This window comes from Streptomyces sp. NPDC007025, from assembly GCF_042869455.1.
Lineage (GTDB): Bacteria > Actinomycetota > Actinomycetes > Streptomycetales > Streptomycetaceae > Streptomyces.
This window is the reverse complement of record NZ_JBIAFT010000004.1, coordinates 287,316-342,581: the sequence shown is the minus strand read 5'-3', so window position 1 is coordinate 342,581 and position 55,266 is coordinate 287,316. Positions and strand designations below refer to the sequence as shown.

The window sequence follows — 55,266 nt, the reverse complement described above, 5'->3', positions numbered from 1 at the left end:
GGCACGGCATCGTCGTGACGGATGCGCCCCGGAGTCCGCGCCGTTCACCCGGTCGGGTATTCGTGCGCGATGCCGGACGACCCTCGCGCCGCACGCCGCCGCGGCGCGCCTGCTGGGGCGACCGCCGGGGTGTTCCGCCGCGCCGCCGCCGGCCGCACCGCCTCCGTGCCGTGCGCCCTGCGTCGCCGAGCGCTCCGCGTGGTACGTCTCCCCGCGTCCGGCTGCGGCCCCGGGTGCCGTCCCTGCCGTACGGCGGCGCACCGCGGGCCGGCCGCCTGCCCGGACGACTCCGGCCGGGGATCGGGCGCGATCCGGAGCGGGCCGGACCGGTACGGCGAAAGGCGCACCAGATGACCTCCGAGGTCGAGGACCACGATCCGGTACCGGACCCGGCGTCCGGCACCGCGGCGGAAGGCGCCGACGGCGCGGCCTCCGGCGGCGGCTCGCCAGAGGGCTACCGGCGGGGGCTGGGCGGCCGGCAGATCCAGATGATCGCCATCGGCGGCGCCATCGGGACCGGGCTCTTCCTGGGCGCGGGCAAGTCCATCCACAAGGCCGGACCCAGCATCATCCTGGCGTACCTCGTCGCGGGCGCCGTCATCTACGTGATCATGCGCGCGCTGGGCGAACTGCTGATGTACCGCCCGGTCTCCGGCTCGTTCTCCGAGTACGCGCGCGAACTGCTCGGGCCCTACTGGGGGTTCGTCACGGGCTGGACCTACTGGCTCTTCTGGGTCGTCACCGGCATCACGGAGGTGACGGCCGCCGCGACCTATGTGAACTACTGGTGGAACGTCCAGCCGTGGATCTCCGCACTGGTGTTCACCGTCGCCCTCTACGGCATCAATCTGATCTCCGTGAAGCTCTTCGGGGAGCTGGAGTTCTGGTTCTCGATGATCAAGGTGACCGCGATCGTCGGCATGATCCTGATCGGCCTCGGGGTGCTCACGCTGGGCTTCTCGCAGGCCGGTGACACCGCGTCGGTCGGCAACCTCTACCAGCACGACGGGATCTTCCCCAACGGCGTCGGCAGCACCCTGATGACGCTGCAGATCGTGATGTTCTCGTTCCTCGCCGTCGAACTGGTCGGCGTCACCGCGGGCGAGGCAGCCGACCCGGCCAAGGTGCTGCCCCGGGCGATCCGCACCGTGCCCTGGCGGATCGCGCTGTTCTACATCGGGTCGCTGGTCGTCATCCTCTCGGTCGTCTCCTGGACCGCGTTCGAGCCGGGCACCAGCCCGTTCGTCGCCGCGTTCCAGCGCATCGGGCTGCCCGCGGGCGCGGCCGTCGTCAACTTCGTGGTGCTGACCGCGGCGCTCTCCTCCTGCAACTCGGGGATGTACTCCACCGGCCGGATGCTGCGCGACCTGGCGCTCAACGGCCAGGGCCCGCGGCTGTTCACCCGGCTCTCCGGCACCGGCCTGCCGTTCGTCGGGACCACCGCCTCGGCCGCGCTGATGTCGGCCGGCGTGTGGATCAACTACGAGTGGCCGTCCAAGGCGTTCGACTACGTCGTCTCCTTCGCCACCATCTCCGGCATGTGGGCCTGGATCATGATCCTCTGCTCGCAGCTCCGCTACCGGGCCAGGGCCGACCGGGGCGAGCTGCGCCGCTCGGACTTCCGGATGCCCGGCGCGCCCTGGACCGGCCTCGCGGCCCTGGCCTTCATCTTCCTGGTGATCGCGCTGATGGGCTTCGACCCGGACGCCCGGGTCTCGCTCTACGCCGCACCGATCTGGGCGCTGCTGCTGACCGTCTCGTACTTCGTGGTCAAGGCCCGCACCCCGCACGTCTTCGCCCGGCCGGCTCCGCCCGTGGCCCCGGCCGAGCAGCCGGAGCAGCCCTGAGCCGCCCCGGCGCCGGACACCGCCGCTGACCGCCCCGGGCACCGCTGCCGCGTCCGCCCCTGCCTCCGGCCCGTCCGGGCGGTACCGACCGGACGGCCCTCTCCGGCGGGCGGTGCCGGGCGCGTGCTTATCCTTGCCCCCATGCTGACCATCACCCAGGAGCTGCACGACCGGATCGTCGCCCACGCCCGCGCGGACCACCCGGACGAGGCGTGCGGCGTGCTCGCCGGACCGGTCGGCAAGGGCCGCCCGGAGCGCTTCGTCCCGATGCTGAACGCCGCGCGCTCGCCGACGTTCTACGAGTTCGACTCCTCGGACCTGCTCAAGCTCTACCGCGAGATGGACGACCGGGACGAGGAACCGGTCGTGATCTACCACTCGCACACCGCGACCGAGGCGTACCCCTCGCGGACGGACATCTCCTACGCCAACGAGCCCGGTGCGCACTACGTGCTCGTCTCCACCGCCGAGTGCGGCAACGAGGAGGGTCCCTTCTCCTTCCGCTCGTTCCGCATCGTGGACGGCGAGGTGACCGAGGAAGAGGTCGCGGTCGTCGAGAGCTACTGAGTACCTGCTCAGCGACCTGTCCCCGACCATTCTGAGACGGTTCCGTCCGCATCATGAAACCGGCATCCGATTTCCCGTCCGGGAATCGTTACGATGAGCCCATGGTTGTCCCCGACGTGAGCGCATTCGAGAAGGCCCCGGGCAGTGTGCTCGTGGCGCGCCTGCACGTCGACCTGTGCCGCCTCGCCAGCGCGATCTGTCCGCTGTCCTGACGCGGCGCCCCCACGGGTGCCGCAGTGCGCGCCCGGGCCCCGTCATTCCCCCTGCCCGCGGTACGGGGCATGCGCGCGCAGCCATCCGCACGCCGAACAGCCAGCCCTCTTTCCTCTCCGACGGGAGCTCTCTCATGGCCATCGAGGTCCGCATTCCGACCATCCTCCGCACCTACACCGGCGACCAGAAGGTCGTCGAGGGCACGGGCGCCACCATCGGTGAGCTCTTCACCGACCTGGAGAGCCGCCACACCGGCATCCAGGCGCGCCTGGTGGACGGCGGCGAGCTGCGCCGGTTCGTGAACGTCTACCTCAACGACGAGGACGTGCGCTTCCTCGACGGCATCTCGACCCGGCTCGGCGACGGCGACAGCGTCACGATCCTCCCGGCCGTCGCCGGGGGCTCCGGTGCGCGGCCGTCCGGCCGGCGCCTGGGCATGCGCTGATGCGCTACGACTCCCCGCTCGAGGCGGTCGGCAACACGCCTCTGGTCCGGCTGGCCCGCCTCTCGCTCTCCGACGAGGTGCGGATCTGGGCGAAGCTGGAGGACCGCAACCCCACGGGCTCCATCAAGGACCGTCCGGCGCTGCACATGGTCGAACAGGCCGAGAAGGACGGCCGGTTGCGGCCCGGCTGCACCATCCTGGAGCCGACCTCCGGCAACACCGGCATCTCCCTGGCCATGGCGGCCCGGCTCAAGGGCTACCGCATCGTCTGCGTCATGCCGGAGAACACCAGCGAGGAGCGCCGCCAGCTGCTGGCCATGTGGGGCGCCGAGATCATCTCCTCGCCCGCGGCGGGCGGCTCCAACACGGCGGTCCGGGTGGCCAAGGAACTGGCCGCCGAGCACCCGGACTGGGTGATGCTCTACCAGTACGGGAACCCGGACAACGCGGGTGCGCACTACGCCACCACCGGCCCCGAGATCCTCGCCGACCTGCCGTCCGTCACCCACTTCGTGGCGGGCCTCGGCACCACCGGCACCCTGATGGGAGCGGGCCGCTATCTGCGCGAGCACCGTCCGGACGTGAAGATCGTCGCAGCCGAGCCGCGCTACGACGACCTGGTGTACGGGCTGCGCAACCTGGACGAGGGCTTCGTGCCCGAGCTCTACGACGAGTCGGTGCTCACCACGCGCTTCTCGGTCGGCTCCGCGGACGCGGTGACCCGCACCAGGGAACTCCTCGCGCAGGAGGGCATCTTCGCCGGAGTCTCCACCGGCGCCGCGCTGCACGCCGCGATCGGGGTGGGCCGCCGGGCCGTGAAGGCGGGGGAGAGCGCCGACATCGTCTTCCTGGTGGCGGACGGCGGCTGGAAGTATCTGTCGACCGGTCTGTACACCGCCGAGTCCGACGAGGACGCGGTCGCCGCCGTCCAGGGCCAGCTCTGGGCGTAGCGGCACGGCCCCCGGGACCGCTCCCGGTTCCGGCACCCGGTCAGTCGGCCAGGTGCCGGACCCGCTCCCAGGTGTCGGGGTCGACCTCGCCGCAGCGGGTGCGGAGCCGGCCGAGCCCGGCCTCGGCCAGGATCTCCGGCTCCAGATAGGCGGGACCGGCCGCCGCGTCCTCCGGAAGCACCGGAAGCGCGGTGGGCTCCGGCGTGAGCCGGGCCAGCCGGGCGCCGTCCGTGCGCACCGCGAGGACGAGGAAGAGCGGCTCACTGCCGTCCGGGAGGCTGGTCCGCCAGATCTCCCCGGGCCGGGGGCGCGGCGCAGCCCGCCCGGTCCGCGGCTTCCTGCCCCGCCCGCCCGGTTCCGCGGGACGGCGGGGGCCCAGTCGGCCCCGGCCGTCCACGAGCGCCGCCACGAACGCGAGCAGCACGACGCCGCCGAGCGCCAGCCACCACCTGGTGTCCATGTCCGTTCCGCCTCCGCCACGCCTGCGAGGTGTCCGGGGTGTCCCTCCCGACACCGTGCGGCGTTTGCGCGGGGACCGCCCGGGGAACGACGCTACCCCGCGCTGGTGATTCCGCCCACACCACCGCCGCATCGAGGAGCCGACCCGACCCGCGCGGCTTACGCTCGGAAGTCCCCTCGTCAACCAGATGGGGACTTCTCCCGCAGCCGTCAACGGAGGTTCCCGCTCCATGAAGCTCACCGTCGTCGGCTGTTCCGGGTCGTTCCCGTCCACGGAATCGCCCTGTTCGAGCTATCTCGTCGAGGCCGACGGCTTCCGGCTGCTCCTGGACATGGGCAACGGCGCGCTCGGTGAGCTGCAGCGCCACTGCGGGCTCTACGATCTCGACGCGATCGCACTCAGCCATCTGCACGCGGATCACTGCATCGACATGTGCGGCTACTTCGTGGCCCGCTACTACCGCCACGAGGGCGGCCGTTGCACTCCCATCCCGGTCTACGGTCCGCCCGGCACCGAGCAGCGGCTCACCACTGCCTACGCCGACACCCCGTCCGAGTCGTCGATGAGCGAGGTCTTCGCCTTCCGCACGCTCACGCCCGGCGGCAGCTTCGAGGCGGGCCCCTTCCGGGTGCGCACGGAACGGGTCGAGCACCCGGTGGAGGCGTACGCGTTCCGTGTCGAGCACGAGGAGAGCGGGCGGGTCCTCACGTATTCGGGTGACACCGGGCCCTGTCCGGCGCTCGAACTGGCGGCGCGGGACGCCGATCTGTTCCTGTGCGAGGCGTCTTTCACGGACGGCAAGGAGCAGATCCCGGGTCTCCATCTGAACGGACGGGAGGCCGGGGAGGTCGCGGCCCGGGCCGGGGCCGCGCGGCTGGTGCTCACCCATGTACCGCCGTGGACGGATCCGCAGATCAACCTGCGGGACGCGAAGGCGGTCTTCGCCGGGCCGGTGGAGATGGCCCGGGCCGGCGCGGTGTACGAGGTCTGAGAACCGGCCGGCGTGCCGCGGCGGCGGAGGCCGCGCGGGCACGCCGGCGCGTGTCACTTGGTCAGGTCCTCGACCTCTTCGTCGGGTTCGCGGCCCGGGGTCTTGATGTCCAGCTTCACGATCAGGAAGCGGAAGATCACGTAGTAGACCGCCGCGAAGCACAGTCCGATCGGGATGATCAGCCAGGGTTTGGTGGCCAGGCTCCAGTTGATGGCGTAGTCGATGAAGCCCGCCGAGAAGCTGAAGCCGTGGTGGACCCCGAGCATCCAGGTCACCGCCATCGAGAGGGCCGTGAGCACCGCGTGCACCACGTACAGCACCGGTGCGATGAACATGAAGGTGAACTCGATCGGTTCGGTGATGCCCGTGACGAACGAGGTCAGCGCGAGCGAGACCATCATGCCGGTCACGGCCTTGCGGCGGTGCGGCTTGGCGCAGTGCGCGATCGCCAGCGCGGCGGCGGGCAGCCCGAACATCATGATCGGGAAGAAGCCGGACATGAACTGGCCCGCGCTCGGGTCGCCCGCGAAGAACCGGGCGATGTCGCCGTGCACGACGTCCCCGGAGGCGTTCGTGAAGTCACCGAGCTGGAACCAGGCGACCGTGTTGAGGAACTGGTGCATGCCCACCGGGATCAACGCCCGGTTGATCAGACCGAAGATGCCCGCGCCGGTGGCGCCGAGCCCGGTCATCCACTCGCCGAACGCGGTGATGGCGTCCCCGATCGGCCCCCATATCAGGGTGAAGGCCACGCCGACGACGAGGCCGACGAAGGCCATGATGATCGGCACCAGCCGGCGGCCGTTGAAGAAGCCCAGCCAGTCCACCAGTTTGGTGCGGTGGTAGCGCTGCCAGACGACCGCGGCTATCAGCCCCATCAGGACGCCGCCGAGCACTCCCGGGTCGTTGTAGACGGCCGGGGTGTCCTCGCCCGCCTTGACCACGGCCTCGTGGACGGGGAAGGCCTCCAGGACGTTCTTGTAGACGAGGAAGCCGACGAGCGCGGCGAGCGCCGTGGAGCCGTCGGACTTCTTGGCGAAGCCGATGGCGACGCCGATGCAGAACAGCAGCGGCAGGTTGTCGAAGATGGCGCCGCCCGCGCCGGCGAACGCGGCGGCGACGTCGTGCCACTTCAGCCCCTCGTCGCCGAAGACGTCGGGCTGGCCGAGCCGGTTGAGGATGCCTGCGGCGGGGAGGACGGCGATGGGCAGCTGCAGGCTGCGTCCGACCTTCTGCAGTCCTTGGAACAGTCCGGAGCCCCGCTTCTTCGCGGGAGCAGCGGTGTCCGTACTCATGGGGGTGTTCCTCCAGGTGGAGCGGGCGCTGCACAGGGAGGAGGCAGCCCGCTGGTGGTCTAGTCCACGTAGTGGTGTAGACCATTAGTAGCACGGCCCCCGCGCACGGCGGAACGGTCTCTTCCGGGTGATCTGGGCAACGTCCGGCTGCTGCCCGCGGCCGCGGGAGCCGACGGCGGGCAGGTGCCGGCTCCGCGCGGGGCGCCGCTACCGGGTGATGTCGTTCTCGATCTCCTCCGCGATCTCCTCCGGCTCCCGCCCGGGAGTCTTGAGGTCGAACACGGAGATCACGACCCGGAAGATCACGTAGTAGACCACCGCGAAGCACAGTCCGATCGGGATGATCAGCCAGGGTTTGGTGGCCAGGCTCCAGTTGATGACGTAGTCGATCAGTCCCGCGGAGAAACTGAAGCCGTCGTGCACGCCGAGCCCCCAGGTGAGAGCCATCGAGACACCCGTCAGCAGGACGTGGATGACGTAGAGCACCGGGGCCACGAAGAGGAAGGAGAACTCGATCGGCTCGGTCACCCCGGTGACGAACGAGGTCAGCGCCGTCGAGAGCATCAGGCCGCCGACGACCTTGCGGCGCTCCGGCCGGGCGGCGTGCGTGATGGCCAGCGCGGCGGCGGGCAGCGCGAACATCATGATCGGGAAGAACCCGGTGAGAAACTGCCCGGCGTCCGGGTCGCCGGCCAGGAAGCGGTTGATGTCGCCGTGCACGATCTCGCCGTCCGGCTTCTTGTAGCTGCCGAACTGGAACCACATGAAGGTGTTCAGGAACTGGTGCATCCCGATCGGGATCAGCGCCCGGTTGGCGATGCCGAAGATCCCCGCCCCCCAGGCGCCCAGGTCCGACATCCACTTCGAGAAGCTGGTGAGCCCGTCACCGACGGGTGGCCACACCCACTGGCACAGCACCGCGAAGACCAGCGCGACGAAGGCCATGATGATCGGCACCAGCCGGCGGCCGTTGAAGAAGCCCAGCCAGTCCACGAGCTTCACCCGGTGGAAGCGCTGCCAGAACCACGCGGTCAGCAGCCCGACGATGATGCCGCCGAACACCCCCGGGTTCTGGAAGGAGGCGGCACCGGCGGCGGTGCTGTCCTTGGCCAGGCAGGTGCCCAGCTCGGCGTCGTAGCTGGTGCCCGAGGGGCAGTCGGGGAACTGCTGGAGGATGTTGTAGTAGACGAGGAAGCCGGCGACGGCGGCGAGCGCGGTCGAGCCGTCCGCCTTCTTGGCCATGCCGATGGCCACGCCCACGCAGAACAGCAGCGGCAGTCCGAGCGCCGAGTCCAGCAGCGCGCTCCCCGCGCCGAGGAAGACCTTGGCCACATCCGTCCAGCCCAGTCCGTCGTCGCCGAAGATGTCCGGCTGGCCGAGCCGGTTGAGGATGCCGGCGGCCGGGAGGACGGCGATGGGGAGCTGGAGGCTGCGGCCCATCTTCTGCAGGCCCTGGAAGAATCCGGAGGTCCACTTCCTCCCCGGCCCGGCTGCGGCGTTGGCGCTCACGGCCCCTCCTGACTGGTCGGCCGCCCGTCCGCCGACCGGGCGACTGACGCATACTGGTGTAGACCACTACTGGATGCGGGGGCGTCCGCCGTGCGGCGGCCGACGCCCTCGCGGCACCAGTAAGCGTCATCATTCGCCAGACAGCGCACCGGCGCGCGCAAAGCTGGGCTGATCGTGGGCTAACGTGACAAAAGATCCACCGATGCCAGCAACGCCACAGCGTCCACCGGGCGGGAACACAGGAGAAGGACATGGCCAGCAAGGCTGAGAAGATCGTCGCCGGACTCGGCGGGCTCGAGAACATCGAAGAGGTCGAGGGCTGCATCACCCGCCTCCGCACCGAGGTCGGCGACCCCTCCCTCGTCGACGAGGCCGCCCTCAAGAGCGCGGGCGCCCACGGCGTGGTCAAGATGGGGACAGCGATCCAGGTCGTCATCGGCACCGACGCGGACCCCATCGCTGCGGAGATCGAAGACATGATGTGAGCCGACCCCCGGCCGGGTCCGACCCCCGGCCGGGTCCGACCCCCGGCCGGGTCCGACCCCCGGCCGGGTCCGACCCCCGGCCGGGTCCGACCCCCGGCCGGGTCCGTCCGCCGCCCGGTGGCCCGGGCCCGCGTTCGGCCCGCGCCCCCGGCCGGGGATACGCTCGCCCCCATGTCACGTATCGACGGCCGTACGGCCGAGGAGCTGCGCCCCGTCACGATCGAGCGCGGTTGGAGCAAGCACGCCGAAGGCTCCGTCCTGGTCTCCTTCGGCGACACCCGGGTGCTGTGCACCGCCAGCCTCACCGAGGGCGTGCCCCGCTGGCGCAAGGGAAGCGGCGAGGGCTGGGTCACCGCCGAGTACGCCATGCTGCCGCGCGCCACCAACACGCGTGGCGACCGCGAGTCCGTGCGCGGCCGGATCGGCGGCCGTACCCACGAGATCTCCCGCCTCGTCGGCCGCTCGCTGCGAGCCGTCGTGGACTACAAGGCGCTGGGCGAGAACACCATCGTGCTCGACTGCGACGTCCTCCAGGCGGACGGCGGCACCCGCACCGCGGCCATCACCGGCGCCTACGTCGCACTGGCCGACGCGGTGGCCTGGGCGCAGGAGCGCAAGCTCGTCAAGGCCAAGGCAAAGCCGCTGACCGGCACCGTCGCCGCCGTGAGCGTCGGCATCGTCGACGGCGTGCCGATGCTCGACCTGCGCTACGAGGAGGACGTGCGCGCCGAGACCGACATGAACGTCGTCTGCACCGGCGACGGCCGCTTCGTGGAGGTGCAGGGCACCGCCGAGGGCGAGCCCTTCGCGCGTGAGGAGCTCAACGGGCTGCTCGACCTCGCGGTCGCCGGCTGCGCCCAACTCGACGGTGCGCAGCGCACGGCGCTGGGGCACTGAACCGCAGCGGTCGCCGCCCGGAATTCCGAGCGGCCCGGGGAACTTTGCTCCCGCTTTACGCGTCTGACGGGGTGCGGGCCGCACGTGTCGAACCGTGCGGCCCGACCAGTCTCGGGGAGGGGACGCTGAGGTGTCACGCAGGAGGACTGTTCTGACAGCGGCTGCCGTCACGGCCGTCGTGCTGACCGTACCGGCGATGGCGAGCTGCTCGGCCGTCGACCGGACACTGGACTGCGCCGGTACGGCGGTGACCGTCGCCCGCTCCGTGGACGACCTCCGGCAGGCCGTCTCCGACGCCGGCGAGGACCCGGCCCAGGCGAAGCAGGCCCTGGACCGGATCGACAAGAACCTTGCCGCGATATCCGAGGAGACCGACGACGGCGACATCGCCGAGTCCGTCTCCCGGCTGCAGAAGGCGGCCGACAGCGTCCGCTCCGACGTGGAGGCCGGGCGCACCCCGCGGACCGGGCCGGTGACCGACGCGGCCGATCAGCTGACACAGGTCTGCACCCCCGGCTGAACCGCGCCCCGGGCGGGACGATACTGGGTGGCCATGAGCACCCAGCGCCTGATCCTCGCCACCCGCAACGCCCACAAAGTCGTCGAACTGAAGGCGATCCTCGCCGACGCGGGCCTCGAACCGGACCTGGTGGGCGCGGACGCCTACCCCGAGGTGCCGGACGTCAAGGAGACGGGGGTGACGTTCGCGGAGAACGCGCTCCTCAAGGCGCACGCCCTCGCCCGGGCCACCGGGCTGCCCGCCGTCGCGGACGACTCCGGGCTCTGTGTGGACGTACTCGGCGGAGCACCCGGCATCTTCTCCGCACGCTGGGCCGGCCGGCACGGGGACGACGCCGCCAATCTGGACCTGCTGCTGGCCCAGCTCGCCGACATCGACACCGCACACCGCGCCGCCCACTTCGAGTGCGCGGCGGCCCTCGCGCTGCCCGACGGCACCGAACGCGTCGTCAGCGGACGGCTGCGCGGCACCCTCCGGCACGCCCCCGCGGGCGCCGGCGGGTTCGGCTACGACCCGATCCTGCAGCCCGAGGGCGAGTCCCGGACCTGCGCGGAACTCGACCCGGCGGAGAAGAACGCGATCAGCCACCGCGGCGAGGCGTTCCGCGCGCTGGCCCCCGCCGTGCGGGAACTGCTCGGCTCGGACTGAAGCCCCTCAGGGTGCGCGAGGGGGGACTCGAACCCCCACGTCCGAAGACACCGGCACCTAAAGCCGTCCCGTCTACCAATTCCGGCACTCGCGCGCGCACGTATCGTACTGCGCCGGTGTGCCCGCGCACCGGGGCGGGGGCGGGCGCACCGGCGCGGGCCCGGAGCGGGGCGGAGGGCGGATGCCTTCCCGCGCGCCGGGGACGGGTGTGACGGGTCAGAACGTGGGCTCGTGGTTCTCGGATCGGGCCAGTGCGCGGGCCTCCTCCGGGGTGCTGACCGAGGGCGGCGAGCCGGCCAGCGGTCTCCGGGCCGTCTCCTTCATCATGGCCACCGCGATGATGCCGAGCAGCGCCGCGCCGGAGGCGTAGTAGGCCGGGGCGAGGTTGTCCCCGGTGCTGTCCACCAGGTAGGTCATCACACCGGGCGCGGTGCCGCCGAACAGCGAGGTCGCCACGTTGTAGCCGATGGAGAGCGAGCCGTAGCGCACATCGGTGGGGAAGAGCGCGGGCAGCGTGGCCGACATCGTGCCCAGCAGGCACACCAGGCAGGCGCCGAGCACCAGCAGCCCGACCAGCACCGCGGCGAAGCTGCCCTGCTGGAAGAGGGCGAAGACCGGGACGGTCAGCACGAAGAAGCCGACCATGCCCGCCATCAGGACGGGCTTGCGGCCGAAGCGGTCGTTGAGGTGCCCGATCCGCTGGATGACCGCCGCCATCGCCACCATCGTGATGATGGCCGCGACCAGCTCCATGGAGTTCTCGTACCCGAGGGAGTCGGTCAGATAGGCCGGCATGTACGAGAGCAGCATGTAGTCCGTGACGTTGTAGGCGGCCACCAGACAGATGCACAGCAGCAGGGTGCGCCACTGCTCGGAGAAGATGGACCGCAGTTCCTTCTGCGGCACGTTCTCCGAGAGCTTCGGCTCGCTCGCTTCCGCCGCGCCCGCCTCGGGCGCGGGCGCGAACTGCTCGGCGCGCTTCCGGAAGGCCGGGGTCTCGTCCAGCTTCATCCGCAGATACAGCCCCACGACCCCGATCGGCCCGCCCACCAGGAACGGGATGCGCCAGCCCCAGCGCAGCATCGCGTCGTCGCCCAGCGCGGTGTTCAGCACCAGCACCAGTGCGGCGGCGCCGGTGTAGCCGGTGAGGGTGCCCAGCTCCAGGAAGCTGCCGAAGTAGCCGCGCCGTCTGTCCGGCGCGTACTCCGCGATGAAGGTGGCGGCGCCGCCGTACTCGCCGCCGGTGGAGAAGCCCTGCACCAGCCGGCACAGCAGCAGCAGTACCGGCGAGGCGAGGCCGATGGAGGAGTAGGAGGGGATCAGCCCGATGCAGAAGGTGCCCGCCGCCATCAGCACCATCGTCAGGGCGAGCACCTTCTTGCGCCCGATGCGGTCGCCGAGGGGGCCGAAGAACAGTCCGCCCAGCGGCCGTACCAGGAAGGAGGCCGCGAAGGCGGTGAAGGAGGCGAGCAGTTGGGTGCTGCCGCCGCCGGGGAAGAAGACCTTGCCGATGGTGACCGCGAGATAGGCGTAGATCCCGAAGTCGAACCACTCCATGGCATTACCGACAGCGGCGGCCTTGGTGGCACGCTTGACCGTCGGCTCGTCCGTCACGGTGATGTCGCTGAGGCGGACTTTCGGATCCCGTCTGCGGCGCACGGCGCGGAAGAGGTACCGGTGCCGCTTGAGCGCGGCCGGGTCCGGGGGCTGGTCCTCGTGCTTCATCCCCCATGGGTACCACCCGTTCCACCTCCCTATACGGACCGCTTCCGGAGGCGGCGCACGATCACTCCGAAGCCAGCCCCAGGTCCCGCAGCAGCTTTGCGACGTGCCCGGTGGCCTTCACGTTGTACAGCGCCCGCTCGACCCGGCCCTCCTCGTCCAGGACGACGGTGGAGCGGATGACGCCGGTGACGGTCTTGCCGTAGAGCTTCTTCTCGCCGAAGGCGCCGTACGCCTCCATGGTCTCCTTGCCGGGATCGCCGACGAGGGTGACCTTCAGCGACTCCTGCTCCCGGAACTTCGCCAGCTTCTCCGGCTTGTCGGGGGAGACGCCGATGACGTCGTAGCCCTGACCGGCCAGCAGTTCGAGATTGTCGGTGAAGTCGCAGGCCTGCTTGGTGCAGCCGGGGGTCAGCGCCGCCGGGTAGAAGTAGACGATCACCTTGCGGCCCCGGTGGCCGGACAGCGAGACCTCCTTGCCGTCGGCGTCCGGCAGCGTGAAGTCGGGGGCGGTGTCGCCGGGCTCGAGTCGTGCGCTCATCGGGGCTCCTTCGTCTCCTGTGGGTTTCCTCCGGCGGCCGCCGCGGTACTCACCTGCACATGCGGTACGTCTCCGCGGTGGCGGCGGGGCCGACCCTGCCCGAGCGTAGCCGGAGGCCGTCGATCGGGGGTGCCGTGGGGCGGCGGCCCCGGCGAGCTGACAGGATGGCCGCTGACACACGGTAGGACGCAGGACTGACAGCGACGGAGGCAGCTCGGTGCCGGAAGCCAGGACCCCCGCGGACATCGAGGCGGACATCATCCGCAGGCGGCAGGAACTCGCCGTCGCGCTGGACGAGATCGCCGTGCGCGTTCACCCGAAGACCATCGTCGGCGACGCCAAGGCGCGGGCCGCCGCCGCGGTGGACCGCACGGCGGGGCGTGCGTACGTGGTCGCCAACCGCGCGGTGTCCGACGTGCGGGCCCAGTTCGTCAGCGAGGACGGTGCCCCGCGGCTGGAGCGTGTCCTGCCGGCCGCGGTGCTGACCGCCGTCCTGGTCGGCGGCGCCCTCACCCTCTCCTCCCGGCGCAGGCCCGGCGGGCGGCGGGCTCGCCGCCACCGCAAGTGAGGCGCTGAGATACGGTCTCCCGGTGAGCCCAAAGACCTCCTCCCCCGCGCACGACGACAAGCTGCCGATCCGGATGCTGCACGACCGCGTGCTCGTGCGGACCGACACCGGCGAGGGTGAGCGCCGCTCCTCCGGCGGCATCGTGATCCCCGCGACCGCGGCCGTGGGACGCAAGCTGGACTGGGCCGAGGTGGTCGCCGTCGGCCAGCATGTGCGCACGGTGGAGCCCGGGGACCGGGTGCTCTACGACCCGGAGGACCGTGCCGAGGTCGAGGTGCGGGGAGTCGCCTACGTCCTGATGCGCGAACGCGATCTGCACGCCGTGGCCGCCGAACGCCTCCAGGACACCGACGACTCCACCGGTCTGTACCTCTAGGACCGCCCGAACCGCCCGCCGGGCCTGCCGGCCCCCCGGACCTGCCGGCGACCCGGTTCCGTGGCCCGGCCCCGCCCGGTCAGTGGCCCGAGGTGGCCTTGAGGCCGACCACGGCCACCAGCAGCAGCGCGATGAAGAAGACCCGCGCCGCGGTCATCGGCTCGCCCAGCACCAGCATGCCGACGACGGCGGCGCCCGCTGCGCCGATGCCGACCCAGACGCCGTAGGCGGTACCGATCGGCAGGGTCTTCACGGCGAGGGCCAGCAGCACCATGCTGGTGGCGAACCCGGCGGCCGTCAGCACGCTGGGCCACAGCCGGGTGAAGCCCTCGGTGAAAGTGAGGCCGATCGCCCAGGCCACCTCGACGAGACCGGCGACGACGAGCAGGATCCAGGCCATGACGGCACCTCCGTGAGTTCGACTGCGGGGGTGCGTCGTCGTTCCGGGCCCGGTACGGCGCGTCTCGTCGGGACCGGCCCGCGAACGGGGCCGGTCCCAGGACCGTAGCAAACCGGGCGCCCGGGGGTGGTGGCCCGGCTCACCCGCCGGTGGCCCGCGGGGGCGTCCGTGCACCGCGGGCAGTGGATCACCGGGCAGGTCACCGGGGCAGGTCACCCTGGAATGTCGCCGGGAACGGCCCGGGGGCCGGTGGGCGGCACGACGCCCACCGGCCCCCGGAGGAGTGCCGCCTCAGAGCCCGCCGGGGTCCCCGGAGGCGGCGTCGCCCCCGGGGCCGCCGTTCCCGTTCCCGCCGACGACGCCGTCCCCGCCGCCGGGGTCGCCGCTGCCGCCGCTGTCGGCGCCGCCCGTGGCCGGAGGGCTCTGGGGCGGGCTGGACGGCGGCCTGGAGGGCGGGGTCGTCGGCGTCGACGGCCGGTCGCTCGGCTCCTCGGGCTTCGAGGGCTCGTCGCTCGGCCGGTCCGACGGCGCTTGGCTCGACGGATCCGTGCTGAACGGCGGTTGGCTGGGCGACACGTTCCCCTTGCCGGCCGTGTCCAGGTCGAAGTCCTTGGCCGGGCGGCCCTCCAGCGCCTTCTTGGTGTAGGCGGCCCAGATCTGGGTCGGGAAGCCGCCGCCGTTGACGCGGGGCCGGCCGCCCGTTCCGTAGAGCGGTTCCTGGACGGCCGTCTTCGGGTTCTGCCCCATCACCGCCACGACGGTGGACAGGTCCGGGGTGTAGCCCGCGAACCAGGCCGCCTTGTCCTCCTCGGCGGTGCCGGTCTTGCCCGCGGCCGGGCGTCCCGCGGCCTGGGCCGCGGTACCGGTGCCGCCCTGGACGACGCTGCGCAGCGTGGCGGTCGTGGAGTCGGCGGCCTCCCGGGGGACGGCGTGCACGGGGTCGGGGTCGGGCAGGCTGATCACCTCACCGCCGCGGGTGGCCTTCTCCACCATGCTGTAGTGGCCGTGCTTGCCGTGGTTGGCCAGCGTGGCGTACGCCTCCGCCATGTCGAGCACCGAGGCCGTGGTGACGCCGAGCGCGATGGAGCCGTTCTCGGTCAGGTTGGGCGCGTCCTCGGGGATGCCCAGGTCGATCGCGGTCTCCTTGACGTTCTTGGGGCCGACGTCGATACCCATCTGGGCGAAGACGCTGTTGACCGACTTGTCCATCGCGGTCGAGACGGGGATCTTCCCGTAGGAGTGCTGGTCCTCGTTGGCGGGCGCGTACCCCGTACCGCGTCCGTCGCTCACCACCTCGCGCTTGTTGGTGCCGTCGTAGACGGTGTCGGCCCGGATGAGCCGGCCGTCCTGGGTGGTGGACCGGTTCTGGACGGCAGAGGTGAACAGGAACGGCTTGAACGTGGACCCGACCTGGTAGTCCCGGCGGGTCGCGTTGTTCGTGTACTGCTTGGTGTAGCCGATGCCGCCGTACATCGCCACGACCTTGCCGGTCTTCGGGTCGACCGAGGCGCCCCCCGCGCGGACGTAGCTGTCGACCTTGCGGTTCTTCCGGTCCAGCTTCGCCATCAGCTCGTCGTCGACCGCGTCCCGCATGGCCTTCTGCTTCTTCGGCTGGAACGTGGTGGTGATCCGGAAGCCGCCGGCCGCCAGCCGCCGCTCGTCGATGATCTCGTTGCCGATCAGGTAGTTCTTGACCGCGTCCACGAGGTAGCCGCGCTCGCCGGACAGGTTCCGGGGCGGCTTGACCTTGTGCGGCTCGGGGAACTTCATGCCCGTGCGGTCGCTCTTGCTCAGCCAGCCCTCCTTGACCATGCCGTCCAGCACGTAGTTCCAGCGGGCGACGGCGCGGTCCTTGCTCTCCGGGTGGGCGCGGGTGTCGTAGGCGTTGGGCGAGTTGACCAGCGCGGCCAGGTAGGCGCCCTCGCCTGCGGTCAGCTCGCCGACGTCCTTGCCGTAGTAGGCGTGCGCGGCCGACTGGATACCGTAGGCGTTCCGGCCGAAGTAGCTGGTGTTGAGGTAGCCCTGCAGGATGTCGTTCTTGCTGACCTCGTTGTCCAGCTTCAGCGCGATGAAGAACTCCTTGGCCTTGCGGGTGACCGTCTGGTCCTGGCTGAGGTAGTAGTTCTTCACGTACTGCTGGGTGATCGTCGAGCCGGACTGCCGCTCGCCGCCGGTCACCATGTTCCAGCCCGCGCGGGCCATCGCCTGCGGGTCGACGGCGGACTCGTGGTAGAAGTCGCGGTCCTCGGCGGCCAGCACCGCGTGCTGGGTCGTCTTCGGCACCTTGCCGAGGGTGACGTTCTCCCGGTTGATGTCGCCGTCCCGGGCGATCTGGCTGCCGTCCGCGTACAGGTAGACGTTGGTCTGGGCCGCGGCGGCCTCGTTCGGGGCCGGAATGCTCACCAGCAGGTATCCGGCCACGAGCGCGCCGGACACCGCCAGGACGACCAGCAGGAAGGCGCCCAGCACCATCCGCCAGGTGGGCAGCAGCCTGCGCCAGCCGGTACGTCGGCGCTGCTGCTTCTTCTTGGCCTTCTTGGCCTTCTTGGCGGCTTTGCCCTGCTCCGCCTCGGGGGTGTTCGCCATGAGACTGCCGCTCTCCTCGGATGCGGGACCGTCCCCGGCCGGGCCCTGCCCCAGGGGAACGGCGGCAGTCGCGGCCGGGTCGGCCGGGGACGGCGGTGCGGGCTTCTCGGGCGGGTCGGACGCCCCCGCCGGAGCGGACCGTCCGTCCGGTTCCGGCTCCCGGGGCGACGCGGATGTCTCGGGGGTCGCGGGCTGCCCGGAGCGGGCGGACTGCTCGGCCGCGGATATGGAGCGCTCCGGCGCCCCGGCCGGCTCCTCGTCCGCGGCGCCCGGCTTCCCCTTCGCGGCGCCCGGCTGCGCACTCTGCGCGCCCGGCTGCTCGTCCCGCGCGTCCGGCTCCGGCGCGGCGGCCTTCGGGGCGGTGCCCTCCGCGGGCTGCCCCGGGCGCGCGTCGGCCGCCGTGCGCTCCGGCGGGGTCCCCGCACCCCCCTCGGCAGCCGCGGCGCTCTCGGCCTCGGCCGGGTCCGGCTGCTGCCGGGGGGGCTGCGCTGGCGGGCCGTCCGACTCCGGCTCCCGGCCGTCGGCGTCGCGGTTCGGCTCGTCACTCATGTCTGCAGGGACTCCTCGTCCAATGGCGGGCGATGCTCGTACGCCCCGTAGAACACTTTCGCACCCGCCGTACCGGAGAACGGCCGCGGGGCCGTAGCCCGGCCCGGTGGATATTCGATGGTCGTCCACCCGGCCCGTGGACTAGGCTCGCTGGCTTCGTCCACGCGCGGTGTTTCGCACGGCAGTGCTATGGAAGAGACGGTGGAGGGGCCAGAAAGGATGCATCTGCTCCGTCTCCATTTCGCCGTGGCCCTGAGCGGCTTCCGTCGCTATGCCACCTACCGCGTCGCCACGGCGGCCGGAGTCTTCACCAACACCGTCTTCGGCTTCATTCTCGCCCATACGTTCCTGGCCCTGTGGCACGAGCGCCCCCACCTGGGCGGATACGACCAGAGCCAGGCGCTGACCTTCGTCTGGACCGGGCAGGCACTGCTGGCCGCCGCGGCGCTGATGGGCGGCGGCTTCCAGGACGAATTCCAGGAGCGGATCAGGAACGGCGACGTCGCCATCGACCTCTACCGGCCGGTCGACCTGCAGACCTGGTGGCTCGCCGCCGACCTGGGGCGGGCCCTCTTCCAACTGCTCGGCCGCGGCGTGCTGCCGCTGGCGCTCGGCTCCCTCGTCTTCGACCTGGCGCTGCCCGCCTCCCCGGGTACATGGCTGTGCTTCCTGGCCGCGGTGCTGCTGGCGATCGTGGTCAGCTTCGCGGTCCGCTACCTGTTCGCGCTGTGCGGGTTCTGGCTGCTGGACGCGACGGGCCTCGGCGCGCTGTCCGGGCTGCTGAGCGTCTTCTTCTCCGGGATGCTGCTGCCGCTGTCCGTCTTCCCGGGCGGTTTCGGCGACGCGGTGCGGCTGCTGCCGTGGGCCGCGATGCTCCAGGTGCCCGCCGACGTGCTGCTGGGCACCCACCCCGGCGGCGCGGCGGCCGGGCTCGCCTTCCAGGCCGGGTGGGCAGCGGTGCTGCTGGCCGCGGGACGCCTCCTGCAAGCCGTCGCGACCCGCAAGGTGGTGGTCCAGGGTGGCTGAGACCGACCGGCGGCCGCTCGTCGCCGGAACCGGCGGCGGCGCGCTCGGCGCCGCGCTGGGCCGCGCGGCCTGGGCGGTGCGGGCCTACTGCTTCATCGCCGCGATGTGGGTGCGCTCGACGATGGCGTACCGCACCTCGTTCGTGATCATGCTGGCGGCCAACTTCGCGACGACCGCTCTCGACTTCGCCGCCATCATGCTCATGTTCGGCCAGGTGGACGCGCTGGGCGGCTTCACGCTGCCCGAGGTCGCCTTCCTCTACGGCACCTCCGCCGTCGCCTTCGGCCTGTCGGACCTGCTGCTGGGGTCGGCGGAGCGGGTGGGCCGCCGGGTACGCGACGGCACCATGGACGTCCTGCTGACCCGCCCGGTGCCCGTCCTCAGCCAGCTCGCCGCCGACCGGTTCGCGCTGCGCCGGCTGGGCCGGATCGTCCAGGGCTCCCTGGTGCTGGGCTGGGCGGTCTCCCGGCTGGAGCTGGAGTGGACCGCGGGCCGGGTCGCGCTGCTGATCTCCATGCTGCTGTGCGGCACCGTCATCTTCGGCTGCGTGTTCGTCGTCGGCGGCGCCTTCCAGTTCTGGGCGCAGGACGCCTCCGAGGTGCAGAACGCCTTCACCTACGGCGGTACGACGCTGCTCCAGTACCCGCCCACCGTCTTCGGCAAAGAACTGGTGCGCGGCGTGACCTTCGTGGTGCCGCTGGCCTTCGTCAACTGGCTGCCGGCGCTGCGGGTGCTGGGCCGGGACGATCCCCTGGGCCTGCCGGACGGGCTCGACCTGGCCGCCCCCGCCGTCGCGCTGCTGTGCTGCGCCGTGGCGGGCGCGGCGTGGCGGGCGGGGCTGCGCTCCTACCGCAGCACGGGAAGCTGACCGGGATCGGAGCCGCAGAGCCCCGGAGCCCTGGGGTCCTGAAGAGATGAGGAGGGACGCGAGAGCAGTGAGCGATGTGGACGCCGCGGGTGACGCGGACAGTACGGGTGACAGGGGCGCCGCGGGTGACGCGGACGCCGGATTCATCGACGTACGGGAGCTGACCAAGACCTTCACGGTGCGCCGTCGCAGTGGCCTGCTGCGCCGCACGGCCACCTCGGTGCGGGCCGTGGACGGCATCTCCTTCGCACTCCGCCGCGGTGAGATGGTCGGCTTCATCGGACCCAACGGCGCCGGCAAGTCGACCACCATCAAGATGCTCACCGGCATCCTGACCCCCTCCACCGGCAGGCTGCGGGTCGCCGGGGTGGACCCGTGGCAGGAGCGCACCCGGCTGGTGCGGCGCATCGGTGTCGTCTTCGGGCAGCGCACCACGCTCTGGTGGGACCTGCCGCTGCGCGACTCCTACGCGCTGGTCCGCCGGATGTACCGGATCCCGCGCGCCCGCTTCGAGGAGAACCTGGCGCGCTGCGTGGAACTCCTGGAACTGGGCGACCTGCTGGACGTGCCGGTCCGGCAGCTCTCGCTGGGGCAGCGGATGCGCGGCGACATCACCGCGGCCCTGCTGCACGATCCCGACGTGCTCTACCTGGACGAGCCCACGATCGGCCTGGACGTCGTCAGCAAGGCCCGGGTGCGCGGCTTTCTGACCGCGCTCAACGCGGAGCTGGGGACCACCGTGCTGCTGACCACGCACGACCTGAGCGACATCGAGCACCTGTGCGAACGGGTGGTGGTCATCGACCAGGGCCGGCTGCTGTACGACGGCTCGCTCGGCGGCCTCCAGGAAGCCGGCCGCGGCGAGCGCACCCTGGTCGTCGACCTGGAGTACGAGCTGCCGCCGATAGCGGGGTTGGAGGGGGCCCGCACCGTCCGCACCGAGGGCCCGCGCCAGTGGCTGGCCTTTCCCGCCGCGGCCAGCGCCGCTCCGCTGGTCGCCAGGCTCGCGGCGGAGTACCCGCTGGTGGACCTCTCCCTCCGCGAACCGGCCATCGAGGACGTGATCGCGCGGATGTACGCGGGCTGACCCGGCCGTCCCGGGGAGCCGCCCGTCTGTTCTCACAGAGTCGCGGGCCGTGACCCCTTCAGGCTCTGCAGGTCCATCGCCTGGGCCATGGCCTGGTACCCGTTGTCGCTCGGGTGCAGATGGTCGCCCGAGTCGTACGCCGCGCGCAGCCGCTCGGGGTGGGCCGGGTCGCGCAGGGCCGCGTCGAAGTCGACCACGGCGTCGAACACCTTCCCCTTCCGGATCTCGGCGTTGACGCCCTGCCGCACGGCCTCCATGCGCGGGTTGTAGCCGCGGTGCCCGCCGAAGGGGGTGAGCGTGGCGCCGACGACCCGCAGCCCGCGGGTGTGCGCCTGCCGCACCAGATCCCGCAGCCCGTTCACGATCCGCTGCGGATCGCGCTGCCGCGGCGGCTTGATGATGTCGTTGAGCCCCATCTCGACGACGACCACCTTCAGCCCGGTGCGGGAGAGCACGTCGCGGCTCATCCGGGTCAGCCCGCTCGGTCCGTTGTTGGGCGAGTACTTGCTGCCGTCGACCAGCACCCGGTTCCCGCTGATACCCGCGTTCAGGACGCTCAGCCGGGGCGCGTCGCGCTCCGTGCGCAGCCGCTCGGCCAGGAAGTCGGTCCAGCGCCGGTTGGCGCCGGGGCTGGAGGTGATGCCGTCGGTGATCGAGTCGCCCAGCACCGCGACGGCGCCCTGCGTCTCGGAGCTCCACACGTCCACCCCGGTGAGGTAACGCCAGTACGGACTCTGCTGGTTGAAGGCGGTGCCCGAGGTGTCCTCGGCCCGGTCGCCCGTGGCCACATAGCTGGTCTGCCGTGCGTAGGGGTGGTATGTGACCGGCCCGGAGGGCGTGGGGGAGTAGGTGGTGACCAGCAGGTCCGCCGCATGCGGCACGTTCAGCCGCACCGCGTCGCTGGTGACCTCGCCGCCGGCCGGGATGGTGACCGAGGTCCTGTTGCCGAACCGGAGCCGGCGCATGCTGCCCGCCGCTGCCGTGGGGTTGCTGGGGGCCGCGGCCAGCGCGACGCTCGCGTGCGTGATGGTCAGCGGCCGGTTGCCGAACAGGTTGGAGAGCCGCACCCGGGCTCCCGTGCCGCCCACCGAGGTGTGCACGACGTTGCGGATCGACATGTGCGCGAAGCCGTCCCGGCTGCGCGGTTCGGCCGCGGCGGGCGCCGCCGACCAGGTGCCGACCCAGTTCCCGGAGGAGGCGGGTGCGGCCGAGTTGCGTGCCCGCGGCGACTCCTCGCCCCGCCCGTTGTCACGGTTGCCCGCCCCGATGAATATCGCGGTCGAGACGAGGACCACGAGCGCCGCCAGTCCGGCGAGCAGGGCATAGCCCATGTTCCTGGTCACGCGCGCTCGTTCTCCTCGGGCTGCACGGAGCCCGCGGCTCCGGTCGGTCTGCGGTGCCATGATCCCACGATCGGGGTGCGGCGCCCTGTCGGGGGCCGTACGCCGGACGGGCCCTCGACGGGCCGGCCCCCGGCACCACCTTGCTGGTTCCTGATGTTCTGCACTGCCGCCCACACAGACGCGGCAGAGCCTCGCTCCGTTCCACGCGCGGCCGGTGGAGGGAGAATGTCCTTCCCCGCGCCGGGCGGTGATCCGATGCGCGGACGGTAGCGAGGGTTCCCCGGTGTTCCGCCGGTATGCGGGGCGTGGCCAGGGACGATCCAGGGGGAGGGCGGAGCGGATGGACCGGGCGACCGAGGGCGGGCACCCCGATCATGAGGAGGCTCACGTGAGAGCGATCACACGCGGCCGGCCCGCCGGGCGCCGCGCCTCGGGAACCGGAGAGCCGGCGCTGGACCACTCGGGTGGCGCCGCGGGTGCGGGCGCTGCGGGACCGCGGGGGCCGGGCGGGGCCGGGGGGCTCACCCCGGCCGACGAGGAGCGCCGCCGCGGGGTGCGGCGGATGAAGGCCATCGCCACCGGGGCGCTGCTGCTGATGGCCGCGGTCTTCGCGGCGGCCACCTGGGCGGAGCACGCCGGAGCCGGACCCTGGAGCGGCTATGTCGCGGCGGCCGCCGAGGCCGGGATGGTGGGTGCGCTCGCCGACTGGTTCGCGGTCACGGCGCTCTTCCGGCATCCGATGGGGCTGCCCATCCCGCACACCGCGATCATTCCGACCAAGAAGGACCAACTCGGGCGCAGCCTCGGCGACTTCGTGGGGGAGAACTTTCTCTCCGCCGACGTGGTGCGCGAGCGGCTGCACGCGGTCGGGATCAGCGGCCGGTTCGGTGCCTGGCTGGCCCGCCCCGAGCATGCCGACCGGGTGACGGCCGAGCTGGCCACCGCGCTGCGCGGGGCGCTCACCGTGCTACGGGATGCGGACGTCCAGGCCGTCGTCAGCGAGGCGATCACCCGCCGCGCCACCGCCAAGGAGGTGGCGCCGGGGCTCGGCGCGATGCTGGAGCGGATCGTCGCGGACGGCGGCCACCGCCGTGTGGTCGACCTGGTGTGCACCCGGGCCGCCGAGTGGCTGCACGAGCACGGCGACTCCGTGATGGGCGCGGTCGCGGGAGGTGCGCCGGGCTGGACGCCGAAGTTCGTGGACCGGCGGGTCGGGGAGCGGGTCTACCGCGAACTGCTGCGCTTCGTCACGGAGATGCGGGACATGCCCGACCACCCCGCGCGGGGCGCCGTCGACCGCTTCCTGCGGGACTTCGCCACCGACCTGCAGGCCGACCCGGACACCCGCGCCCGGGTGGAGCGGCTGAAGAACGAGACGCTGGCCCGTGCCGAGGTGCAGGACCTGATCGCCTCGGTGTGGGGTGCCGTGCGGGCGATGCTGGTGGCCGCCGCCGAGGACGAGCGCAGCGAGCTGCGGGTCCGGGCCCGGGCGGCGCTGCTGTCGCTGGGCGGCCGGCTGGCGGCCGACGGCCGGCTGCGGTCGAAGGTGGACGGATGGATCGAGGGCGCCGCCGCGCATCTGGTGACCACCTACCGGGGCGAGATCACCTCGCTGATCTCGGAGACGGTCGCGAGCTGGGACGCCGAGCACACCTCGCGGAAGATCGAGGCCCATATCGGCCGGGATCTGCAGTTCATCCGGATCAACGGCACGGTGGTCGGCTCGCTGGCCGGGCTGGCCATCCACACGGTGGCCAGGCTGGCGGGGGCGTAGGCCCGCCCGCTCTCCGGGGCGCGTCGTCCGTGCGGCGCGGAACGCGGTCCGCCTGGACATCGCAATGACGAAAATACCGGATTCAGCGCCGCGAAACGCCAGGCTACTTCCGTATTACGGATGCTACGGTCCAGTACGTGAACTCTCTCTTGTGGTTCTGAACGCCCTCCTGGACGATCTGCTGATTCGCCTGGGAGGGAGAGCGACGTGAAACTGCTCCGCGTCGGACCTGCGGGAGCCGAGCGCCCCGCGCTGCTGGACGAGGACGGAACCCTGCACGACCTTTCGGGGGTCGTCCCCGACATCGACCCCGAACTGCTCGCGGGCCCCGCCGCGCTCGACCGGGTGCGCGCGGCGGCCGCCGCCGGGGAGCTGCCCGGAGCGGCGGCGGGCACCGGGCCCGGGGGGCCGCGCATCGGGCCGCCACTGGCCCGCATCGGCAAGATCGTGTGCATCGGGCTGAACTTCCACGACCACGCGCGGGAGACCGGCGCCCCGGTGCCCGAGGAACCCATCGTCTTCATGAAGGCCCCCGACACGGTCGTCGGCCCGCACGACCCGGTGCTGATCCCGCGCGGCAGCCGGAAGACCGACTGGGAGGTCGAACTGGCCGTCGTCGTCGGCCGCACCGCCCGCTATCTGGAATCCGACCAGGAGGCGCTGGCCTGCGTCGCCGGGTACGCGGTCGGCAACGACGTGTCCGAACGCGCCTTCCAGCTCGAACGCGGCGGGCAGTGGGACAAGGGCAAGAACTGCGAGACCTTCAACCCACTGGGCCCCTGGCTGGTCACGGCCGACGAGGTACCCGACCCGCAGGCGCTGGCCATGCGGCTGTGGGTGAACGGCACACTGCGCCAGGACGGCAGCACCGCCGACCAGATCTTCCCGGTCGCCGAAGTGCTGCGGCACCTCAGCCACTTCATGACCCTGCACCCCGGCGACATCGTCTCGACCGGCACTCCGGCGGGCGTCGCGATGGGGATGCCGGAGCCCAAGCCCTACCTGCGCGACGGCGACGTCGTCGAACTGGAGATCGCGGGCCTGGGCCGGCAGCGCCAGGTCATGACATCGGCCTAGCCGCGCCGCGCCCGGGGCGCCCCCGCCGAGCACGGGGCCGCTCCGGGCGCCCGGAGCGTGCGACCGCCCGGACCGACTGGCCGGGACCGTCCGGATCGCCCAGCCCGCGGCCGAGTTGCGACCCGAACTCGACCTCATGCAGGGCCAGTTGCGTGCGACCATACCCACGTCCGGAACGCAGGGCACGGGGGACGGGGACGGGGGCGGGACAGTGACAGAGCCGTTCGGGATGGGTGTGTTCGCGCTCAGTGGTGAGCTGCGCCAACTCGGGCCCTACCGACTGCTGGGCCAGTTGGCCACCGGCGGTATGGGGGTGATCTACCTCGGCCGGCACCCCGACACGGGCCGGATCGTCGCCGTCAAGACACTGCTGGCCCCGGGCGGGGTGAGCGAGGAGGCCCGCAAGCGCTTCGGCCGCGAGACCAGGCTCGCCCGCCGCGTCCGGAGCACCTACACCGCCCGGGTACTCGACTCCGACGTCGAGGCCGAGCGGCCCTGGATGGCCATGGAGTACGTACCGGCGCCCTCGCTCGAGGCACTCGTGGTGCAGAAGGGGCCCCTCGGGGACGAGGAGGCGGTGCGCCGGATCGCCCCCGGCATCCTGCGGGCGCTCGCGGAGCTGCACGGCAAGGGCATCGTGCACCGGGACGTGAAGCCGCTCAACATCCTGCTGACCGCGAGGGGGCCGAGGGTCATCGACTTCGGCATCTCGCACGCCGGCGACCTCACCAGCACCCGGCTCACTCTCGGCACCATCGCCTTCGCCGCGCCGGAACAGGCCGAGGGGCAGTCCAGCACGTTCGCCTCCGACATCTACGCGCTCGGCGTCACCCTCTACTACGTGGCCTGCGGCCGGTTGCCGTACCCGGAGACCCAGGAACCGCTGCAGCAGCTCAACCACGTACGGCGGGCGGCCATCGACCTGGACGGCCTGCCCGCGGGCCTCGCCGGGGTGGTCGGCGACTGCCTCGCGGTGCGGCCCGAGGACCGGCCGACCGCCGAGCAGCTCATCCGGCGCTTCGCCCGGCGAGGCTCCCGCGCCCTGCCGAGCGGCTGGACCTCGCTGATCGACCAGTACGCCGAGGAAGGCAGCCGTCTCCAGCGAGCCGCCGACCAGGCGGAGGCGGAGACCGTCACCCGCAGTTGGACCTCGGACGTGCCGGGGCACACCAGGCGCGCGACCCGGGACGGGCGGTCCGGGGGCAGGCGGCAGGCAGCGGGCGCGCGGGCGAACGAGTCGGGGAACAGCCGGCGGCCCACTCCCGGGCGCAGCCAGAGCCCGGGCACCGCCCCGAGGAGGGACCCGGGCCCGGGTGGGTCGACGCCGGGCCGCACCCTGGGGGGCGTCGCCGTCGCCATCGGCGCCGTGGTCCTCGCGGCAGTGCTGTTGTCCGAAAAGGACGAGCCGTCCGATGCGGACCAGCTCTCCGACGCGAGGCCCACCACTTCCGCGAGTCGGCTGCTGACCGACCGCGACTCGACGCCGGGCCGCCTCACCTCGGGGACAACCGGCGGCACGGACCCGGCAGACGCCGGGCCGACCCGTACGCCGACCTACACCAGGCCGACCGACGACGACCCGCCGGAGACCGACGCCGCGTCCCGTCCGACGTACGACGCTCCGGCTCCCGCACCCGAACCGACCTCCGCGCCGCCCCGGAACTACTACGGGGCCATCGCAGTGGGGCAGGACGGCAGCAACGGCAGGTCCTGGGACCACAGTTCGCGCAGCGCCGCCGAGCGGGGCGCGATGTCCCACTGTTCCGGCCCCGGCTGCAAGGTCCTCGTCTCCTTCGCCAACGGCTGCGGTGCCGTCGCCTACAACCCGAACAACCACCGTTACTGGGGCGGCCACGGCCGGACGCGGGCCGCGGCCGAGCTGGCGGCCCGGGGACGCGCGGGCGGCGGCCGCACGATCGCCTGGGCGTGCACCCGGCGCTGACGAACCGGGCGGCACAGCCGCTCCGCACGCCGGCGACGGCCCGCCCGGCCCGCGGGTCGCGTCCTAGCCGCCCCGCGCGAAGGACCGCGCGGTCTCCAGCACCTGGAGGGCCGCGGCCGCCTCGTGGGCGGTCACCGGCGGCGGCGTGCCCTCGCGCAGCGCACCGGCGACCGCGTCGTAGAAGGCCGGGTAGTCACCGTCCAGCGTCGGCACGGTGCGCAGGGCGCCGGGCGGGTCCTGCGCACCCAGCGTGCCCCAGGCGTCCTCCGGCTCCACCCCCCACGGCGCCCCCTCGACCGGGCGCGCGCCCCCGCGCAGCGCGCTCTCCTGCGGGTCGAGTCCGTACTTCACATACGCGGCGCGGCTGCCCAGCACCCGGAAGCGCGGCCCGAGCTGGGCCGCCGTGGCGCTCATCCACAGGTGGGAGCGGACGCCGCTCTCGTGGGTGATGGCGATGAAGGTGTCGTCGTCCGCCGCGGCGCCCGCCCGCCGCACGTCCGACTCCGCGTAGACGGAGGCGGCCGGGCCGAAGAGGGTCAGCGCCTGGTCGACGACGTGGCTGCCCAGGTCGTAGAGCAGCCCGCCCACCTCCTCCGGGTCGCCCGACTCGCGCCAGCCGCCCTTCAGCCGGGGCCGCCAGCGCTCGAACCGCGACTCGAAGCGGAACACCTCGCCCAGCGCGTCCTCGGCCAGCAGCGAGCGCAGGGTGAGGAAGTCGTTGTCCCAGCGCCGGTTCTGGAACGGCGCCAGCAGCAGCCCCCGGGACTCGGCCGTCGCCGCCAGCTCGCGGGCCTCGGCACCGGTGGGCGCCAGCGGCTTGTCCACCACGGCCGGCAGTCCCGCGTCCAGGGCGCGGTGCGTCAGCGGCACATGGGTGCGGTTCGGGGTGGCGACCACCACCAGATCGAGCCGGTCCGCGTCCGCGAACAGTTCGTCCGCCGAGGCGACCGTCCGCACCTCGTCGCCCGGAGCGCCCGCCTCCCGGGCGCGCTTGCGGCGCTCCGGGTCGGAGGTGACGACGGTGTCCAGCACGAGCCCCGGCGTGGTGGCGATCAGCGGGGCGTGAAAGACCGATCCGGCCAGCCCGAAGCCGAGCAGTCCGACGCGGAGCGGGGTGGCGGTGGTGTCCATGCGGTTCATGCCCCCACCCTCGCAAAGCCCGCGGCCCGGAGCACGCACCCGGCCGCCCGCTTCGGCCGGCCGCGGGCGCTTCCCGGCGCTCTCCGGCACCGGAGCGCCTGCGCCCCGGCTGACCTGCACCGGCCGCTGCCGTTACGCTGAGCGCGGCGGCCGGTTCCGTGCTCCGGCGTACCCGGGCACGCTCCTCCGCCGGCCGGACCACCACGACCTGGCAGGAGTCCATCCGTGGCAGAGCGCAAGCCCATCGAGTCCTGGCTCACCGACATGGACGGTGTGCTGATGCACGAGGGGATCCCCGTCCCCGGCGCCGACTCGTTCATCAAGCGGCTCAGGGAGTCGGGGCGGCCGTTCCTGGTGCTCACCAACAACTCGATGTACACACCCCGGGATCTGCACGCCCGGCTGGCCCGCATCGGGCTGACCGTGCCGACGGAGAACATCTGGACCTCCGCGCTGGCCACCGCGCAGTTCCTGGACGACCAGCGCCCCGGAGGCACCGCCTACGTCATAGGGGAGGCCGGGCTGACGACGGCCCTGCACGACATCGGCTACGTCCTCTCCGACGCCGACCCGGACTACGTCGTGCTCGGCGAGACCCGCACCTACAGCTTCGAGGCGCTGACCCGGGCCATCCGGCTGATCAACGACGGCGCCCGCTTCATCGCCACCAACCCGGACGAGACCGGCCCCTCCGCCGAGGGCGCGCTGCCCGCCACCGGGTCGGTCGCCGCCCTGATCACCAAGGCCACCGGCCAGCACCCGTACTTCGTCGGCAAGCCCAATCCGCTGATGATGCGCGCCGGTCTCAACGCGATCGGCGCCCACTCCGAGACCAGCGCCATGATCGGCGACCGGATGGACACCGACGTCCGGGCCGGGATGGAGGCGGGGCTGGAGACCTTCCTGGTGCTGACCGGGCTGACCCGGCCCGACGAGGTGGAGCGGTACCCCTACCGCCCCTCCAGCGTCGTCGACTCCATCGCGGATCTCGTCGACCGGGTCTGACCCGCTCCCGGTCCTCCGGCTGCCCCGCGCACCGCCGCCGCGGGGCAGCGGCTCCCGCTCGGGCGGACGGGTCCGCCCGGGTGCCGGAATTCGGCCGTACGCGGCGTCTTCTGTGACACGATGGCCCGACGCTGCGGCCGGTCCGCGGCCCGCACCGCTGCGGTTCGCGGCGGTCCGGCGACCCGGCCGACGCCCGCAGTACAGCCGAGGGGGAGTGGATGTACGGCAGCGCCCGGAGTCCCGCGCGCGCCCGGGGGGCCGCGGGGAGCACGCTGGCGGGAGCCCTGCTGCTGGCCGGCTGTTCCGCCCCGGACGCCCCGGACGGCGCGGGGTCCGAGTCGGATTCCGTGGTGCGGCAGCGCCCCAGGTCCGTCGTCCCCTACTGGGTCGACCCCGGGGGGAACGCCGCGCGGCAGGCCCGTACCGACGCCGGGGACGGCGCATCCGTGCGGGCCAGCGAGCTGCGGAAGATCGCCGCCCAGCCGGTGGCCGACTGGCTCGGCCCCGCCGACCCGCGCGGTCACGCGGCGCGCGTCACCGAGGCCGCCACCGCCGCGGACCGGGAGGCGCTGCTGGTCCTCTACAACGTGCCGCACCGCGACTGCGGGCAGTACAGCAAGGGCGGGGCCGAGAGCGCCGCGGCGTACCGCGCGTGGCTGGAGAAGGTCGCCAAGGGCATCGGGAGCCGGGCCGCCACGGTGATCGTGGAACCGGACGCTCTCGCGCACACCGTCTCGGGCGCGTGCGCCGCGCCGAAGCTGCGCGCGGAGCGCTACCGGCTGCTGGCCGACGCCGTCGCCCGGCTCAAGCGGCTGCCCCGCACGACGGTCTATCTGGACGCCGGCAATCCGGACTGGGTCCGCGACCCCGGCGCGCTGGCCGAGCCGCTCGACCGCGCCGGGATCGAGCAGGCCGACGGTTTCGCGCTGAACGTCTCCAACTTCCAGACCACCGCCTCCAACATCGCCCACGGCAAGCGGCTGTCGGCGAAGGTCGGGGGCAAGCACTTCGTCGTCGACACCAGCCGGAACGGCAACGGGCCGCTGCGCGGCGGCGAGGAGAGCTGGTGCAACCCGCCCGGACGGGCCCTGGGCGAGGCGCCCACCACCAGGACGGGGCACGACCTGGTGGACGCCTATCTGTGGATCAAGCGCCCGGGGGAGTCGGACGGCGAGTGCCGCGGCGGCCCGAAGGCCGGGACCTGGTGGCCGGAGTACGCCCTGGAACTGGCCCGCAACACCGACGAGCAGGACGGGGACCGGTCGTAGCCGGCCGGCCGGCGCGGCTCCGCGCTCCCGGGGGTGCCTCGCGGGTGCGGAGCCGGCCCGACGGCAGGCGGCCTACTCCGGGTCGCCCGTGGTCACCGTGGTGTGCGCGGCGTCCGGGTCGATGCCCACCTTCACCCACTGGGCCTTGGAGGGCACGCCGTCCGCGTCCACCCCGAAGACCATCCACCAGCCGGGAGTGACCAGCGACGGGTCGTCCGGGATGGTCGTGGTCACCGTTCCGTCCCGGGATGTGTTCATCTTCAGGGCCACCGACGACTGCTCCACGTTCGTCACGTGGGTGAACGAACCGGGCCGCACCATCCGCAGCCGCTCGAAGGAGGCCGCGTCCTCGCTGCGGAAGGAGACGCGGTCGCCCGGCGCGAGGTTCTCGGCGGCGTCCGCGTCGGCCGTGCGCAACTGCGGCTGCTCCTTGCCCTGATGGAGATAGGGCGGGGTGTAGATCTCGATGCGCTGGTCGAACTCGCCCGGCTTGGTGTTGGCCTTGTCCGCGTACAGCGAGTCCGAGCCGAAGGTCATCACCCGGCCGTCCGGCAGCAGCAGCCCGCCGGAGTGGTAGTTGCGGCCGACCAGCGGGGCGGCGGCCTCCTCGAACTCGTTGCTCTTCGGATCGTAGATCGCGGCCTTCAGCACGTTGCTGTCGCTCTTGCCCCGGTAGCGGCCCGATCCGTTGGTGGTCAGCACGGTGTCGTCCGGCAGGATCACGCTGCTGGGGTAGCGGACCTTGTCGTAGAGGTCGGGCCCGTCGCGGAACCGTGGGGTGTCGGACGAGAGGTCCACGATCCGCGTCTTGTCCGTCGTCCTGTCCGACTCGCCGACGCCGCCCCCGCCCTCGACGATGAACTTCCGCGACTGGGTGGGAGGCAGCGGCACGGACATCGCCGTCTCCAGCACGTCCGGGTCGCTCATGCCGGGGATCTCGGTGAACTTGTTGGTCTCCAGGTTCCAGATGCCGGGCGTGCGGCCCTTGTCGGCCGGGCCGTACCCGGCGGTGGTGCCGCTGAAGAAGACCCGGTTCTGGCCGACCAGGTGCAGCCCCGGGTAGGTGGGGAAGAACCGCGTCCTGGGCAGGTAGTGCCACTTCTTCGTCTTCGGGTCGAAGATCTCGTTCTTGCCGGGGACGACCTGGCCGATGTCGTCCAGCCCGGAGACGGTCAGCACCCTGCCGTCCTGGAGGGTGAGCTGGGTGGGGTACCAGCGGGCCTCGTTCATCGGGTCGACCGTGATGTAGCGCTCGGCCACCGGGTCGAACTCGTAGGCGTCCTTGATGCCCTGGAAGTCCTTCTTGTCGAAGGACATCTTCTGGGCCACCCCGTAGACGTTCCGCTTCCAGGCCCCCTCCAGGCCGTGCACCCGGTACTGGTCCTCGGTGCCCGTCTGGTACTTCCGGCCCTTCTTCGCCGCCTCGGCGTACACCCGGGTGACGCTGTGGACGGTCTCGACCTCGCCGGTCTCCGGGTCCTTCCGCTTCTTGGCCCGCGGCAGGAGCACGGTGTGCTGGGCGACGAAGGTCTTGCCGCTCTTCCGCCCGGTGAAGCGGGTGCCCTTCTTGATCGTCTTCCCGCTGTCGGGGTTCTCGTTGTAGAGGAACATCAGCCCCCCGGCCTTCTCCACATCGCCCTCCAGCGTCTCGTACCGCTGGGTGCCGCCCGCGACCAGCAGCTTGCCGTCGGGCAGCTGGTTGTGCCCCGAGCAGAACAGGTCGTTGGGGGTGGGGATGTTCTTGAAGGTGTTGCGCACCGGGTCCCACAGGACCGTGCGGAAGCTCTTGGCCTTGAAGTTCTTCGCGTCGTTGCCCGAGCCCGCCACCAGCAGCACCTTGCCGGTGTGCAGCAGAGCCGCGTGGATCGTGTTGATCCGGAACTTCTCGGGGATGTCGACGATCTGCCAGTGGCCCTTCGCGGCCTTGTACTCGGGCTGGTTGATCTCGTAGTCGTGGTACTTGGCCGAGGCGAAGCTGTACAGCGCCGGGCCGTTGAACCCGGCGACGAGCAGCACGACCGCCGTGCCGATGGCTATGCGCCGGGCCCGCCGCTTCCCGGCGCTCGCGGCGCGGCGGCGGCTCCGTCGGTTCGTCATCCTTCCTGTCCCCCAAACGCGGTGTGGTGCGGATGCTGGTCGTGGACGGGCGTGGGCCAGGGCGCGGACGCGGATGAGGCCGGAGCAGCCGCCGCCGTCCGGGTTCCGGAGGCGTGCCGGCGGGCCCTGCGCGCCCTGCGGCGCTTCTCGCTGCGGACGGTCGACCGCCAGCCCACGATCGGTGCCGCCGTGATCAGCAGCGCGAGCGCGGCCCAGGTGAGCATCGCCGGATGGTCGTGCCCCAGGAAGAGGGAACCGACGAAGGAGCCGCCGAAGACGGCGATGAAGAACAGGTGCACCCGGAACGTGCCGAACAGCGTGTCGGGACTGGCCGAGTCGCCCTTCGGCGTGACCACGAACTTGCTCTTGCGGCGCAGCACCGTGTCGAAGAGGGAGCGTGCGTAGATCGGCGCGGACAGCGCGGACATCAGCATCCCGGCCAGTCCGCCGGAGCCCTCCGGCTCGTGCGGGGAGACGTTGTGCCGCCGGTTCCAGATGTAGAGCCCGATCTGCAGCGCGGTGGCGTTGCCGTACAGCGCCATCCAGATGGCCGGGTCGATCTGCACGCCGGAAGCGCCCAGGCCCAGGAAGAGCGCGCAGGAGAGCGCGGCCAGGATCCAGTTCAGCGCGGAGGCCGGGTAGAAGAGCATCAGCAGCGTGTAGTTGAACATCTTGCCCGGCGGCATGCTGCCCAGGCCGCGCCAGTACTGCTTGAGGATCGTCTCGTAGGTGCCGCGGGACCAGCGGAGCTGCTGGGTGAAGAAGTCCGTCCAGGCGTTGGGGCCCTCGCCGACGGCGAGCACGTCGGGGGTGTAGACCGAGCGCCAGGTGTTGCCGGTGGCCGGGTTGCGGTGGCGGTGCATCTCGAAGCCGGTGGCCATGTCCTCGGTGATGGAGTCGTACAGCCCCCCGATGGCCTTCAGCGCGGAGATGCGGACGGCGTTGCTGGTTCCGACGAACATCGGCGCCCGGTAGCGGTTCCCGGCGCGCTGGATGAGGGCGTGGAAGAGGAACTGCTGGCTCTCGGCGGCCTTGGTGACGAAGTTGTCGTAGTTGCCGTAGACCTGCGGGCCGATGACGAAGCCGACGTCCGGGTCGCGGAAGTAGCCCAGCATCCGCTCCAGGTAGTTGGGCAGCGGAACGTGGTCGGTGTCGACCCCGGCGAAGAAGTCGTAGTCGTCGCCGTGCGCGTCGAGCCAGGCGTTGTAGTTGCCGTGCTTGGTCCTGGCGCGGAAGGCGCCCTTGCCGGTGTTCCACCGCGCGGTGCCCTTGCGGGAGAAGTGGTGCACCCCCAGCCGCCGGCAGACCTCCTTGACCTCGGGATCGTCGCCCTCGTCGAGCAGCCACACGTGCATGGTGCCGCGGTGCCGCACCCGGATGGCCGCCTCCAGGGTCCTGGTGACCATCCCGATCGGCTCCTTGCCGGGCACGAACGAGGTGAGGAAGGCGACGCGGGTACCGGCCTCGGGCACCACGGGTATCGGGTCCCGGGCCACCAGTGTGGCGTGCGCGTTGGAGAGGACGTTGAGGGTGCGGAACAGTTCGATCAGCCCGATCGAGACGAGCATCACCACATCGAGCTTGAGAACGAGGTCGGAGACCTCACCCGGGTCGCGGCGGGTCCAGTGGTCCGGCTGCAGCAGCCAGACCAGCAGCGCCGCCGACAGCAGCGGTGCCAGGCACAGCAGGAACCCGGCGCGGAACCGGTGCGGTTCGTCGGCCAGCAGGCTGCGGTACCGCACCCGGTGGGGCCCCGCCGGGTCGGGTTGCCGCAGCGGGCCCGCCAGTCGGCTGTAGTGCTCGTAGTCGTAGCGGGGAGCGGCACGCTCCCAGGGGTGCGCGGAGGGCCGGCGCGCGCGGGTCCGGGACGGTGCGGGCGCGTGCTGCGCCGCGGGGGCCATGGCCCGGGCGGCCGGCCGGGGTATGCGCAGTTGCGCCGTGCGCGTCGGATCCTGGTCGTCGTGCTCCGGCGGCTGCGGATGCCGGGCGCCCTCGGGTGGCGTGGTCATGTGTCGTTCCCCCGCACGCCCCGGCAGAGGCGTGCTCTCGTGCCGATGCCGCGCCCTGGCCCCCGCCCCGCGGCGCGCGGTGTCGCTCGGTCTCCGTGTCCCCGTGTCCCCGTGCACGGTACGGACCGCTCGGTGAACGCACGTCAGGTTCTACAACTCGGCACACGAACGCAAGGCCGGCACGGGCGGTTTCGTGCCGTTGGGGTGTTATGGGGCCACCAGATGTGACGGAAGCGTCATCGATCCGTGGTCATCGCGCGGAGGCGGTGCCGGGCAGGGCGCGGGCGGCGAAGGTGACCGTGTGCGGGCCCGGGCGGCCGTCGGTGGCGAACGCCAGCAGCCGCTCCCCCTCCTCGGCCAGCGCCTGCTCCGCAGCCTCGTCCAGTTCCTCGAACGGGGTGAGCGTGAGGCGGGCTGCCTTGCGGGAGGTGTCGGCCTTCCACATGCCCCGCACCCGGCCGTCCACCAGGAACGTGCCGGGCACCTGCCCGTTCCGGCCGGCCAGGGTGCGGCGGACGGGTTCGTCCAGCAGTCGGGACCGGTCGGCGTGCGAGAGGACGATGTTGTCGTACTCGGCCAGGAAGCGGACCGGGAGCGGCAGTTCGGGGTCGGGCCGCGGCGCGTCGGGCAGGTCGAACAGCTCCCGGCCCGCCTCGTCCCGGAAGACCCGCAGCTGCGGCCGCAGCCGCTCCAGCACCTCGCCGAGCCGGGTCAGCCCGGACCAGGCCTGCGCGTCCCGTGCGGAGGCCGGGCCGAAGGCGCCGAGATAGCGCAGCACCATCGTCTCCACCCCGGGTTCGGCGGCCGGCGACCGCCCCAGCCACCGCTCGACGGTGTCCAGCACCGGCTGCCCGGAGCGCCCCCACAGCCCGCGCGGCGGCAACTGCACCAGCGGCAGCAGGTAGCGGGCCGTCATCCACAGCGGGCGGGCCTCCAGATGGGGCCACCGCTCCTGGAGCCGGGCGCCCAGCTCGCTGCCGGTCAGCGGGCGCTCGGCGAGCAGTTCCCGGGCGGCCTCCGCCACCTGCCAGGGGTCCTCGCCTCCGAGCCGCTTGGCGAGGTTCGTGCGTACCGCGCTCTCGTGCAGCGGCTGGGTGAGCGCCCGCAACTGCAGCGCGTCGCGGTCGCTGACCAGGTGGACGGTGCCGCGCATGGTGCTCAGCCGGACCAGCCCGCGGCCTTCCAGCTGCAGCGACAGCTCCTGCGGGTCGAAGTCCGCCAGCCTGCTCCACAGCGCGAAATACGGCGGTCTGGGCGCCTGCGCCTGGATGCCGACCAGGTGCTCGACGGCGTCGCGCACCGGCATCCGGGCGCGTTCGACCAGGAGTTGCCGGGCGAGGAGGGCGCGGCTCAGGGCCGGCCGCGTCAGGAGAGCGGGCATGGCGTCGAGTCTCGCCGATGGTGCGGCGGCGCGCCACGCGGTCCGGGGTGCGGCGCGCCCGGAGGCCCAACACGGGGAAACGGACCGGACCATGCGGTATGGATGGAGACAACTACTCAAGAGAGCACCCATAGGGGAATGAGTCCATGTACAGTGCCACCCCCGGCGCCGGAGGCCGCAGCGCACTCTCTCCCGGCACGTTCGTGCTCGTGCTGGGCGTCCTCCTGGTCCAACTGGGCTTCCTCGTCTCCTACATCGGTGCCTTCCACCACCCCCGGCCGCAGGGCGTCCCCGTCGCCGTCGTCGCGCCCGCGCAGGCCGCCGAACGGCTCGACCGGCTCCCCGGGGACCCGCTGTCCGTCACCGCCGTCGAGGACGAGCGCGCCGCCCGCGCGCGCATCCTGGACCGGAAGGCGGAGGGCGCCTACCTGATGGACCCGCGCGGCGGCGCGGACACCCTGCTGGTGGCCTCCGGTGCGGGCGGCCCGCAGGCCCAGGCGCTGCGCCGGGTCGGGGAGCGGGTGGCCGACGCGCAGGGCCGGCGGCTGAAGGTGGTGGACATCGCGCCGTCCGGACCGCAGGACTACGAGAGCCTGACCGCCTTCTACCTGATCGTCGGCTGGCTCGTCGGGGGCTATCTGCTGGCCTCGCTGATGGGAGTGGCGGCCGGCACCCGCCCCGCGCGGCCCGGGCTGGGTGCGCTGCGGCTGGCCGGTACGGCGGTGTACGCCGTCCTCTCCGGGCTCGGCGGCGCGATCGTCGTCGACCCGGTGCTGCATGCGCTGCCGGGGCACTTCGTGGCGCTGTGGTGGGTCGGTGCGCTGCTGGTCTTCGGCACGGCTGCGTGCACCCTGGCGCTGGAGGCGTTCCTGGGGGTGGTCGGGATCGGCGTCGCGGTGCTCGTCTTCGTGGTGCTCGGCAACCCGAGCGCCGGCGGTGCCTTCCAGCGGCATCTGATCCCGCCCTTCTGGCGGGCCGTCGGCGAGTGGATCCCGACCGGTGCGGGGACGAGCGCGGTACGTGACATCGTGTACTTCTCCGGTCACGCGCTCGGCACTCCGCTGCTGGTCATGGCGGTCTGGGCGGCGGCGGGCGCGGCGCTGCTGATGGCGGGATCGGTGCGGCGCCGGGAGCCGGGCCTGACCCTCCCGCTCTGACGCCGGGCCCGGGCCCCGCGCGGGTTGGCCGCGGCCGGGAGCTGGTCATCAGCACCCGTGGGGAGGGGGTAGTATTTCCCCTGTCGGCCGGAAACGGCGACGGGCGCCGCTAGCTCAGTTGGTTAGAGCAGCTGACTCTTAATCAGCGGGTCCGGGGTTCGAGTCCCTGGCGGCGCACAAATTCGGCTGCGGATCCTCGACTGTCGGGGAGCCGCAGCCTTTTTGTGTGTCTGGACGGTGGCAGGGCGCGTCGGTCCGGGCGGGTCCGGGACGGGTCAGATCGCCAGCGACAGCATCACCGGCGCCGCCCGCTGGCTCAGCATCTCGGCGGCTCTGCGCAGCCGGTGCGCCTGGGTGACCGGCAGGGAGAGCGCCAGACAGCTCACCGCGGAGCCCGCCGTCACCGGTACCGCGGCGCAGACCGTGCCGACGGCGTACTCCTGGAGGTCCAGCACCGGGACGGTCGAGGGCTGCCGGTCGAGTGCGGTCAGCAGCAGCCGCTCGTCGGTGATCGTCCGCGAGGTGAGCCGCGGGGTCCGGTGCCGGGAGAGGTGGTCCAGCCGGCGATCGTGGTCGAGCTGGCTGAGCAGGCACTTGCCGAGCGCGGTCGCGTGGGCGGCCGAGCGGAAGTCCACCCACTGGTTGACCGCCGGGGTGGTGGGACCGTCGGCGACCTGGGCGCTCTCCAGCTCCCCGTCCCGGTAGCGGCCGAAGTAGACGGCGGCGCCGACGGTGTCCCGCAGTTCGTCCAGGGTGCTCTGGAGCCGTGCCCGGAGCGCCTGGCTGCGGTCCATGCCGGAGCTCAGCAGCATCAGTGCCTCGCCGACGACGTAGGAGCCGTCCTCCAGCCGGGTCAGATAGCCCTCGCGGCACAGCATCCGCAGCAGCTGCTCGAGCCGGTCGGCGGGCAGCTCGGCGCGGCGGGCGATCACGTCCTCGGTGACACCGTTGCGGTGCCGGGAGACGGTCTCCAGCACCCGCAGGGCGTGCTGTACGGAGCCGAGGGGTGTGACCGGCTCCCGTCCCGGCTCCTCGGACGGGCCTCCGGGTGGTTGGAGCAGTGACACGGTGTCCCCCTGGAGGTTGTGACCGTTTGTACCGTTACCACTTCGTGTGGTCACGGCTTCATATCCCACGATAGCGGCCAACGTGGCACGGGCACGGGTCCGTTGCTGCGATCGGCATATGCCGCACGGCTGGATGCGCCCCCTCTATGCGCCCCCGTACGCGCCCCCGCGCTGTGCTGTCGGCGGCCCTCGTGGCGTCGCGTCGTCCGGTTGCCGACCCCCGCGGCCCACAGGTGCTCCACGCAGCCCGAGCCCGCGCCGCAGGCGGCGCGGGCTCGGGCGGGACGGCGGGCGCTCCGTGCGGAGCGGAGCACCGGCGCGCTCACAGCACGGCGCTGAGGAACTCCCTCGTGCGCTCGTGCTCGGGGTCGGTGAAGATCTTCTCCGGCGCACCGGACTCGATGACCCGGCCCGCGTCGAACATCAGCACGTCGTCGGAGATGTCACGTGCGAAGTTCATCTCGTGCGTGACGCAGAGCATGGTGATGTCGGTGGAGTGGGCGATGTCCCGCAGCACGTCCAGCACCCCGGCCACCAGCTCCGGGTCGAGGGCCGAGGTGACCTCGTCCAGCAGCAGCACCTGCGGGCGCATCGCCAGCGCGCGGGCGATGGCCACCCGCTGCTGCTGACCGCCGGAGAGCTGGGTGGGGTACTTGTCGATGTGGTCGGTCAGACCGACCATCTCCAGCAGCTCGCGGGCGCGCTGCTCGGCCTCGTCCTTGCCCAGCCCCAGCACGTGCACGGGGGCCTCGGTGATGTTCCGCAGCACCTTCATGTTGGGGAAGAGGTTGAACTGCTGGAAGACCATGCCGATGTTCTTGCGGACCTCGCGGGAGTGCTTCTCGCCCGCCGGCACCAGCTTGCCGTTCCGCTCCTCGTGCGAGAGGTACTCGCCCGCCACCTTGATGGTGCCCTCGTCCGGCTTCACCAGGGTCATCAGCAGCCGCAGGATCGTGGTCTTGCCCGAGCCGGAGGGGCCGATGAGGGTGACGTGCTTGCCGGGCGACACGTCGAAGCAGAGGTTGTCCAGCACCACGTTGCTGCCGTAGCGCTTGGTGACGTTGTCGAACTTGATCAGCTCACTGCCCTCGGCAGCGGGGTTCGTACCGCCGTTCGCGGCCGTGCTCGGGTTCTTCTCAGCGGACAAGGCGACGCTCCAGGGCTCTCGTAAGCAGGGATGCCGGGTAGGCGATGACGATGAAGGCGATACCGACCACGGTGATCGGCTCGGTCGGCAGGAAGGTGATGGCGGTGAACTGCCGGGCCTGGCCGAGCATTTCGAGCGCACCGATCACCGCGATCATCGGCGAGTCCTTCAGCATCGCGATCACGTAGTTGCCCAGTGCGGGCACCACGCGGCGGATCGCCTGCGGCAGGATGACGGCGCTCCAGGTGCGGCCGCGCGGCATGCTCAGCGCGGTGCACGCCTCCCACTGGCCCACCGGGACGCCGTCGATGCCGGCCCGGTAGACCTCGGCGGTGTAGGTCGAGTAGTGCAGCCCGAGGCCGACGATGCCGGTGGTGAGCGCGGAGAGCGTGAGCCCCCACTCCGGCAGTACGTAGAACAGGAAGAACAGCTGCACCAGCAGCGGGGTGTTGCGGATGAACTCGGTGACCACCATCACCGGCCAGCGCACCGCCTTCAGCGGGGAGCGCTGCGCCATCGCCCAGACCAGCCCGAGGGCGAAGGCGATGAGCGAACCGAGCACCAGCGCCTGGAGCGTGACGAGCACGCCGTCCCAGAAGCGCGGCATGAAGTCGCCGACAGCCGACCAGTCCCACTTCATCGGGCACCTCCCGCGCTCTTGGACAGGTCGCTCGAGGGCGCGTCCGCCTGCCGGGGAACGGTGAGCTTGCGCAGCACTCCTTGGCCCTTCTGCGGGGCCTGGCCGATGCCCGCCTTCGCCTTCCGCTCCACCGCGCGCATCACACGGGTCAGCAGGAAGGCCAGGATGAAGTACATGACCAGGATGATCGTGTAGACGGGGGCGCTCTCGCCGAGTGCGTTACGCACCAGCGCCGCCCCGAAGGTGATGTCGCCGACGCCCAGCACGGACACCAGCGCGGTGCCCTTGAGCAGCTCGATCAGCAGGTTGTTGGCGGGTGGGACCATCTCGGGCCACGCCTGCGGAAGCTGGATCTTCACCAGCCGCTGCCAGGGCGAGAAGCTCAGCGCGATCCCGGCCTCCTGCTGGGCCGGTGCGACCGCGGCCAGCGCGCCCCGCACGATCTCCGAGCCGTACGCGCCGTACGAGAGGCCGAGTGCGAGCACGGCCGCCCACATCGGCACCAGCTGCCAGCCGAAGGCGACCGGCAGCACGAAGAACATCCAGAACATCAGCACCAGGGCGGAGGTGCCCCGGAAGATCTCCATGTAGAGGCCGGAGAGGAACCGGACGATCCACAGCCGGTTCGTCCTGGCCACGCCGACCGTGAAGGCGACGAACGCGCCCAGCGCCGCGCTGAAGACGGTGAGCTGGACGGTGACCCAGACGCCCTTGAGGAGCAGCTCCCACAGCCCTGCGGTGAGGTCCGTCATGCGCAGCGCTCCTTCGCGGTCATCTCGGTCATCTCTTCCTTGATGAAGCCGAAGCCCTTCATGATCCGGAAGAGCTCGCCGCTCTCCTTCATCTTGTGCAGTTCGCGGTTGAAGGCGTCCCGCAGCTTCGTCTCGACCGAGCGGAACGCGAACGCGCCGGTGCCCAGATCGGGCTTTCCGTCCAGCTTCGGGGTGAAGGCCGCGGTGAACTCGGCCTTCTTGCTCTTGGTCTGCCTGACCACATTCCGCACGGTGACCGCCGTACCGGTGAATACATCGGCCCGCCCCTGTTCCACGGCAAGGAGTCCGGCGAGCTGGTCCGGAAGCAGCAGAATTTCCGACTCCTTGATGCCGACCTCCGCCGCGTAGCCGATTTCGGCATAGCCGGTTCCGGTTGCCAACTTCGCGCCGCTCTTCTTGACGTCCTCGTAGTTGTGCAGGTTCTTCGGGTTCCCCTTGCGCACGATGAACGCGTCCCGCATCTCGTACTCGGGGTCGGCGAACAGGACCTGTTTGCATCGTTCGGGCGTTATGTACATACCGGCCGCGACCACGTCGAACTGCTGCGAGTTGAGACCCGGGATCAGCGAGTTGAACTCGGTCGGGAAGGGCTGGACCTTCGGGACGCCCAGCCGCTTGAAGATGGTCCTGGCGATCTCGGGCGAGGTGCCCGTCAACTCGCCGTCCTTGTCGATGTAGCTGTAGGGCTGTTCACCGGCGAGGCCCAGCTTCACCGTTCCCTGGGCCTTCAGCCGCTCCAGAAGATCTCCCCCGTCCTCGGCGTCCGCGCTGGACACCCGACTGCATGCGGTCGTTGCGCCGAGTGCGCTGACCGCACCCAAGGACGCTGCCCCGCCGAGCAGCGACCGACGGCTCAAACGTCTCCCGGCACCTGCCGTGTTGTTCCTCTGTGGTGGAGCCATGGGCGCGCGCATACCCAACCAGGCTGAAGATATGCGGATAATTTCAAGCCGTTATGGGGTCGCGCTGAAGCTGGTGTCTGAGTCACCATTGGCAGGTAAATGACCACCCTTGTGCGGAGGCACGATGGCTGAGCGCTTCATTGAAGTGTCGTTGGACAAGCGGGGAGTGAGCTGCACGGCAAAGCTGCTCGACGACCGCGCGCCCATCACGTGTGCGGCGGTGTGGGACGCGCTGCCGCTGGGCGGCGACGTCTACCACGCGAAGTACGCGCGCAACGAGATCTACGCCCTTATTCCCCCGTTCGCCCCCCAGGAGCCGCCGCTGGAGAATCCGACCATTACCCCCATCCCAGGTGACCTCTGCTATTTCACCTTCTCCAACACCCAGTTGGCGACCCCGGGATACGGGTACGAGGCTGCGGCGGAACAGCAGGGCACCGAGGCCGCACACGCCGGCCGGGCCACCGTCATCGACCTCGCGCTGTTCTACGAGCGCAACAATCTGCTGATCAACGGCGACGCCGGCTGGGTGCCCGGCATCGTCTGGGGCCAGATCGTCGAGGGGCTCGACGCCATGGCCGAGGCCTGCCAGGACCTCTGGCGCTCGGGCGCCGTCGGCGAGACCCTCAACTTCCGCCGAGCCTGAGGAACACACCCGTTGGGGGGCGCAACCCCCCAACGGGACCAGCCGACCGCGCTCAGCCCAGCACGGCGGGGACCCCGGCCGCGACCCCCGCCTCGTACAGGGCGTGCGAGGCACCCAGCACGAGCGCGTCCGAGTGCCGCGGACCGACGAGCTGCACACCCACCGGCAGCCCCGCCCCGTCCGTCCCGCACGGCACCGAAGCGGCCGGCTGCTGCGTCATGTTGAACGGGTAGGAGAAGGGCGTCCACCCGGTCCACCGGGTCAGCGCGGAGCCGCGCGGCACCTCCACCCCCGCCTCGAACGCGGTGAGCGGCATGGTCGGCGTCACCAGCAGGTCGTACCGCTCGTGGAAGGCCCCCATGCGGCGGCCCAGATCCATCCGCTCGTCCACGGCGGCGAGGTACTCCAGCGCGCTGCGGGCGGCCCCGTCCGCGCAGATCTCCTGCAGGCCCGGGTCCAGACTCTCCCGCTGATCATGGCCGAATCCCTGGGTGACGCGTGCGGCACCGCTGAACCACAGCGTGTGGAAGGAGTCGACCGGGTCGGCGAAGCCGGGATCGGCCTCCTCCACCACCGCGCCCAGCTCCTCCAGCAGCGCCACCGCACTCCGTACCGCCGCGGCGACCTCCGGATCGACCTGCACCCGGCCGCCGAAGTCGGGCGAGAAGGCCACCCGCAGCCCGCGCACCCCCTCCGCGCCCGCGGCCAGCGCGCCGCGGAAGCTGTGCGGCACCGGGCCCAGATGCGACCAGTCCCGCGAGTCGGGTGCGCTGATCACGTCCATCAGCAGCGCGGCGTCCTCCGCGTCCCGCGTCATCGGACCCACGTGCGCGAGGGTCCCGAAGGCGCTCGCGGGGTAGATCGGTACCCGCCCGTAGGTGGGCTTCAGCGCGAAGATGCCGCAGAACGAGGCGGGGATCCGCACGGACCCGCCGCCGTCCGTGCCCAGCGACAGCGGGCCCGCGCCCGTCGCGACGGCCGCCGCGCTGCCCCCGCTGGAGCCGCCCGCGGTGCGGTCGGGCGCGTACGGGTTGCCGGTCACCCCGTGCCGGGGGCTGTCGGTGACGCCCTTCCAGCCGAACTCGGGCGTCGTCGTCTTGCCCAGGAAGACGGCGCCGCTCTCCCGCAGCCGGGCCACCGACGGGGCGTCCTCGTCCCCGGGCCCGCCCTCGCCGGTGGCCCAGGAGCCCTTGAAGGTGGGTGCGCCGCGCTGGAGCAGGATGTCCTTCACCGTCACCGGCACCCCGTCCACCGGGCCGGCCGGCTCGCCGCGCTCCCAGCGCCCGGCGGACTCCTCGGCCTGCCGCAGCGCGGCCTCGCCGTCGATGCGGACGAACGCGTTGACACGCTCCTGGGTCACCTCTGCGCGCTCCAGCGCCGCCCGGGTGACCTCCACGGGGGTGAAGTCCCCCGTTTCGTACCCCGCCACGAGCTGGGTCGCGGTCAGAGCGTTGAGATCGGACATGACGAAACCTCCCGAGAGACCGGGCGGGCCGCGCGCGGCGGACCGCCAGGACGACGAGCCCCGGGCCCGCACCGCACCCGAGGCGTGAAGAAACGACCCGGTGACACCCGATGGTCACCGGAGACGGAGGAGAAGGAGAAGAACGCCCCGGTGGGGCGGAGCGCACAGCGCCCCGCCGGAGCGGTGCCGGCGGGCACGGGGCGCCGGGGAGCCCCGTGCCCGGCCGGTCAGTCCGTCCGCGTCGCGGGGGCCGACGGAACGTAGCCGAGGTCCTTGTCGACGACGTTCAGCAGCGGCTGGCCCGCCTCCCAGCGGTCGAAGTTGTCCAGGAACTGCTCCGCGAGATCGTTGCGCCAGCCGATCGTGTCACCGCTCATGTGCGGCGAGACGAGCAGCCCGGGCACGTCCCAGAGCCTGCTGTCGGCGGGCAGCGGCTCCTCGGCGAACACGTCCAGCGCGGCGCCCTGGATGTGGTGCGCGAGCAGCGCGTCCACCAGGTCGTCCTCGACCACGTGCGCCCCCCGCCCGACGTTCACGAAGTGCGCTTCGGGCTTCATCCGCGCAAACATCGCGGCGTCGAACATGCCCGTCGACTCCTGGGTCAGCGGTGCGACGCACACGACCCAGTCGGAGTCGCCGAGCAGGCCGGGCAGTGCGTCCGTGCTGTGCACGCGCCCGAATTCGGGGTCGCCGTCCCGTGCCGTCCGGCCGACGAGGTCCACTTTGACACCGAGTGCCAGCAGCGCGCGCCCGATTTCCCGGCCGATTGGACCGGAACCGACGACCGTCGCCCGACTTCCTCCCACGCGGAATGTCTCTCGGTGCCGCCAGCGGCGCTGTCGTTGCAATTCCCAGGTGCCACGGAAGTCCTTGGCCATGGCCAGTACGAGGCCGAGGACGTATTCGGCGATGGGGCGGTCGAACACGCCCCGTGCATTCGTGATGACGGTCTCGCGACCGTCGGCCAGCTCCGGCAGCAGCCGGTCCACGCCGGCGCTGGGGGTGTGCACCCAGCGTGGCCGGGGGCCGTCGCCCGGCCACGCGTCGCGTACCGCGTCGGAGAGGAAGTCCCAGACCAACAGGACGTCGGCCTCGGGAAGTTGGTCGGCGAGCGTCTTCTCGTCGGCATGCACGACGCGTGCGCGCCCCGCGAGTCGGTCGAGCCGGGGAAGCGGCTCGACATCGAGGACAAGAACGCAGGTTTCGGACATAGGCAGGAAACCGTTTCGAAACGCAGGGACGGTTGGCTGAAGGAGTGAGCCGGGAGGGACGGGAACCAGCCTCAGATGGCGGGATTGACCACGGTAGGGAGCAGAAACTACCTTCGTCAACAAAGACATCTGTCCCGGCGTCCCGGCTTCTGACCGGCTTTGCTTTTCCTCTGACTTCCCTTGACTCAGGGGCCTTCTGGCCATGAGCCTTCCCCTCCGTTCTTTTGGGGTCCGAAATGGACGTCTCCTTCCTCGGCGGACCGTTGCCGCAGCGCGGCGTGGGAATCGTCGCTCCCTTCGACTTCGCACTGGACCGTGAGCTCTGGCGCTGGGTGCCGGACGACGTGTCCCTGCACCTGACCCGCACCCCCTTCGTCCCCGTAGAGGTCAGCCTCGACCTCGCACGCCTGGTCAGCGAGCACGAGACGCTGCGCGAGGCGACCCGCGCGCTGTGCGCCGTGGCCCCGGAAGTCGTGGCCTACGCCTGCACATCGGGCAGTTTCGTGGGCGGCACGGCCGGTGAACGCGCCATGGCCACCGCCATGGCGGACGCCGGTGAGATGCCGGCCCTGACCACCTCGGGTGCGATGCTGGACGCGCTGCGTGAGATCGACGCACGGCGCATCGCGATCGTCACCCCCTACACCAAGTCGGTCACCGACTCCCTGGAGGACTACCTGGACGAGGCCGGCATCGGCATCACCGGGCGCTGCTACATGGGGCTCACCCGGGAGATCTGGCGGGTGGCCTACCGGGACGTGGTCGACATGGCCCGGGAAGCGGTGGTGGACGCGCCCGACGCGCTGTTCATCTCCTGCACCAACCTCCCGACCTACGACGTCATCCCGCAGCTGGAGGCCGAGCTGCGGATGCCGGTGCTCTCCGCGAACCAGGTCACCATGTGGGCGGCCCTGCGCGCGGTCGGCAAACAGGCCGTCGGCCCCTACCAGGCGCTCCTCGACCCGGTCGCGCGGCGCGGCCCGGCCGCCATGACGTCCACCAGCGGCACCCAGCCGGTGGCGCACGAGGCGGACGGACTCGTCGAGCCCGAGGAGCAGCAGGTCGGCCACGAGCCGGAGGCGGCGCTGGCGGGAGCGGGCACCGAGCCCGGCGACCCGCTGGAGGGCACCCCCGACCTCGGCTACGGGCATCCCGGGCTCCCGGAGGAGTGGGGCGGCCCGCAGCCCCCGGCCTGACCCTTCCCTGTCCGTACCCGCCCGTACGGCCTCTCCCGTACGGGCTCTCCCTCCGCACGGTCCGCCGTGCGGATCCCCTTCCGTACGGTCCCGTACGAACCAACCGCCGTACCGCCACCGGCAGTACGGCGGTCCCGCACGCATGCGAGCACTCGCAGCACACCGCAGCACACCCTTGAGCACGTACAGCACGCACAGGAGGCAGTAGATGGCACAGGCGGCATCGGCACCGGCGGTCGGATTCCTCTACCCCGGCCACTCGGCCGAGGACGACTACCCCAGGCTGGAGCGGATCCTCGCCGAGGCGGGCGCCGAGGTACGGCTGCCGCTCGTGCACACCGACATCGGCGAGGACGCCCACCGGGTGGACGCGCTGCTGGAGATGGGCTCCGCGGCCCGGCTCGCCGCGAAGGTCGAGGAGGTCAAGGGCCAGGACATCCAGGCCGTCGTGTGGGCCTGCACCAGCGCCAGCTTCGTCTTCGGCTGGGACGGCGCCCACGAGCAGGTCCGCGAGCTGGGGGAGACGGCGGGAATCCCCGCCTCCAGCACCTCCTTCGCCTTCGCGCACGCGGTCCGCGACCTGGGCGTCGAGCGCGTCAGCATCGCGGCGACCTACCCGGAGGACGTCGCCGAGCTGTTCACCGGCTTCCTCAAGGCCGCGGGCGCCGAGGTGGTCGCCATGCGCGGCAGCGGCATCATCACCGCCGCCGAGGTCGGCACCTGGGGTGAGGAGGAGGTGCTGGCGCTGGCCCGCGGCGGCGACCACCCGGACGCGCAGGCCGTGCTGCTGCCGGACACCGCCCTGCACACCGCCGCCCACATCCCCGCCCTGGAGGCCGAGCTGGGCAAGCCCGTGCTCACGGCCAACCAGGTCACCGCCAAGGAGGGGCTGCGGCTGCTGGACCGCAAGGTGCACTGCCCGGCGCTGGGCGCGCTCTTCTCCTGACCGGTGCGGCCCCGCCGCGCTCCCGGTCCCCGGCGCCCGACGGCCGCCGGGGACCGGGGACGGCACGGACCGGGCGGCGGCTCCCGGTACCTCCGGTCGTCCCGCGGACCGGCGGACGGTCCGCCGCAACCGGCCGGCGGACGGTCCGCCGTGCCCGGGAAGACAGCGGCCCTCCGGTGCGTTGTACCGGCTCGTGGCCCGCGGACCCCGGCATCGGGGCGCGCGGGCCCGTGCACCGGAACGCAGGAGGAAGGCGAAGCCATCGTGAGCCAGCCAGGCGAGGACGCACAGCACCAGGATCCGACGACCGGTATCCGGGGCGAGGCGCGGGGCGAGGCCCCCGTACCCCTCTCCGTCCTCGACCTGGTCAACGTGGGCGAGGGGTACACAGCGCGGGAGGCGCTGGAGACCTCCGCCCGGATGGCGGCCCTCGCCGACGCCCGCGGCTTCACCCGCTACTGGGTGGCCGAACACCACTCCATGCCGGGCGTCGCCAGTTCCTCGCCCGCGGTCATCCTGGCCCATCTGGCCTCCCGCACCAGCCGCGTCCGGCTGGGCTCGGGCGGCGTGATGCTGCCCAACCACGCCCCGCTGGTGATCGCCGAGCAGTTCGGCACGCTGGAGGCGCTGGCGCCGGGCCGGATCGACCTGGGGCTGGGCCGGGCACCGGGCACCGACGGCGCGACGGCGGCCGCGCTGCGGCGCACCGAGAAGCTGCGCGAGGGCGCGGACGACTTCCCGCAGCAGCTCGCCGAACTGATCCGGTTCCTGGACGACGACTTCCCCGACGGCCACCGCTACGCCCGCATCCACGCCGTGCCCGGACCCGTGCAGACCCGTGGCACCGGGGCGGAGGGCGCCGCGCACCGGCCGCCGGTGTGGCTGCTGGGCTCCTCCGGATTCAGCGCCCAGCTCGCGGGGCAGCTGGGGCTCCCGTTCGCCTTCGCGCACCACTTCTCGGCCGCCAATACGCTCCCGGCCCTGGAGCTCTACCGCGAGACGTTCCGCCCCTCGGCGGTGCTGACCGAGCCGTACGCGCTGATCGGCGCTGCCGCGCTGGCCGCCGAGGACGAGAAGGAGGCCCGCCGCCAGGTGCTGACCGGCGCTCTGTCCATGGTGCGGCTGCGGACCGGGCGGCCCGGACTGATCCCCACCCCGGAAGAGGCCGAGGCGTACCCGTTCAGTCCCGTGGAGCGCGATTTCGTGGACAGCTGGCTGGGCAACGTCACCTACGGCACCCCCGACGCCGTGCGGGCCGGTCTCGACGCGCTGGTCGAGCGGACCGGCGCCGACGAGCTGATGCTCACCGCCAACGCGCACACCCCGGAGGCCCGCGCCCGGTCGCTGGAACTGATAGCCGACGCCTACCGGCTCCCCTGAGCGGCTGCGGCGGTTCCGGAGGGGCCGGCCCCGGTTCCGGGCGGCGCTCTCCCGGAACCGGGCTCCGGAGGACTACGCGCTGCCGGCCTCCGGGGGCGCCCACGCCAGCAGCTCGGCGATCCGGTCGGCCGCCATCGGTTTGGCGTAGTGCCAGCCCTGGCCCGTGTCGCAGCCGATCCGGCGGAGCCGCTCGGCCTGCGCCGGGCCCTCCACGCACTCCGCGGTGACGGTCAGACCCAGCTTGTGCGCGAGCTGGACCAGGGCCGTCACGATCGTCTCGTCCGCGGGGTTCTGGTGCCGTGCCGTGCGGAAGCCGCGGACGAAGGTGCCGTCCAGCTTGAGCGCGCGCACCGGGAGGCGGCTGAGGTAGGCCAGGTTGGAGTAGCCGGTGCCGAAGTCGTCGATGGCGATGCGCACCCCCATCTCCGAGAGCGCCTGGAGCGCCTGGAGGGGCCGCCCGGCCGACCCCATCACCGCCGACTCGGTCAGCTCCAGCTGGAGCAGCCCGGCGGGCAGCCCGGTCTCCTCCAGGATCTCGGCCACGTCCCGCACCAGGTCGGAGTCCCACACCTGGCGCACCGCCACGTTGACGCTCACGTACAGCGGCGGTCCGGCGTGCTCCCGCATCCAGCGCCGGGCCTGCCGGCAGGACTCCTCCAGCACCCAGCGGCCCAGCGGCACGATGGCGCCGTTCTCCTCCGCGAGTCCGATGAACCGGTCCGGGCTGAGCCTTCCGAACTGTGGATGCTGCCAGCGCACCAGCGCCTCGACTCCGCGCAGCCGGTCGTCGGCGAAGCCCACGATCGGCTGGTACTCCAGCACGAACTCGCCCCGCTCCACGGCCCGGCGCAGGGTGGAGGAGAGGGACTGCCGGGTCATCCGGTGGGCATTGCGCTCCGGGTCGAAGAGTGTCCAGCGGGCCTTGCCGTCGGCCTTGGCCCAGTACAGCGTGGTGTCGGCCGCCTGCATCAGCTCGGTGGGCGTGGTGCCGGTCGTCTCCCGTTCGACGACTCCGATGCTGGCCGAGACCGACAGCCGCTGCCCGGCCAGGTCGAACGGCCGCTGGAGGGTGGTCAGGACGGACTGGGCGAGCTGGGTGAGCTGCTCGGTGCCGGTGGAGGACTCGACCAGCAGCGCGAACTCGTCGCCGCCCAGCCGGGCCACCAGATGGCCGCCGCCGTCCTCTCCGCCCGCCTCGGCGCACAGCGTCAGCCGCTGTGCCACCGCGTCCAGCAGGCTGTCGCCGATCCGGTGGCCGAGGGTGTCGTTGACGGCCTTGAAGCCGTCCAGGTCGAGGTAGCACAGCCCGGTCCGGCCCGTCGCCGAGTCGGCCAGCGCTCCGGCCAGCCGCTCGAAGAAGAGAGTGCGGTTGGGCAGCCTGGTGACCGGGTCGTGCATCTGCAGATGCCGCAGCCGCTCCTGGAGGTCGCGGCGCTCGCTGATGTCCGCGATGGACAGCAGCGCCTCGCCGCCGCGCGCGGTGGGGGTCACCGTGATCTCGGCCCAGAGGGTGTGGCCGTCCGCGTGCTTGAGCCTGCGGGTGCAGGACATCCGGTCGGTGCGGCCCTGCAGTGCCTCGTGGTAGGCGCTGCGCACCCGTCCGTCCAGGCCGAGCCCGGCCAGCTCGGCGATGGGCCGTGCGGTCAGCCGGTGCGGCTCGGCGCCCAGCAGGATTCCCAGCGCCCGGTTGGCCGTCAGCACCCGGCCGTTGGGGTCGACGATGGCCATCGGCAGCTGCGCCGCGTGGAAGGCGGCCCGGAAGTCGCTCTCGTTGTGCCCGTGGTGTGCACGCCGCCGCCAGCGCTTGTGGCTACTTTCCGTGATTGTCTGGGGTTGGGTTACGAGGGCTTCGCCGGAGTCTTTGCCCGGTCCTTCGAGGGGTCCGTTCACCGATCGCTCCGCGGGGGGCTCGTCTCGTGCGGATCGGTCGGCCGGCTGCCCGTGGGCCGCCCAGGGGAGGATCCGCGCTGGAAATGTGCCGATCATAGAGGTTGGCGCAAGAGCGGAGCCAGTGTCCCCGCTCGGGCTTCCGGTCGGTCGGGTGGCCGGGAGCCGGGCGTGGGCGCAGGGGTGACCGTTTCTGCATCGGTCCTGAGTGTGCCCTGATCACTATCGACCGCCCATTACGAAGAGTAGTCATACTGCGGTTGACTCGTCCGGTCTATCGAAACAGCGCATCACCGGACATACGGCGCGAATCTGAGGAAGGTCCATCCGTCCTCTTCCGGTGAGGTCTTCGCGTGGCGCGTGCGTCTGTACCCGACGGAGTGGCACCGCGCCGTCCCGGGCGCGGCGCGGACTCCCTGGGGCCCGGTGTCCGGCACCGGGTGGGAGCGGTGCTCATGGCACTGACCGCCTTCATGGGGGTCGGCCTGGTGGCCGGTCCCGTACAGGCCGTCGCGGTGGGCATGCCATGCGCCCTGCCGCGCACCGATGCGCACCACTCGCTGGGTCTGGACACCTGGAACGCCTCCTATCCGCGCCCCGAGGGGACGCTCGACGCCGCCCTTCTCTTTCTCTCTTTCCCCGATGCGACCCCGATGGCCACCCCGCGCGAGCTTGTGAATGACCATTTCCCTGCTACATCAGACTTTTTCAAGCGGGCGAGTTACGGAAAGTTCCGCTTGCGACCGCGTCCGATCGACCGCTGGATCCGGATGCCCCGCCCCGCGGCGGAGTACGACATACAGCGGGACTGGCGCGCTGACCTGCGCAACTCCTACCTCCGCGACGCCGTTGCCGCCGCCGACCCACAGGTGGACTTCGGCCGCTACGACGTCGTCTACCTGATCGCAGACCCGGACGCCCCGGGAGTGGATCCCGATGCGACAAAAGTGGTCAACCTCAATGAGCCGCTGCACGCGGACGGGGTGGAGCTCGACCGCATCGTCACCGTGTTCGAACAGAGCCCACCCGACCGCAACGTGCTGGCCCACGAGACCGGGCACCTCTTCGACCTGCCCGACCTCTACCAGCGCCCCGCCGACGGCAAGGCGGACTGGGACACCAGGGTCGGGGACTGGGACCTGATGGGCAGCCAGTTCGGACTCGCCCCCGAGCCGTTCGGCTGGCACAAGTGGAAGCTCGGCTGGCTGGGCCGGTCCAACGTGGCCTGCATCCCGACCACCGGCGACGCGGCCCGGCAGCAGGCGCACGCGGAGTCGCCCCGGACCCGCTACACGCTGCGGCCCCTGACGGCCCCCGCGCACCGCGCGCGTGCCCGCCACGAGGTGCGGCGCCCGGTCGCGGCCGGGGCCGGGCCGCCGACCGCACCCGAGCCCGCCGCCCCGGCGACGGGCGCGGACGGAGTCCGGCTCCTCGTCCTGCGGACCGGCGCGCACCGGGCCCTGGTCATGGAGATCCGCGAGCGCGCGGGCAACGACGCGGGGGCCTGCTCCGAGGGGCTGCTGATCTACCGGGTGAGCAGCGACACCCCCTCCACACACGGCCCCGTGGAGGTCGTCGACGGCCACCCGGGGACCTCCCGCTGCCGCGAGACCTCCGTGCACAGCCAGCTCGCCGACGCGCCGCTCGGTGTGGGCGAGAGCTGGTCCGACGCCCGGGACGCCCTCCGCGTCGAGGTCACCGGACGCACCCCGGACGGCGACTGGGAACTGCGCGTGGTCAGGGAGTGACGCGCCGCGCGCGGCGCGCGGTCCGGGGTCGGTGAACGGGGAGCGGGCCGCCCGGGGCCGGACGGCGGCGCCACGGGCGCCGGGGGCCGCGGGTCAGTCGCACAGCTCCGCCGACCGGTGTGCCTGGGCGAGCCGGCGCAGCGCGGCCAGCAGCGCGTCGCCCAGGATGTTGCCCAGGACCACCGCCTCGGCCATCGCGTCGGCGTCCGGGCGCTTCCGCACGATCTCCAGATCGGTGGCGGCCACGGCGTCCGCGGCCCGCGCGTAGGTGTCGAGCTGGTCGGCGAAGTCGTCCTGGCCCAGCGTCCGCAGCGCGCCCAGCACCCGCGCCGCGGCGGCCAGGGCCGGAGCGTGCTCCTCGACCTGCCAGCCCTGGCGTTCGACCAGGGCCCGGATCTCGGTGAGGGCCTCGCGCTGTCCCGGCTCCGGGTGGGCAGGCCCCGTCCGGGCGGCCGGGACGGTCTGCCGGGCGGCGCCCAGCACCTTGCGGCTGCCGCTCTGCGGGCTGTCGAGCGCGGCGACGACGTCGCGGGCGGCGGCGACCGAGAGTCCGCCCACCTCCAGCAGGGCGCGGATGAGACGCAGCCTGGTCACGTGCTGCTCGTCGTACCGCGCCTGGTTGCGACCGGTGCGCTCGCCGGGCGCCAGCAGCGACTCCCGTACGTAGTACTTGATCGTCGGTGCGGGCACTCCGCTGAGTCGGCTCAGCTCCGCAATGCGCATCGGTTTCCCTTCTCCGCTCTGCACGGGGACCATGTGCACCTTCTCCCACCCTTGATAGATAGTCCAACTATCGGGAGTGGAGCTGCTCGCTATCCACGGCCACGGTGTCCGGCCCGGATCTGCCGGTGCCGGTCCCGGGCCGACCGCACGCACGTCGAAGGCCCCTCGCTTCCGCGAGGGGCCTTCGACTGTCTGTGCGCCGCCAGGGACTCGAACCCCGGACCCGCTGATTAAGAGTCAGCTGCTCTAACCAACTGAGCTAGCGGCGCCTGCTGACGTCGTAGACCTTAGCACCACGATCCGGTGAAGCGAAAATCGATATTCCGCACGCCCCCCTCCCGACCTGCGGCGCCCGGGGACAGGGCCCGGCGGGGAGGCCCGGGACGGGGCCCGGCCGGCGGGAGAGGCCGCCCGGCCGAGGCACACACCGGTCGCACCGCCGCGCACCCGGCCCCGACGGCTGCCCGCGGCCCCCCGCGAGCCCCCGGCATGCCGCCGGGGACACTCACTGCCGACCGGGCGGGCGGGTGCCCGGCACCCGGTCCCGCAGCAGATCCTGGCCGAACTGGATCATCTTCCGGGCGTACTCCTCGCTCCAGCCGCCCCGGTCCGCGATCGCCTCGTCCGGCAGCTTGTCGAAGCGCTTGGGGTCGGCGAGCTGCGCGGCCGCCGACGCCTGGTACTCCTGCGCCCGGTCGGCGGCCGCACGGAACGCGTGCACCAGCTCCGTCGCCCGGTCCAGCAGCTCCTTGGGGTCGGTGAGCGACTCCAGGCCGAAGAAGTGCTCGTCGTCGGGGGCCGCCTCGGCCGGCTCGAACAGCAGCGGGGCCGGTCGGCGGTGCAGCGGGCCGCCCCCGCTCCCTCCGCCGGACGAGTGCGAGGGGTCCGGAGCCGAGTGCGGCTCAGCCATGTACATACCTCCAAGGTGATGGGCCGCTCTCCATTGTGCGCTCCGCACCCCCGCCCCCGCACGGCCCGCGGAAGCGGCCGCTCCGGGAACGCCGGACCGCGCGGTCACTCCTCCCGTACCCGATGCCGGGCCAGCTGCGCCAGCACCGCCTGGTGGGCCTCCCAGCCGTCCGGAGCGGTCGTCGCGGTGCCGAGCTGTACCGGCTCGGTCGCCGGATGGTCGTCCAGCAGCGTGGCCACACCCGCCCGGCACACCACCACGCACGCGTGCCGGTGCCGCGACGCCAGCACGCACAGCCGCCCCGTCTCCAGATGGAAGTCGGTCGCGTCCGGCCGCCCGGACAGCGGATGCAGCACGACGGTGACGTCGAACTCCCGCCCCTGGAGCCGGTTGGCCGTGTCGACGGTGACCCGCGCCGCGGCGTCACCCCCGGCCCCGCCCGGCGCGGCCAGCGCCGCCCGGACCGCCGCCGCCTGGTCCCGGTGCGCCGTGCCCACCGCGATCCGGTCGGCGGACAGCGGTGACGCCGGCTCGCCGTCGCCGTGTTTCTCGCCGCGGGTGCGGCCCTCCCGCTCCAGCATCCGGTGCACCAGCCGCGCGACCGCCGCGACGGCCTCCGGGTCCGTCCGGGGCGTACGGGCCGCGGGCAGCTCCAGCAGGCCCCAACCGGCCCCGGCGGCCTCGTCCAGCACCGCGTCCAGCGGCGAGCCGTCGGCCGGCTCGGCGAAGGCCAGCCGCCGCTCGCCGGGCCCCGTCCCGCTGCGGAACGGCGTGTAGGGGTAGAACGCGTCCGACACCAGTTCGGCGGCCGAGGCGGGCAGCCGCCAGGAGACCGGCAGCCGGTGCTGCGGCAGCCCGGGGTTGTGCGCCAGCAGCGTGCCGACCGCACCGGCGGAGGGGTCGTGCGCCTGGCCCGCCCACTGCTCGACCCCGACCTGGCTGAACGGATCGAGCTGCCCCGGATCGCCCACGAACAGCGCCCGCTCGAACAGCCCGGCCACCGCCAGCAGCGCGTCCGACCGCATCTGGTACGCCTCGTCGACGATCGCGTACCGCCACGGCTGCTCCGGGGCCACCCAGGCCCACTTCGCCGCGGTGGAGACGACCACCTCCAGCCCCGCCAGATCCGCGGGCTTCGCGGAGGGCCGCACCGCGGGGTGCCGGTCCAGCATCGGGTCGTAGGGCCGGGGCTCACTGCTGTGCAGCCGCCCCACCGGCAGCTCCGGATCGGCTGTGGCCAGCCGGTCCACCAGGTCGTCCACCTGCGCGTTGGTCTGTGCGACGACCATCAGCGGATGCCCGGCCGCGGCCAGCTCGCGCGCGGCCCGCACCACGAGGGTGGACTTGCCCGCGCCGGGCGGCGAATTCACCACCACCCCCCGGTGCGCACCCCCCAGCGTGTCGGCCAGGATCGCCTCGGTGGCCGCGGCGGCGGCCCGGCCCGGGTCGGCCGCGCCCTCCGCGTCCGCGCCTCCCGCCCGCCGCGGGCTCCCAGGCCGCTCCACCAGCGCCGTCACAGCACGTCCTCCGCGGTCACCGGGTCGGGCCGCTCCGCGACCGGGTCACCCGGCGGGCCCCCGTGCGTCCAGGGCGTCTCCTCCGGCTCCGGCAGCCCGGGCCCGCCCCGCGGCGCGTGCTCGAACACCGTCCAGCACATCAGATCACCCTTCTCCGGCACCGTGCCCGGCGCCGGCTCCTTGCCCCGGCCCATCCCGCTGACCAGCCGCAGTACGTACTCCCCGGGCCCCGCCAGCTCCGCCAGCTCGGCCCGCTGCTGAGCGCCGGCGGGCAGCCGGCGGTGCAGCTTGTCCCCGTCGGACAGCAGCGGCGCGTCCTGGGTGTGCACCGTGACCAGCGGACGGGGCGTGGGCCGCTTGCCCTC

The 55,266-nt window shown here is 72.3% G+C and carries 50 protein-coding genes, 3 tRNA genes and 1 riboswitch (1 of these 54 cut by a window edge); of the genes, 27 read left to right on the top strand and 26 right to left on the bottom strand.

Going from position 1 to position 55,266, the window contains the following annotated elements:
• The first annotated feature begins 350 nt into the window (after positions 1–350).
• The 5 genes from ACFYMO_RS10295 (at position 351) to ACFYMO_RS10275 (ending at position 4,022) form a co-directional block, all read left to right on the top strand.
• A complete protein-coding gene (locus ACFYMO_RS10295; protein WP_388545522.1) occupies positions 351–1,847 on the top strand; it encodes an amino acid permease in 1,497 nt (498 codons plus the stop codon).
• 141 nt (positions 1,848–1,988) lie between these two features.
• Positions 1,989–2,414 (top strand): M67 family metallopeptidase, encoded by a 426-nt coding sequence (locus ACFYMO_RS10290; RefSeq protein ID WP_366769718.1) that lies wholly within the window; start codon positions 1,989–1,991, stop codon positions 2,412–2,414.
• Positions 2,415–2,515: 101 nt separating this feature from the next.
• Positions 2,516–2,626 (top strand): putative leader peptide, encoded by a 111-nt coding sequence (locus tag ACFYMO_RS10285; protein WP_019357021.1) that lies wholly within the window; start codon positions 2,516–2,518, stop codon positions 2,624–2,626.
• 134 nt (positions 2,627–2,760) lie between these two features.
• Positions 2,761–3,072, top strand: coding sequence for a MoaD/ThiS family protein (locus ACFYMO_RS10280; RefSeq protein WP_366769719.1), 312 nt, complete (start codon positions 2,761–2,763; stop codon positions 3,070–3,072).
• A complete protein-coding gene (locus tag ACFYMO_RS10275) occupies positions 3,072–4,022 on the top strand; it encodes a cysteine synthase (RefSeq protein WP_366769720.1) in 951 nt (316 codons plus the stop codon). Before ACFYMO_RS10280 ends, ACFYMO_RS10275 begins: the two co-directional genes overlap by 1 nt.
• A gap of 40 nt (positions 4,023–4,062) precedes the next feature.
• Here the strand turns inward: ACFYMO_RS10275 and ACFYMO_RS10270 are convergent, their stop codons facing one another.
• Positions 4,063–4,482, bottom strand: a complete 420-nt coding sequence (locus ACFYMO_RS10270; protein WP_366769721.1) for a type II toxin-antitoxin system PemK/MazF family toxin — start codon at positions 4,480–4,482, stop codon at positions 4,063–4,065.
• A gap of 229 nt (positions 4,483–4,711) precedes the next feature.
• On the opposite strand from ACFYMO_RS10270, the gene ACFYMO_RS10265 reads away from it, so the two are divergent.
• Positions 4,712–5,473 carry an MBL fold metallo-hydrolase gene (locus ACFYMO_RS10265; RefSeq protein WP_366769722.1) on the top strand — a complete coding sequence of 254 codons (762 nt, stop codon included), beginning with the start codon at positions 4,712–4,714 and terminating at the stop codon, positions 5,471–5,473.
• A 53-nt stretch (positions 5,474–5,526) separates the two neighbouring features.
• On the opposite strand, the gene ACFYMO_RS10260 is transcribed toward ACFYMO_RS10265, so the two are convergent.
• On the bottom strand, positions 5,527–6,768 hold the full coding sequence (locus ACFYMO_RS10260) for a PTS transporter subunit EIIC (protein ID WP_366769723.1): 1,242 nt from the start codon (positions 6,766–6,768) through the stop codon (positions 5,527–5,529).
• Positions 6,769–6,975: 207 nt separating this feature from the next.
• Positions 6,976–8,277: a PTS transporter subunit EIIC gene (locus tag ACFYMO_RS10255; RefSeq protein ID WP_019357027.1), complete on the bottom strand. Its 1,302-nt coding sequence runs from the start codon at positions 8,275–8,277 to the stop codon at positions 6,976–6,978.
• 194 nt (positions 8,278–8,471) lie between these two features.
• Here ACFYMO_RS10255 and ACFYMO_RS10250 point away from each other — a divergent pair, with 194 nt between their 5' ends.
• From ACFYMO_RS10250 to rdgB, 4 genes are all read left to right on the top strand, one after another.
• The gene (locus ACFYMO_RS10250) at positions 8,472–8,762 is read left to right on the top strand and encodes a PTS glucose/sucrose transporter subunit IIB (RefSeq protein ID WP_272944204.1); all 291 of its coding nucleotides are present in this window, start codon (positions 8,472–8,474) and stop codon (positions 8,760–8,762) included.
• Between the two features lie 171 nt (positions 8,763–8,933).
• A complete protein-coding gene (rph, locus tag ACFYMO_RS10245; RefSeq protein ID WP_019357029.1) occupies positions 8,934–9,659 on the top strand; it encodes a ribonuclease PH in 726 nt (241 codons plus the stop codon).
• Between the two features lie 130 nt (positions 9,660–9,789).
• On the top strand, positions 9,790–10,179 hold the full coding sequence (locus ACFYMO_RS10240) for a hypothetical protein (RefSeq protein WP_366769724.1): 390 nt from the start codon (positions 9,790–9,792) through the stop codon (positions 10,177–10,179).
• 33 nt (positions 10,180–10,212) lie between these two features.
• Positions 10,213–10,827: an RdgB/HAM1 family non-canonical purine NTP pyrophosphatase gene (gene rdgB / locus ACFYMO_RS10235; RefSeq protein ID WP_366769725.1), complete on the top strand. Its 615-nt coding sequence runs from the start codon at positions 10,213–10,215 to the stop codon at positions 10,825–10,827.
• A 12-nt stretch (positions 10,828–10,839) separates the two neighbouring features.
• On the opposite strand, the gene ACFYMO_RS10230 is transcribed toward rdgB, so the two are convergent.
• From ACFYMO_RS10230 to bcp, 3 genes are all read right to left on the bottom strand, one after another.
• Positions 10,840–10,921 (bottom strand) — tRNA-Leu (locus ACFYMO_RS10230).
• Between the two features lie 122 nt (positions 10,922–11,043).
• The gene (locus ACFYMO_RS10225) at positions 11,044–12,552 is read right to left on the bottom strand and encodes an MFS transporter (protein WP_366769726.1); all 1,509 of its coding nucleotides are present in this window, start codon (positions 12,550–12,552) and stop codon (positions 11,044–11,046) included.
• A gap of 61 nt (positions 12,553–12,613) precedes the next feature.
• Entirely contained in the window at positions 12,614–13,090 is a 477-nt protein-coding gene (gene bcp / locus ACFYMO_RS10220) for a thioredoxin-dependent thiol peroxidase (RefSeq protein WP_019357033.1), read from the bottom strand.
• A 217-nt stretch (positions 13,091–13,307) separates the two neighbouring features.
• On the opposite strand from bcp, the gene ACFYMO_RS10215 reads away from it, so the two are divergent.
• Together ACFYMO_RS10215 and ACFYMO_RS10210 are read left to right on the top strand one after the other, a co-directional pair.
• On the top strand, positions 13,308–13,658 hold the full coding sequence (locus tag ACFYMO_RS10215; protein WP_366769727.1) for a DUF3618 domain-containing protein: 351 nt from the start codon (positions 13,308–13,310) through the stop codon (positions 13,656–13,658).
• Between the two features lie 73 nt (positions 13,659–13,731).
• Positions 13,732–14,034 (top strand): co-chaperone GroES, encoded by a 303-nt coding sequence (locus ACFYMO_RS10210; protein ID WP_051271644.1) that lies wholly within the window; start codon positions 13,732–13,734, stop codon positions 14,032–14,034.
• 79 nt (positions 14,035–14,113) lie between these two features.
• Here ACFYMO_RS10210 and ACFYMO_RS10205 read toward each other — a convergent pair whose 3' ends face one another.
• Positions 14,114–14,434: a multidrug efflux SMR transporter gene (locus ACFYMO_RS10205; RefSeq protein WP_366769728.1), complete on the bottom strand. Its 321-nt coding sequence runs from the start codon at positions 14,432–14,434 to the stop codon at positions 14,114–14,116.
• Positions 14,435–14,463: 29 nt separating this feature from the next.
• Positions 14,464–14,531: riboswitch (guanidine-III (ykkC-III) riboswitch) on the bottom strand.
• A 194-nt stretch (positions 14,532–14,725) separates the two neighbouring features.
• Entirely contained in the window at positions 14,726–17,569 is a 2,844-nt protein-coding gene (locus ACFYMO_RS10200) for a transglycosylase domain-containing protein (protein ID WP_366769729.1), read from the bottom strand.
• A 219-nt stretch (positions 17,570–17,788) separates the two neighbouring features.
• Here ACFYMO_RS10200 and ACFYMO_RS10195 point away from each other — a divergent pair, with 219 nt between their 5' ends.
• From ACFYMO_RS10195 to ACFYMO_RS10185, 3 genes are read left to right on the top strand one after another with little or no spacing between them, the layout of a single operon-like run.
• A complete protein-coding gene (locus ACFYMO_RS10195; protein ID WP_366769730.1) occupies positions 17,789–18,595 on the top strand; it encodes an ABC-2 family transporter protein in 807 nt (268 codons plus the stop codon).
• The gene (locus ACFYMO_RS10190) at positions 18,588–19,463 is read left to right on the top strand and encodes an ABC transporter permease (RefSeq protein WP_388545510.1); all 876 of its coding nucleotides are present in this window, start codon (positions 18,588–18,590) and stop codon (positions 19,461–19,463) included. The genes ACFYMO_RS10195 and ACFYMO_RS10190 overlap by 8 nt, the downstream gene beginning before the upstream one ends.
• A 46-nt stretch (positions 19,464–19,509) precedes the next feature.
• Entirely contained in the window at positions 19,510–20,550 is a 1,041-nt protein-coding gene (locus ACFYMO_RS10185) for an ATP-binding cassette domain-containing protein (RefSeq protein WP_388545507.1), read from the top strand.
• A gap of 32 nt (positions 20,551–20,582) precedes the next feature.
• Here ACFYMO_RS10185 and ACFYMO_RS10180 read toward each other — a convergent pair whose 3' ends face one another.
• Positions 20,583–21,881 (bottom strand): SGNH/GDSL hydrolase family protein, encoded by a 1,299-nt coding sequence (locus ACFYMO_RS10180; protein ID WP_366769892.1) that lies wholly within the window; start codon positions 21,879–21,881, stop codon positions 20,583–20,585.
• Positions 21,882–22,233: 352 nt separating this feature from the next.
• Here ACFYMO_RS10180 and ACFYMO_RS10175 point away from each other — a divergent pair, with 352 nt between their 5' ends.
• The 3 genes from ACFYMO_RS10175 to ACFYMO_RS10165 all read left to right on the top strand — a co-directional run bounded on the left by ACFYMO_RS10175 (position 22,234) and on the right by ACFYMO_RS10165 (position 26,686).
• Positions 22,234–23,667: a DUF445 domain-containing protein gene (locus tag ACFYMO_RS10175; RefSeq protein ID WP_366769732.1), complete on the top strand. Its 1,434-nt coding sequence runs from the start codon at positions 22,234–22,236 to the stop codon at positions 23,665–23,667.
• Positions 23,668–23,874: 207 nt separating this feature from the next.
• Positions 23,875–24,744, top strand: coding sequence for a fumarylacetoacetate hydrolase family protein (locus ACFYMO_RS10170; RefSeq protein ID WP_366769733.1), 870 nt, complete (start codon positions 23,875–23,877; stop codon positions 24,742–24,744).
• A gap of 211 nt (positions 24,745–24,955) precedes the next feature.
• The gene (locus tag ACFYMO_RS10165) at positions 24,956–26,686 is read left to right on the top strand and encodes a protein kinase (RefSeq protein WP_366769734.1); all 1,731 of its coding nucleotides are present in this window, start codon (positions 24,956–24,958) and stop codon (positions 26,684–26,686) included.
• A 63-nt stretch (positions 26,687–26,749) separates the two neighbouring features.
• Here the strand turns inward: ACFYMO_RS10165 and ACFYMO_RS10160 are convergent, their stop codons facing one another.
• Positions 26,750–27,826, bottom strand: a complete 1,077-nt coding sequence (locus ACFYMO_RS10160) for a Gfo/Idh/MocA family oxidoreductase (protein ID WP_366769735.1) — start codon at positions 27,824–27,826, stop codon at positions 26,750–26,752.
• A 225-nt stretch (positions 27,827–28,051) separates the two neighbouring features.
• Here ACFYMO_RS10160 and ACFYMO_RS10155 point away from each other — a divergent pair, with 225 nt between their 5' ends.
• A complete protein-coding gene (locus ACFYMO_RS10155; protein ID WP_019357046.1) occupies positions 28,052–28,831 on the top strand; it encodes an HAD-IIA family hydrolase in 780 nt (259 codons plus the stop codon).
• A 218-nt stretch (positions 28,832–29,049) separates the two neighbouring features.
• Positions 29,050–30,099 carry a glycoside hydrolase family 6 protein gene (locus ACFYMO_RS10150; protein ID WP_388545501.1) on the top strand — a complete coding sequence of 350 codons (1,050 nt, stop codon included), beginning with the start codon at positions 29,050–29,052 and terminating at the stop codon, positions 30,097–30,099.
• Positions 30,100–30,171: 72 nt separating this feature from the next.
• Here ACFYMO_RS10150 and ACFYMO_RS10145 read toward each other — a convergent pair whose 3' ends face one another.
• From ACFYMO_RS10145 to ACFYMO_RS10135, 3 genes are all read right to left on the bottom strand, one after another.
• Positions 30,172–32,196, bottom strand: a complete 2,025-nt coding sequence (locus ACFYMO_RS10145) for a kelch motif-containing protein (protein ID WP_366769737.1) — start codon at positions 32,194–32,196, stop codon at positions 30,172–30,174.
• On the bottom strand, positions 32,193–34,205 hold the full coding sequence (locus ACFYMO_RS10140) for a cellulose synthase catalytic subunit (protein WP_366769738.1): 2,013 nt from the start codon (positions 34,203–34,205) through the stop codon (positions 32,193–32,195). Before ACFYMO_RS10140 ends, ACFYMO_RS10145 begins: the two co-directional genes overlap by 4 nt.
• A gap of 250 nt (positions 34,206–34,455) precedes the next feature.
• Positions 34,456–35,586: a winged helix DNA-binding domain-containing protein gene (locus ACFYMO_RS10135; protein WP_366769739.1), complete on the bottom strand. Its 1,131-nt coding sequence runs from the start codon at positions 35,584–35,586 to the stop codon at positions 34,456–34,458.
• A 146-nt stretch (positions 35,587–35,732) separates the two neighbouring features.
• On the opposite strand from ACFYMO_RS10135, the gene ACFYMO_RS10130 reads away from it, so the two are divergent.
• Together ACFYMO_RS10130 and ACFYMO_RS10125 are read left to right on the top strand one after the other, a co-directional pair.
• Positions 35,733–36,743, top strand: coding sequence for a DUF3533 domain-containing protein (locus ACFYMO_RS10130; protein ID WP_388545498.1), 1,011 nt, complete (start codon positions 35,733–35,735; stop codon positions 36,741–36,743).
• 103 nt (positions 36,744–36,846) lie between these two features.
• Positions 36,847–36,920 (top strand) — tRNA-Lys (locus ACFYMO_RS10125).
• A gap of 98 nt (positions 36,921–37,018) precedes the next feature.
• Here ACFYMO_RS10125 and ACFYMO_RS10120 read toward each other — a convergent pair.
• The 5 genes from ACFYMO_RS10120 to ehuB form a co-directional block, all read right to left on the bottom strand.
• Positions 37,019–37,810 (bottom strand): IclR family transcriptional regulator, encoded by a 792-nt coding sequence (locus ACFYMO_RS10120; protein ID WP_388545495.1) that lies wholly within the window; start codon positions 37,808–37,810, stop codon positions 37,019–37,021.
• Positions 37,811–38,132: 322 nt separating this feature from the next.
• Positions 38,133–38,957 (bottom strand): ectoine/hydroxyectoine ABC transporter ATP-binding protein EhuA, encoded by an 825-nt coding sequence (ehuA, locus tag ACFYMO_RS10115; protein WP_019357053.1) that lies wholly within the window; start codon positions 38,955–38,957, stop codon positions 38,133–38,135.
• Positions 38,947–39,597, bottom strand: coding sequence for an ectoine/hydroxyectoine ABC transporter permease subunit EhuD (gene ehuD, locus ACFYMO_RS10110; protein WP_019357054.1), 651 nt, complete (start codon positions 39,595–39,597; stop codon positions 38,947–38,949). Before ehuD ends, ehuA begins: the two co-directional genes overlap by 11 nt.
• Complete coding sequence (gene ehuC / locus ACFYMO_RS10105; RefSeq protein WP_366769741.1) at positions 39,594–40,349, bottom strand: ectoine/hydroxyectoine ABC transporter permease subunit EhuC; 756 nt, start codon at positions 40,347–40,349, stop codon at positions 39,594–39,596. The genes ehuD and ehuC overlap by 4 nt, the downstream gene beginning before the upstream one ends.
• Positions 40,346–41,272, bottom strand: coding sequence for an ectoine/hydroxyectoine ABC transporter substrate-binding protein EhuB (ehuB, locus tag ACFYMO_RS10100; protein WP_360296483.1), 927 nt, complete (start codon positions 41,270–41,272; stop codon positions 40,346–40,348). The genes ehuC and ehuB overlap by 4 nt, the downstream gene beginning before the upstream one ends.
• 124 nt (positions 41,273–41,396) lie before the next feature.
• Here ehuB and ACFYMO_RS10095 point away from each other — a divergent pair, with 124 nt between their 5' ends.
• Positions 41,397–41,918: a DUF3830 family protein gene (locus ACFYMO_RS10095; RefSeq protein WP_360296486.1), complete on the top strand. Its 522-nt coding sequence runs from the start codon at positions 41,397–41,399 to the stop codon at positions 41,916–41,918.
• 52 nt (positions 41,919–41,970) lie between these two features.
• On the opposite strand, the gene ACFYMO_RS10090 is transcribed toward ACFYMO_RS10095, so the two are convergent.
• Positions 41,971–43,383, bottom strand: a complete 1,413-nt coding sequence (locus tag ACFYMO_RS10090; RefSeq protein WP_388545489.1) for an amidase — start codon at positions 43,381–43,383, stop codon at positions 41,971–41,973.
• Between the two features lie 227 nt (positions 43,384–43,610).
• Positions 43,611–44,594 (bottom strand): D-2-hydroxyacid dehydrogenase, encoded by a 984-nt coding sequence (locus ACFYMO_RS10085; RefSeq protein ID WP_388545486.1) that lies wholly within the window; start codon positions 44,592–44,594, stop codon positions 43,611–43,613.
• A gap of 236 nt (positions 44,595–44,830) precedes the next feature.
• On the opposite strand from ACFYMO_RS10085, the gene ACFYMO_RS10080 reads away from it, so the two are divergent.
• The 3 genes from ACFYMO_RS10080 (at position 44,831) to ACFYMO_RS10070 (ending at position 48,116) form a co-directional block, all read left to right on the top strand.
• Positions 44,831–45,790 carry a decarboxylase gene (locus ACFYMO_RS10080; protein ID WP_366769744.1) on the top strand — a complete coding sequence of 320 codons (960 nt, stop codon included), beginning with the start codon at positions 44,831–44,833 and terminating at the stop codon, positions 45,788–45,790.
• Positions 45,791–45,998: 208 nt separating this feature from the next.
• The gene (locus tag ACFYMO_RS10075; protein WP_366769745.1) at positions 45,999–46,736 is read left to right on the top strand and encodes a decarboxylase; all 738 of its coding nucleotides are present in this window, start codon (positions 45,999–46,001) and stop codon (positions 46,734–46,736) included.
• Between the two features lie 264 nt (positions 46,737–47,000).
• Positions 47,001–48,116: an LLM class flavin-dependent oxidoreductase gene (locus tag ACFYMO_RS10070; protein WP_366769746.1), complete on the top strand. Its 1,116-nt coding sequence runs from the start codon at positions 47,001–47,003 to the stop codon at positions 48,114–48,116.
• 72 nt (positions 48,117–48,188) lie between these two features.
• Here ACFYMO_RS10070 and ACFYMO_RS10065 read toward each other — a convergent pair whose 3' ends face one another.
• A complete protein-coding gene (locus ACFYMO_RS10065) occupies positions 48,189–50,006 on the bottom strand; it encodes a putative bifunctional diguanylate cyclase/phosphodiesterase (RefSeq protein ID WP_388545481.1) in 1,818 nt (605 codons plus the stop codon).
• 452 nt (positions 50,007–50,458) lie between these two features.
• On the opposite strand from ACFYMO_RS10065, the gene ACFYMO_RS10060 reads away from it, so the two are divergent.
• The gene (locus ACFYMO_RS10060) at positions 50,459–51,751 is read left to right on the top strand and encodes a M6 family metalloprotease domain-containing protein (RefSeq protein ID WP_366769747.1); all 1,293 of its coding nucleotides are present in this window, start codon (positions 50,459–50,461) and stop codon (positions 51,749–51,751) included.
• 93 nt (positions 51,752–51,844) lie between these two features.
• Here the strand turns inward: ACFYMO_RS10060 and ACFYMO_RS10055 are convergent, their stop codons facing one another.
• From ACFYMO_RS10055 to ACFYMO_RS10035, 5 genes are all read right to left on the bottom strand, one after another.
• Positions 51,845–52,474, bottom strand: a complete 630-nt coding sequence (locus ACFYMO_RS10055; RefSeq protein ID WP_366769748.1) for a MerR family transcriptional regulator — start codon at positions 52,472–52,474, stop codon at positions 51,845–51,847.
• A gap of 195 nt (positions 52,475–52,669) precedes the next feature.
• Positions 52,670–52,743, bottom strand: a tRNA-Lys gene (locus tag ACFYMO_RS10050).
• Between the two features lie 236 nt (positions 52,744–52,979).
• A complete protein-coding gene (locus ACFYMO_RS10045) occupies positions 52,980–53,384 on the bottom strand; it encodes a hypothetical protein (RefSeq protein WP_026004698.1) in 405 nt (134 codons plus the stop codon).
• 104 nt (positions 53,385–53,488) lie between these two features.
• Positions 53,489–54,892 (bottom strand): AAA domain-containing protein, encoded by a 1,404-nt coding sequence (locus ACFYMO_RS10040; RefSeq protein WP_366769897.1) that lies wholly within the window; start codon positions 54,890–54,892, stop codon positions 53,489–53,491.
• A 5-nt stretch (positions 54,893–54,897) separates the two neighbouring features.
• Positions 54,898–55,266, bottom strand: the end of a protein-coding gene (locus ACFYMO_RS10035) for a hypothetical protein (protein ID WP_366769749.1). It continues 1,167 nt past the right edge of the window; 369 of the gene's 1,536 nt are visible here — the last part of the coding sequence; the start codon falls outside the window, past its right edge — the gene reads right to left on this strand; it ends in the stop codon at positions 54,898–54,900.

Bases quoted from the DNA above. Each gene is read 5' to 3' on its own strand.
- ACFYMO_RS10295 (WP_388545522.1), top strand. From the start codon at position 351: ATGACCTCCGAGGTCGAGGACCACGATCCGGTACCGGACCCGGCGTCC.
- ACFYMO_RS10290 (WP_366769718.1), top strand. From the start codon at position 1,989: ATGCTGACCATCACCCAGGAGCTGCACGACCGGATCGTCGCCCACGCC.
- ACFYMO_RS10285 (WP_019357021.1), top strand. From the start codon at position 2,516: ATGGTTGTCCCCGACGTGAGCGCATTCGAGAAGGCCCCGGGCAGTGTG.
- ACFYMO_RS10280 (WP_366769719.1), top strand. From the start codon at position 2,761: ATGGCCATCGAGGTCCGCATTCCGACCATCCTCCGCACCTACACCGGC.
- ACFYMO_RS10275 (WP_366769720.1), top strand. From the start codon at position 3,072: ATGCGCTACGACTCCCCGCTCGAGGCGGTCGGCAACACGCCTCTGGTC.
- ACFYMO_RS10270 (WP_366769721.1), bottom strand. From the start codon at position 4,482: ATGGACACCAGGTGGTGGCTGGCGCTCGGCGGCGTCGTGCTGCTCGCG.
- ACFYMO_RS10265 (WP_366769722.1), top strand. From the start codon at position 4,712: ATGAAGCTCACCGTCGTCGGCTGTTCCGGGTCGTTCCCGTCCACGGAA.
- ACFYMO_RS10260 (WP_366769723.1), bottom strand. From the start codon at position 6,768: ATGAGTACGGACACCGCTGCTCCCGCGAAGAAGCGGGGCTCCGGACTG.
- rph (WP_019357029.1), top strand. From the start codon at position 8,934: ATGTCACGTATCGACGGCCGTACGGCCGAGGAGCTGCGCCCCGTCACG.
- rdgB (WP_366769725.1), top strand. From the start codon at position 10,213: ATGAGCACCCAGCGCCTGATCCTCGCCACCCGCAACGCCCACAAAGTC.
- ACFYMO_RS10225 (WP_366769726.1), bottom strand. From the start codon at position 12,552: ATGAAGCACGAGGACCAGCCCCCGGACCCGGCCGCGCTCAAGCGGCAC.
- bcp (WP_019357033.1), bottom strand. From the start codon at position 13,090: ATGAGCGCACGACTCGAGCCCGGCGACACCGCCCCCGACTTCACGCTG.
- ACFYMO_RS10210 (WP_051271644.1), top strand. From the start codon at position 13,732: ATGCTGCACGACCGCGTGCTCGTGCGGACCGACACCGGCGAGGGTGAG.
- ACFYMO_RS10205 (WP_366769728.1), bottom strand. From the start codon at position 14,434: ATGGCCTGGATCCTGCTCGTCGTCGCCGGTCTCGTCGAGGTGGCCTGG.
- ACFYMO_RS10200 (WP_366769729.1), bottom strand. From the start codon at position 17,569: ATGAGTGACGAGCCGAACCGCGACGCCGACGGCCGGGAGCCGGAGTCG.
- ACFYMO_RS10195 (WP_366769730.1), top strand. From the start codon at position 17,789: ATGCATCTGCTCCGTCTCCATTTCGCCGTGGCCCTGAGCGGCTTCCGT.
- ACFYMO_RS10185 (WP_388545507.1), top strand. From the start codon at position 19,510: ATGAGGAGGGACGCGAGAGCAGTGAGCGATGTGGACGCCGCGGGTGAC.
- ACFYMO_RS10180 (WP_366769892.1), bottom strand. From the start codon at position 21,881: ATGGGCTATGCCCTGCTCGCCGGACTGGCGGCGCTCGTGGTCCTCGTC.
- ACFYMO_RS10175 (WP_366769732.1), top strand. From the start codon at position 22,234: ATGGACCGGGCGACCGAGGGCGGGCACCCCGATCATGAGGAGGCTCAC.
- ACFYMO_RS10160 (WP_366769735.1), bottom strand. From the start codon at position 27,826: ATGAACCGCATGGACACCACCGCCACCCCGCTCCGCGTCGGACTGCTC.
- ACFYMO_RS10150 (WP_388545501.1), top strand. From the start codon at position 29,050: ATGTACGGCAGCGCCCGGAGTCCCGCGCGCGCCCGGGGGGCCGCGGGG.
- ACFYMO_RS10145 (WP_366769737.1), bottom strand. From the start codon at position 32,196: ATGACGAACCGACGGAGCCGCCGCCGCGCCGCGAGCGCCGGGAAGCGG.
- ACFYMO_RS10140 (WP_366769738.1), bottom strand. From the start codon at position 34,205: ATGACCACGCCACCCGAGGGCGCCCGGCATCCGCAGCCGCCGGAGCAC.
- ACFYMO_RS10135 (WP_366769739.1), bottom strand. From the start codon at position 35,586: ATGCCCGCTCTCCTGACGCGGCCGGCCCTGAGCCGCGCCCTCCTCGCC.
- ACFYMO_RS10130 (WP_388545498.1), top strand. From the start codon at position 35,733: ATGTACAGTGCCACCCCCGGCGCCGGAGGCCGCAGCGCACTCTCTCCC.
- ehuD (WP_019357054.1), bottom strand. From the start codon at position 39,597: ATGAAGTGGGACTGGTCGGCTGTCGGCGACTTCATGCCGCGCTTCTGG.
- ehuC (WP_366769741.1), bottom strand. From the start codon at position 40,349: ATGACGGACCTCACCGCAGGGCTGTGGGAGCTGCTCCTCAAGGGCGTC.
- ehuB (WP_360296483.1), bottom strand. From the start codon at position 41,272: ATGGCTCCACCACAGAGGAACAACACGGCAGGTGCCGGGAGACGTTTG.
- ACFYMO_RS10095 (WP_360296486.1), top strand. From the start codon at position 41,397: ATGGCTGAGCGCTTCATTGAAGTGTCGTTGGACAAGCGGGGAGTGAGC.
- ACFYMO_RS10090 (WP_388545489.1), bottom strand. From the start codon at position 43,383: ATGTCCGATCTCAACGCTCTGACCGCGACCCAGCTCGTGGCGGGGTAC.
- ACFYMO_RS10085 (WP_388545486.1), bottom strand. From the start codon at position 44,594: ATGTCCGAAACCTGCGTTCTTGTCCTCGATGTCGAGCCGCTTCCCCGG.
- ACFYMO_RS10080 (WP_366769744.1), top strand. From the start codon at position 44,831: ATGGACGTCTCCTTCCTCGGCGGACCGTTGCCGCAGCGCGGCGTGGGA.
- ACFYMO_RS10075 (WP_366769745.1), top strand. From the start codon at position 45,999: ATGGCACAGGCGGCATCGGCACCGGCGGTCGGATTCCTCTACCCCGGC.
- ACFYMO_RS10060 (WP_366769747.1), top strand. From the start codon at position 50,459: ATGGCACTGACCGCCTTCATGGGGGTCGGCCTGGTGGCCGGTCCCGTA.
- ACFYMO_RS10055 (WP_366769748.1), bottom strand. From the start codon at position 52,474: ATGCGCATTGCGGAGCTGAGCCGACTCAGCGGAGTGCCCGCACCGACG.
- ACFYMO_RS10045 (WP_026004698.1), bottom strand. From the start codon at position 53,384: ATGGCTGAGCCGCACTCGGCTCCGGACCCCTCGCACTCGTCCGGCGGA.